Below are 43552 nucleotides of genomic sequence, written 5' to 3'. Positions count from 1 at the left end.
GAGCCCTAAGGCTCTAAATGAAAAATTATATTATAGCACACGTGTTGCATTAACATATCTATCTTCGTAATATCCCTCATCAAGTGATGATGTCATTACTTTACCTTGTCCTGAAGAAGCATGTATAAACTTTCCTCCTCCAATATAAATACCAACATGACTAACACCATTACCTGTTGTGTTAAAGAATACTAAATCTCCCTCTTGTAAATCAGATTTTGAAACTTGTTTTCCAAAAGTTGACTGTGCCGCTGAAGATCTTGGAAGTGAAATTCCTAATTCATTGCAATAAATTGAATAAATAAGGCCTGAACAATCATATCCTTCTTTACCAGTATCTCCATATACGTATGTAGATCCAAGTTTATTTTCTGCAGAGGAAATAACCCTAGCTGCTATAGAAGAGTTAGGTGCTGCTACTATTTTAAATTCATTTAATTCTTTAACTTCTTTAGTTTTAATAACATTTTGAATTTCTTTTTCATCATCAGCTAAAAGTTGAATTTGAACCCTTTTTACTTCTTCATTTCTTTCAACTTTTGTGCCAGAAACTATATCAAGATTCTTTGCATCAACATTGTAAGAATTACCCTTATCTTCGATGATGAAAAGTCCTTCTTTATAATCAATTACATTAACAATTTGACTTCTATTTAAGTTTAATTTTTTACCATTGTCACTTCTTGCAACAGAATTATTCTTAACTTTAACTTCTGTCACATTATTTCTCTTATCAGAAATCTTTTTAAGTGCTGTTCTATCAACATTTCCCACAGTTCCATCGTTACATTTAATCTTAGCTTTGTCTTTATCAATTGAAATACCAATTGCAAATTCATCAATAAATAGATTTCTGATAATCTTGCCATTATCATCTAAAATTGGACTTGCTTTCACAATTTGATAAGTAGGAACATTAATTTCTGTAAGTAATATTTTTTCTTGTGGAATAGTAACTTTTGCTTTGCCCTTTTGTACATAGTATTCATTACCCTTGCTTTCAAGGATTTCTACTTTTTCGCCTACAGCAAATTCAATTTCATTTCCACTATATGTCTTTTGTACATGTTCGTTAATAAATACTCCTGTATCTTTCATGCCAACTATTGAAACTGCGCATAGTGCAAATAGGCCTAGTGGCAATTTATTTTTAAAGGAAACCAATACTAACAACTCCTATACTCTAAATTTTATATTTCTAAAATAATTATTTTCGTACATTTTTATTACTACTTAAGTATAGCAAAGTTGTTACAAAAAAACAACAAAAAGTTACAAAATAGTTAAAATAAATTTAACTCCTTTGTAACTTTTGCATAAAATAAATTTTAAATTATGTAGTAAGCAAATCTATAAGCCGCGTTCTGTTTTGTCAACTATCTATCTTGTATTATAGTTACCTATAATATCTAGCAACCTACCTACCGGCAGATACGAGCAGCATCTGTTATTCCTATTTGGTTTTGCTCCGAATGGGGTTTACATAGCATCATTATCACTAATGATCTGGTGAGCTCTTACCTCGCCTTTCCAACCTTACCCAAAGGGCGGTATATTTCTGTTGCACTTGCCTTAGGGTCGCCCCCACTGGCCGTTAGCCAGCATCCCTGCTCTGCGGAGCGCGGACTTTCCTCACATTTGTGCAGTTGACCAATTTACTTACTCAAATATTTTATCACTTAAAAACTTAAATATCAAGTTCAAAGCTACTTTCTTCTTCTATATAAAAATCTAGCTCCCTAAACTTTTTGCTTAGTCTATTTTTTATTTTTGGAAGAATTATTTTTTCTGAATAAAAATGTCCCACATCTATTAAAATAATTCCATCTTCATAGGCTCTTTGTCCGTCATGATGCTTTATATCTCCAGTTATAAAGGCATCTGCACCAGACTTTTTGGCATCAGTAATAAAATCTGCGCCGCTTCCCCCAAGAATAGCAACTTTTTTAATATCCCTATTTTCTCTACCATAAACTCTTATTTTCGAAACTTGAAGTTGCTTTTTTAAAAACTCCTTAAGCTCTTCTATTGCAAAATTATTTTCCAAGTCGCCCACTAAACCCATAGGCTTTTCTTCTTCATAAGTTAAAATTTCTTTATTCTTTAAATTTAATTTTTCAAAGAGAGTGTCATTTACTCCATCCTCTGCTATGTCCATAGAAGTATGATAGGAAAAAACTGAAATATTATTTTTTATAAGAGAAATGATATTGTCTCCACTATAAGTTCCCTCCACAATACTTTTTGTTCCAGCAAAAAACATTGGATGGTGGCTTATAATTAGCTTAGAATTCATTTTTATTGCCCTATCAATAACTTTATCTGTAACATCTAGAGCTAGAACTACAGATTCTGTTTCGCCATTAAACTCAATTTGACTACCACAATTATCCCAAGATAGCTGGTATTCCTCTTTTGCCCAAGCATCCATAAATTTTTTTATTTCACTAACTTGATATTTCATCTATTACCTCCTCTGTTTTTTTGAGCAAATTAAAAAGTTCTTCTCTCCTATTTTTTGACCTACTATTGTCTGACACAAAGCTATTTAAAATTTTTTCAATATCTTTTTTTCTTTCTCTTAAAAAATCTAAGTAAACTTTATCTTTTTTTTCTATCAAAACTTTTGAAAAATAAAAATCTATTTCTTCTAAGCTTTCTTTTTTACCAGAGTATCTTGCAATTATGATTTCGAAGTACCTATCATCTTCAAAGATTATCTCTTCATCTATTATAGCAAAACCCATATTATTTAATTCTCTACGCAAAATATTAGCCTTTTGCATTGGTTGTAAAATCAATTTTTTTGAAACTTTAGAAATTTCAATTGAATTTAAAATAATTTCAGCAATTTGAATTCCGCCAAGTCCTGCGATAATTATATTGTCTCGATTTTCTTTTACAATTCCATTTGTGAGAATATTTTTAATATATTTTTCATTTCCCAACTCTCTTGTAAGTTCAATAGACTTTTCAAGAGAATTTTTTGATATATCCGTTGCAATAATGTCCCTTGAGATTTTATTTTCGCATAAAAAATTGGGCACATAACCATGATCTGTGCCCACATCAATTACCGAAGCTCCTAAATCCACAAGTTCTGCAATTTTTTTTAGCCTATTCGATAATTTTATCATTCTAAATAATCCTTTAATTTCTTTGACCTAGACGGATGACGCAATTTTCTTAACGCCTTTGCCTCAATTTGTCTAATTCTTTCACGAGTTACATCGAATTCTTTTCCAACTTCTTCTAGAGTCCTTGCTCTTCCATCATCAAGTCCAAATCTCAGTGTTAGCACCTTTTTTTCTCTTTCAGTTAAAGTTTCAAGAACTGTATTAAGTTGTTCTTTTAATAAAGTAAAAGTGGCAGCATCTGATGGAGATAAAATTTCATCATCTGGTATAAAGTCTCCAAGATGCGAATCTTCTTCTTCCCCAATTGGCGTTTCAAGAGAAACTGGCTCTTGTGCAATTTTTTGAATTTCGCGAACTCTTTCCACATCTAAATTCATTTCTGCTGCAATTTCTTCTGGAAGTGGGTCACGACCAAGATCTTGTACAAGTTGTCTTTGAACTCTTACAAGTTTATTTATTGTTTCAACCATGTGTACAGGTATTCTTATAGTTCTAGCTTGATCAGCAATTGCCCTCGTAATAGCTTGTCTAATCCACCAAGTTGCATAAGTGGAGAACTTAAAGCCCTTAGTGTAATCAAACTTGTCAACTGCCTTCATAAGTCCGAGATTACCTTCTTGAATTAAATCCAAAAAGCTCATTCCTCTTCCTACATATCTCTTGGCAATGGAAACCACAAGTCTTAAATTTGCTTCAGCAAGTTCTTTTTTAGCTGACTCGTCTCCAGCTTCCATCCTCTTTGCGATTTCAACTTCTTCATCAGCAGTTAAAAGAGAAATTTTACCAATTTCTTTTAAATACATTCTGACAGGGTCATCTACAGTTACACCCTTAGGTACTGACAAATCTTCTTTTGTAACATCTACTTCATCTTCATCATCTTTTAAATCTTTTTTATCAACTAAATGTATTCCTTCTTTTTCAAAGGTCTTATATAATTCATCTATATCGTCAGAATCAATTTGAAACTTTTCAAAGGCATCGCCTATTTCGTCATAGCTGAGATTCCCATCTTTTTTGCCATCTTTTAAAAGCTGTTCTGTTATTGATTCAATTGAATCCTTATTTTTTATATTTTCACTCATTATTGCCCTCCTCTTTCAACTCACTTAACTTTAAATTAATATCTTTTAAATCTTTTAAAGCATTGAGTAAGAGATTTTTGTCTTCTTCCCCTTGAAGTTTTTCGATGTTTATAAGGATTTCATCCTTTTTCTTTTGGAGATAATTTTTCTCTAAGCTCTTAATTAATTCATCCACAATTCTGTCATTGACATGAATATTTTTTATAATACTTAAAATATTCTCTTTGAAATTCGAATCAATTAGACGATTTTTTTCTATAAGATTTAGAAATTCATAAACTTCAATTTCTTCTTCATACATTTTAGGAATTTCTTCAAAGACTGCTCTAGTCATAACACTTGTAAAGTAAAAAATCTCAATTTTATTTTTAATATAATTATAAATATCATTGTCAAGCAAAGAATAAGATAATAATTCCTCTTGTGCTTTAGTCTTAGAACTTTTCACAACATTTGTATTCTTCTTTGCTCTAACCTTTTCTTTTTTGGCACTCTTAATTTTATTTCTGTTTAAATAATTAATATAATTTTCGATTGCCTTGTAAGAAATATTATAATTTTTTGAAAAATCTTTTACGAAAATATCTCTCTCAATTGGATTTACAATGCTAGACAATATTTTCGCAGCCTCAAGAGTAAAATTGCTAAGACCTTCGTTGTCCTCTAAATTGAAATTTTCTTTTAATTTTTTAATCTTGAAATCTATATATGAAATAGCACTCTTGATTTTATTTTCAAATCCTTCCATTCCATATTTCTTTATAAAATCGTCTGGGTCTAACCCACCTTCTAATTCAATAATTTTAGGCTTACATGATTTAGATAAAAATATATCTATTGCTCTTGAAGTTGCATTTATACCAGCCTCGTCGCTGTCATAGCAGATATATATATCTTTCGCCATATTCTTAATAATTCCTGCTTGGTCTTCTGTCAATGAAGTACCAAGGCTTGCTACACTATAATTTATACCACTATTGTATAAAGAAATAACATCCATATATCCTTCAACTAATATTATTCTATCGCGACTTGATTCTCTTGAAATAATATTCATATTAAAAAGGTTACTTCCCTTGTGAAATATTGGTGTTTCCTTAGAATTTAAGTATTTAGGCTTAGCATCACCAAAGCCCCTTGCTCCAAATCCAATTACTCTATTGTTTCTGTTTATTATAGGAAACATAACTCTGTCTCGAAATCTGTCAATGTAATTTCCACTTTTGCTCTTAGAAATTAAATTTAATTCTAACAGTTCGTCATCTTCATAACCTAACTTCTTTAAATGATCATATAAATCCGTCCAAGAATCTTTAGAATATCCAAGTCCATAACTTCTAATGGTTTTATCATTTAGACCTCTATTTTTTAAATATTTTTGTGCCTTCTGTGAGGATGATAAATTTTTTAAAAAATGCATCGCCGCTTCTCTATTTATGTCATAAAGTCTATTTCTTTTATCGCGAGCTTCTTTGTTTTCATCTTTATATTCTGAAAGTCTAACATTATATTTATCTGCCAGAAATTCTACAGCTTCTGGAAAACTTAAATTTTCTCTTTTCATAATAAAGGTAATAACGTCGCCACCAACTCCGCAACCGAAACATTTAAAAATAGATTTCGATGGCGAAACAGAAAAAGAAGGTGTCTTTTCAGAATGAAAAGGACAGAGCCCCATATAGTTTGAACCTGACCTTTTTAAGTCAACATATTCTCCAATTAAATCAACTATATCTGCTCTGTCTCGTATTTCATCAAGAACATTATCATTTATAAGGTACAATTAAATGCTCCATCCCTTCGGTATAAAAATATTTTTTAATTGCTCCATTGCATAGGTGTCTGTCATTCCTGCAATGTAATCAGAAACAATATCTTCATTATTGTGAACTCTATCATTGTAAAGGCTCAAATGATTTTCAGGAATTCTAGAAAGATCTTCCATATAATAATTATAAAGCTCTGTAAGAAGCCTTTTTATTTTCACTTCTTCACTTTTTACAACAGGATCCAAGTAAACGGTATTAAACATATACTTTCTAAGGTCCATTGTCGCTTCATAAATTTCCCTTTCCATTTCAACTATAGGTTTGCCATAAGACTTATCAACTATTCCAACTATCATCGTGTTAATCCTCTCAGAAGAAGTATTGCCCAAAACCTTCGTGAGTTCCTTTGGAAGAGAATCAGATGAAATAATACCAGCCCTAATTGCGTCGTCAATATCATGATTGATATAGGCAATTCTGTCAGCAAATTTTATTATTTTTCCTTCAAGAGTTTTTGCCTCATTGGCACCAGAATGATTTAAAATTCCATCACGAACTTCCTCTGTCAAATTAAGTCCTATCCGTTTGTCTGATCTTTCTAAAAAATCTACAACCTTTAAAGATTGTTCTCCATGAATAAAGCCATCACTTTTTAGTTCATTTAATACAGACTCTCCCGAATGGCCAAAAGGCGTATGTCCCAAGTCATGCCCAAGTGAAATAGCCTCAACTAAATCTTCATTAAGTCTTAAAGCCCTAGCTATTGTCCTTCCTATTTGACTGACTTCGAGAGTGTGAGTGAGTCTTGTCCTAAAATGATCCCCTTCAGGAGAAATAAAGACTTGAGTCTTGTGTTTTAATCTCCTAAAACTTTTTGAGTGAATAATCCTATCTCTATCTCTTTGAAACTCAGTTCTAATATTGCATTTTTCTTCTCTTTCATTTCTTCCCAAAGTTGAATCTGCAAATGTGGCAAAATCAAATAACATTTTGTGTTCAAGTTTTTCTCTCTCAACTCTAAGATTCATATAATCACACCCTAGATTCCATATGATTAATTATAATTTCAGCAGTTTCCTCAATTGCCTTGTCAGAAACATCTATTACAAAACAACCTAGTTCTTCCATAACTTGCTTTGAATAATTTAATTCTTCTCTAATTCTGTCATAATTCGCATACTTTGCTCCTGATGTTAGTCCAAGAGATTTTAATCTTTGTTCTCTAACAGAAATAATTTTTTCAGGATTAGCAATTAGACCCACTACCTTATTTACATCTTTTTCATAAACTTCCTTTGGAACAGGAACTTCAGGAACTAGCGGTATATTTGCTACCTTGTATAATTTGTTTGCAAGATACATTGAAAGTGGAGTCTTAGACGTTCTTGAAATACCAACAAGACAAATATCAGCCTTCTTAGCACCGCGGGGGTCTTTTCCATCATCGTACTTAACTGCAAACTCAACACATTCAACTTTCTTGAAATAATTTTCATCAAGTCTTCTAATAAGTCCTGGTTCTCTAAGAGGTTCATAACCTAAAATATCTTGTATTTGGCGCATAGGTTCGCCCATGACATCAACTGTATGAAGATTTAACTCATGAGTCTTTCTCTCAATAAATTCTCTAGTTTCTTTTACAACATTTGTGTAAACTATCAAACTATTATGAATCTTTGAAGCTTTTTCGAGAACTGGCTTTATCTGTTCAATGCTGTTGTGATAAGGATATCTAACTATTTCATAATTTTCTGACTCAAACTGTCTAGCAGAACTTTTTGCAATTAATTCACCAGTTTCTCCAATTGAATCAGAGATTACAAAAATAGTAAGTTGTCTATCTTCTTTATTCATTTCTCCTCCTAGATTATCTCGCCGTCACATACATCTACAAAGAGTCTAGTAACATTTGTCTTTGTAAATCTTCCAACAACTTCGAGATTATTATTTTTCTTAACTTCCACAACAGGTAGAGAATCTATACCCTTTGTTACAATTAAATTAGCTGCTTTATAAACGCTATCATTAACATCAACATAAAAAACATTTGGCATTCTTGTCATAATTACACTAATCGGAGTTTTTTTTATGTCAGCATCTCCAATCATAAATCTAATTAAATCTTTTCTTGAAACTATGCCAACAAGATATCCACCATCAGTAATAAACATAGAAGATAAATCTTCCATAAAAAGACCTACTACTACATCATATACAGAAGTTTTTTGCTCACAAGAAAATGGTAGTGACATATAATCCCTAAGTTTTAATTTTTTTAGGTCATCTGAAAGCTGTGAAAGAATAGATTTGCCAGTATAAAAGTATCCAAACTTTGGTCTAGCTCCCAAAATATTAATCATAGTGAGAACTGAAAGGTCTGATCTAATAGTCGCTCTTGACAAACCTAATTTTTCTGCAATTTCATCGCCTGTAATGGGACCTTCATCTCTTACAATTTCAATAATTTCAGTCTGCCTATCGCTGAATTTCATTTACTCACCGACCTATTCCACAATGTTCTCGATTTTCAATATTTTTTGAATATTTTCCTCAATACTATTTATAAGTGCAAGTCTATTTTGTCTTATTTTCTCATCTTCTGCCATTACCATTACATTATCGAAGAAAGCATCAATAGATGGTACCAATTCATTTAAAATATTCATTGCTTCTTTGTAATCTTCTGAAGAAAGAGAATCATTAAATCTCTCGTTTATTTCAACAAATTTATCATAAAGATTTTTTTCCTCATCTTCTTTTAGAAGTTCTTCATTTACTTCTGTGAAATCAATATTTTTAGTCAAATTATTAATTCTATTGTATGCATCAACAAATTTAGACCTATCTTCATTAAACCATTGGTTTAATTCGATTGCCTTTGCAAAAATATCTTGAATTTCACTTCCAGGAATTAAGACAGCATCAATAATGTCATACCTAATTCCCTCTTCTTGGAGCATTGTCTTAATTCTTCCAAAGAAGAAGTCTCTTACATTTTTAATTACTTCTTCATGATTAAAAGTAAGTCCCAAATCCTTTATATATTCGTATAAGCTTGTTTCTATAGCTTCGCTTAAATTAAACTTCCAAGCATTATTTCTAATTATATTTATTATTCCAATAGCAGATCTTCTAAGTGCAAAAGGATCAGCTGAACCAGTAGGAATTTCTCCAATGGCAAAAAGTCCTGCTATTGTATCAATCTTATCAGCCAAAGAGAATATTGAACCTACACTTGATTTTGGAAGTTCATCGCCTGCAAATTTTGGAAGATACTGTTCTCTAATTGCAGTTGCAACAATTTCCTTTTCTCCAGAATTTTGTGCATAAATTTCTCCCATTACTCCTTGAAGTTCTGTAAATTCTACTACCATCTTTGTAGTTAAGTCAGCCTTTGAAAGATGAGCCACCCTATCGAGAGCATCAATTGCTTCATCTGCAAAGGAAAGAGACTTTGCAATTTTCTTTGCAACTACTCCATCTCTCTTTTCTTTTGCAAACATTGAGCCTAATTTGTCGTGGAATAAAACTCCCTTTAAATTTTCAACATAGTCTTCAAGATGTTTAGAAATATCATCTTCGTAGAAGAATTTTGCATCTTCAAGTCTTGCTCCTAAAACTTTTTCGTTACCTGCAATTACAATATCTTCATAATCATTAGTACCATTTCTTACAGTTATAAAATATGGTAGAAGTTCTCCGTCTTGTGAATAAATAGGAGTAAACCTCAAGTGGTCAATCATTGTAGTAGTTACAACTTCCTTAGGAAGACTTAAATATTTTTCCTTAATGCTACCCTTTATTGGAGTTGGATATTCGACTATAAAAGTTAATTCTTCTAATAAATCTTCATTTTCGTGAATTTCGCCACCAAGTGTTTTAGCAATTTTTGTTGATTCATATTTAATAATTTCTCGTCTTTTATTTTGATCTAAAATCACATAATTTTCTTCTAGTAATTTTTCATAATTATCTACATTATCAACGATAATTTCTGAAGATCCTAAAAATCTGTGACCCTTAGTTTTATTTCCAACAGAAATACCTTCAAATTCAAATTCAACTACCTTGTCATTTAAAAGTGAAACAACCCATCTAATTGGTCTGGCAAATCTAATATTTTTGCCGCCCCAACGCATATTTTTAGGAAAATTAATATCCTTAATAAGAGAAGGCATAATTTCAGCTAAAATTTCAGATGATTTTCTGCCAATTGATGAAATATTTGCAAAAACATAATCTGTTCCCTTTACTTCCTTAATTACTAAGTCATCTTCACTAATATTTTGTGATTTCATAAAACCTAAAAGAGGTTTTGTAGGTTTCTTATCATCATCGTATGCAATCTTTACAGAAGGACCCTTGACTTCTTTTTGGATGTCTTTTTGTTTTTCATCAAGACCTTCAATTATAAGACTTAATCTTCTTGGAGTTGCATAAACTTTTACATCTTCAAAACCAATTTCATTTTCATTTAATAACTTTTTAGATTTTTCATAAAGTTGCTCAATTGCCATGTTGACAAATCTTGAAGGCAACTCCTCAACTCCGATTTCAAGTAAATAATTATTCATTAATTTCACCTCTATTGATAAGGGGATAGTTCATTTCTTCTCTATGTTTTAAATGTGTCTTCGCAACAACTCTAGCTAAATTTCTAACCCTTTGAATATAGCTTGTCCTTTCAGATACAGAAAGTGCTCCTCTAGCATCTAATAAGTTAAAAGCATGAGAACATTTAAGAGTATAATCGTAGGCATCAATTACTATTCCTTCTTCAATTACTCTATTAGCTTCGGCTTCATACATATCAAATAACTTTCTAAGCATGTCTACATCTGCAAGTTCAAAGGCATATTTTGAGTGTTCGTATTCATTCTTTTTAAATACTTCGCCATAAGTTATATTTTCGTTGTACTGAATATCATATACAGATTCAACGTTTTGAAGATACATTGCAATTCTTTCAAGTCCATAAGTAAGCTCCGCACTTTCAAGATCTAAGTTTACTCCACCAACTTGTTGGAAATAAGTAAATTGAGTAACTTCCATTCCATCTAGCCAAACTTCCCAACCAAGACCCCAAGCGCCAAGTGTAGGAGATTCCCAGTTGTCTTCTACAAATCTAATGTCATGCTTCTTTGGGTCAATACCTATTGCAAAAAGTGAATCAAGGTAAAGTTGTTGTACATCTTCTGGAGATGGTTTCAAAATAACTTGCAATTGATGATGTTGGTAAAGTCTATTTGGGTTTTCCCCGTATCTACCATCAGCAGGTCTTCTTGATGGTTCAACATAAACTACTTTCCACTCTTCAGGTCCAAGGGATCTCAAAAAAGTATTAGGATTCATTGTTCCTGCACCCTTTTCAGTGTCATAGGGTTGCATAATAATAGCTCCCTTTTCCTTCCAATAATTTTCCAATGTCATAATTAAATCTTGGAAATACATTTTTTCCTCCTTAATTAAACAGCTTATCTGACTTAAAACTGCTTATATCTAAATTGTATTTTATATATTTTATAACTATATTGTGCAAATATTTTTTTCTATTTATATCAATTTCTTTAATTTCTTCAATATTTTCTAGATCATCTAACTTAGAATATAAAATCTTATTTAAGTAAATCAAATCTCTTCTTGTCAGTGAAAAAGAATAGGGATCTTGAAAATCAATTATTCCTTCCCTTATAGAAAAATAAGCCTTCTCTTTGGTCCCAAGTTTTGGTCTATAACCAATAAAGGAAAGATACTTGAGCTCAAAGGCAAGAGCAAGTGAAATTGGAGATTTAGTAAAGTTAAAATAATTTAGAGACTTTCTCAATAGGTCAAAAGCTTTTTTATTAGCTTCTCCACTTATAGATGATTTTTCTAAAATTTCAAGTAAAAGGGAAGCATAAACTAAATTTTCATAGCTAGCCCTGATTTTAAAATTAGATTCTACGATTTTTGCATCGCTTATATAAAAAAAGTTTTGACCTTTTTTCAAAAGATATTCATTTACTCCAAAAACTTGTGATACGCTTAAATTTTTTGATTTTGGCGTCATTGCTCCCTTTACCATAATGGAAATTTTTCCATAATTTCTAGTAAATACTCTAATAATTTTTGAGCTTTCGCCAAATTCCATTTCATTTAAGACTATACCCAAAGTATAATTATTTGTCGTAACCAAATCTCTTTACCAAGTTATCTCTTTCTCTCCAATTTTTCTCTACTTTAACCCATATTTGCAAGTTGACTTTAGCATCTAGAAGTCTTTCAGCATCCTCTCTTGCCTCAGAGCCAATCCTCTTTAGCATTGATCCGCCCTTACCAATTAAAATTCCTTTGTGAGAATCCCTTTCCACATATATATTTGCTTCAATATCATAGATATTTTTGCCTTCTCTCTTTTTGAATTTTTCAATAGAAATGGCAAGTCCATGAGGAACTTCTTCATTTAAGTACCTAAGTCCCTTTTCTCTAATAATTTCTGCTACTATAAATCTTTCATTTTTATCAGTAATCATATCATCTGGATAGTACATTGGACCGGGCTTTAAATATTTCTTTAGGGTTTCTATATAAATATCTACTCCGTCATTTTTCATTGCAGAAATTGGAACAATTTCATTAAAAATTCCTTCATTGGCATACATTGAAATTATTTCAAGAACTTCATCTTTTTTTATTGTATCAACTTTGTTAATAAGTAAAATAATTGGTACTCCGCCTTTATATTCCTTTAAAATATCTATGATTGACCTTTCAGCTTTTCCAATTTTCTTTGATGTGTCAACTATATATGTTATTACATCAGCTTCATCAATACTTTCCTTTGATTCTGTTAGCATAAATTCACCAAGCTTGTTTTTAGGTCTTTGAATGCCTGGCGTATCCAAAAATATTATTTGTGAATCATCATCAGTGTGAATAAAGGTAATATTTTGTCTTGTTGTCTGCGGTTTTGAAGATATTGCCGAAATTTTTTCACCAATTATTGCATTTAGTAAAGTTGATTTACCAACATTAGGTCTCCCTACTACAGAAACATATCCCGATTTAAAATTATTTTCTGTCATGTTCATCTCCCATTAGGTCCTCTGGACCGAAGGAATGAGGTAAAATTTCCTCCATTCCATAAATTTTATAGTCTTCAGTAGAATTTGCAATTATTATTTCAGGATTTTTTGAAAATTCACGAATAACTTGTCTGCATACTCCACAAGGAAAAGTGAAATCACTATCCCCAACTATGGCAATTTTTTTAATCTCTCTCTTGCCTTCAGAAACTGCCTTAAAAATTGCAGTCCTCTCCGCACAATTCGTTGGAGAATAAGATGCTATTTCAATATTTCCACCAGAATAAACTGAGCCATCTTCCATCTCAACTGCACAACCCACATTAAAATGTGAGTAAGGCGTATATGTCATATTATCTCTTGCCTTTATTGCAAGTTCAATTAATTTATTATATTCCATTTAACCAACTACCTTAAATACAAATATTGCAACACATACTCCAAGTATTGCACCAACAAGAACTTCAGAAACTTTGTGGATTTTGCCTTCCACTCTACTTTCTGCCACTAAAAAGGCAAGTCCAAAGGAACAAAGTGTCACAAGGGAATTTTCTGCTATCATTGTTATAATTGTGGCTGCACAAAAAGATATTGCTGAGTGACCACTTAGTCCTCCACCTTGAAAATATGTACCACCACTTTTTTTCGCCATTAAAAGTTTCGCCCCAACTGTGGCAATAATTATTATTAGTAAGGACACAAATGCTAAATGATTTGGCATATTTTTTATTTTAAATAAAAGTAAATCTCCAAAAGATGCGAATTTATCATAAAAAACTAAGTAAGCAACAACAATTGCATTTAAAGCTGTGATTAAAACTGCACCTGCAGATACATCCTTAACATATTTTGCAATTGGATTATACTCTTGAACAACTAAGTCAATTGTCCTTTCTATTGCCGTGTTGATCATTTCTGCAAAAACTACAAGAGTTATAGCAAAAAGCATTAATAAAAACTCTGTCGATGATATATCAAAAAAAAGAGATAAAATAATTATTCCAAGAGCTGCAAGATAATGAAACTTCATGTTTCTTTCTGTCTTTAAGACAGAAATAATCCCTTGCACTGCATAATTAAATGAAGATATAAATCGTCCTTTTTTCATAAAATCACCTGTATATAGAAAGCTCCTTCATTGCAAGCTTTTCTCTTTCTCTCATTTGTCTTTTGTCCTCATCTTCCATGTGGTCATAACCTAAAAGATGAAGAATACTGTGAACTGTTAAATAAGAAAACTCTCTTTCATTTGAGTGCCCCAGTTCTTCTGCTTGCTCCATGACTCTTCTTGTATTAATTATAACATCTCCGAGAATCCTATTGTCTAAAATAAATTCATCGTCCATGGGAAAAGATAAAACATCAGTGCTCTTGTCCACACCTCTATAATCTCTATTTAATTCTCTAATTTCCTCGTCGCCAACAAAAGATACTGAAACTTCTACATTTTCGTCAAGTTCTTCTACTTTTAAAACAGCAGCAATTGATTTTTCAATTAAATCCTTAATTTCTTCGCTTATTTTTATATCATCTTGTCTGTCGTCGTAATAAATTTCCACTACTTTCTCCAACTCTTTGACTTCTTAGCTTCTATTACTTTTGTCGCTTTTTCATTAGTCTTTTCATATTTTTCATAAGCATCTATAATTCTTTGAACTAGAGGATGTCTGACAATATCATTTTTATTTAGATAAGTTATTCCTATTCCTTTAACTCCGTCGAGAATCCTTAAAACAGTTTTAAGACCTGACTGTTTCCCATGAGGAAGATCTATTTGAGTAACATCGCCTGTTATAATTGCTTTAGAGCCATAGCCAAGACGAGTCAAAAACATCTTCATTTGTTCATTAGTTGTATTTTGTGCTTCGTCAAGTATTACAAAGGCAGAATCCAACGTCCTACCTCTCATATATGCAAGAGGTGCAACTTCAATAAGCCCCTTTTCAAATAAATTGTTGTAAGTGTCATGACCAAGTATTTCAAAGAGAGCATCATATAGAGGTCTTAAATATGGATCAACTTTATTTTGCAAATCTCCTGGCAAAAATCCTAAATTTTCTCCAGCTTCAACAGCTGGTCTCGTTAATATAATTCTATTTACTTCCTTTGCCTTAAAAGCACGAACAGCTGCTGCCATGGCAAGATAAGTTTTGCCAGTACCTGCAGGCCCTATTCCAAATACAATGTCATTATTGTTAATACTATCAATGTATCTCTTTTGACCTAGAGTCTTTGCCCTTATTGGCTTACCCATAGATGTGTAAACAACAGTATCTTTTAGAAGCTCAGAAACTGGTCTCTTTTCATTGTTTTTAATAAGAGAAATTGAATACCTAACATCAGATAGACTCAAGCTATTTTGTTTTATTGCGGTGTCAATTAAATTGTTTAATAAAACAACAGCATCTTCAACTCTATCTTCATTTCCACTTACCAAAATTTTATCATTCTTAGACTTAATAGATACATCCATTTCTTTTTCAACAAGCCCTATATTTTCATCTAACTTGCCAAAAATAATTGACAATAAATTTATATCATTAATATCAATGGAACTCTCAACTTTTGCCAAATATATACCCCCTTAAACGTGATTATTATAATACCACAAAAAGGCTCACTTTTCCATAGATTATGAAAAGCAAGCCATTATTTATCTAAGACTTAAAGGTTTGTCAAAAATTTCTTTGTAAGCAATAATTTTTGGCAAATCTTTTTCATCAAACTCTAAAAAATCAAGAGAAATATTTTGGTTTTCATATTCATCTTCGTAGAAAACTTCATTAGATTCACACTCTCTAATAAACTCACTGTCAATAGTTTTGTCATAGACCTTTTCTTTCTCGTCAGAGTCCTTTTCCAAATTGTAGGTATCTGATAAATTGTAAGTCTTTTCTAGATTATAAGTATCAGACAAGTTATAAGATTTTTCAAGATTATAAGAATCTGATAAGTTTTCTTGACCTTTTTCCTTGGGCTTTCTCTTTTCAATAAGTTTTTCCTTTAACTTTTCTTGAGAAAGTTTTGGATCTTTATCTATTAAAATATTTTCTCTTTTTTTCTTATTTGCACTCTTAGAAATATTTTTATTCTTCTCTTTTTCTCTTTCTTCTTTGATTATTCTTTTGATTTCATTTACCAAAGTATCTGTATCTGATTTTCTCTCTTTATGAAAATTTTTCAAGTTTCTTTCATCTTCATGAAAATCTTCATTAAATTTCTTTTTGCCTCTATCTAAAATCGTAAGCAATACTTTAAATATTATTACGAATATAATTGCAGGCATTAAAGAAATTATTGCGATAAAAATACTCAAAATAGGGCTCATTATTTATTTTCCTTTTTAGGATTTTTATCAGAAATTTTTGAAATAGATTTTCTCATATCAGTATCAGAATTTATATTTTGCATTTTATAATAATCAAAGACTCCTAAATTACCGCTCTTGAGTGCTTCAGCCATAGCAATAGGTACTTGTGATTCAGCTTCTACAACCTTAGCCCTCATGGCTTCAACCTCTGCCTTCATTTCTTGTTCACGAGCAAGTGCCATAGCACGTCTTTCACTTGCCTTAGCTTCAGAAATTCTCTTGTCAGCTTCTGCTTGGTCAGTTTGAAGTCTTGCACCTATATTTCTTGCAACATCAACATCAGCAATATCAATTGACAAAATTTCATAAGCTGTTCCTGAGTCAAGCCCTTTGTCTAAAACAACTCTTGAAATTGAATCAGGATTTTCTAAAACAGACTTATAGCTTTGAGATGAACCCACAGTTGTTACAATACCTTCGCCTACTCTTGCTATTATAGTTTGTTCTCCAGCACCACCGACAAGTCTTTCAATATTTGCCCTTACAGTTACCTTAGCCTTTACAATTACTTCAATACCATCTTGAGCAACTGCAGAAATATTCGGTGTTTCAATAACCTTAGGGTTTACAGAAACTTGAACTGCCTCAAGTACATCTCTACCAGCAAGATCAATTGCTGCCGCTCTTTCAAATTGAAGTGGTATATTTGCCCTTTGTGCAGCTATAAGTGCATCAACAAGAGTATTTACATTGCCACCTGCAAGATAATGTGCTTCAAGACTAGAAATTTCAAGATTTAAGCCCGCCTTAGTTGCCTTAATGGCAGGTGCAACTATCCTTGAAGGTCTAACTCTTCTAAGTTTCATTCCAATAAGTTCTGAAATTCTAATTTTTACACCAGAGAAAAATGCTGTAACCCATAGTCCAATAGGTACAAAGGACAAAAATATGGATATAAATATAAAAATTAAGACTATAACTATAATGCTTCCAAAGGGATAAAAATTCATAATTCCTCCTAAATATTTTTTTTGACGAAAATTCTTGCGCCATTAATTCTAACTACTCTAACCTCTTCATCTTTTCCAATAAAACCAACATCTGAAATTACTTCCATTTTTTTGTCATCTAAAACTGCATAACCTGTTGGTCTAAGAGCTGTCTTAGTTGTAAGTACATCGCCAAGCTTTACTTCTTCACTTTTAACTCCAACATAACCCTTTTCCGTTGAACTTTCAGTAAATAATCTAAGCCTTTTTATTACTTCTGAATCAATTCCTCTTTTAAAAAGAATAATACCCAGAACTACTGAAATAACAAGAGCAATAGCAAGAGAAAATATGGCAAAGTAAATATCTCTCATAGATAATACAAGGGCAGCTGATATTGCAAGAATACCACTTATACCTGCTACACCAAAACCTGGTATCATAATCTCAAAGGCAAGTAACAATAAGCCAATGACAAATAACATTATTTCAAACCAATTGGTGTTGCCCATTACAATATTCCCCCAGAAGAAGAGTCCAAAGGCGACAAAGGAAATCACTCCACCTAGACCAAATCCTGGAGTCAAAATTTCTAGTACAGCACCAACTAATGCAATAATAAGTAAAATTGTAAAAACATAATCATTGGAAAAAACATTTTCTATTAAAGCACCCTTATCTCCTGCTGCAAATACAAAATTTGTAAAGCTTAAAAAGAATGCCAAGATATAAAAATATTTTTTTAAATTTTTCAATTTGACCTCCTCCATTACAATTTTAATACCCATAATTTTTTATCTATAATCCAAAAAAGTATTAAGATATTGTAAAGATTTTATATATTTATGGAATAGAAATAAATGCAATCTTAAGATTTTCCTTTATCTAGCTTACCCCTTATTCTATTCATATCTTCAGACTCAAAATCACATTTATTCAATAATTTTAAATAAAATTCTTTTATATCTTCATCTTCTAAAATCCATGAAACTTGGCCATTCTCATTTGCAATTTTAAAAAGTTTTTCTAATTGGTTTTTATTCCAATTATCATAAGAATTAAGATCTTCAATAATAAAATGCGTGTACCTAAAACTTCCACTCTTTGAAAGTTTTGAAATTAAATCATCCTTTATATGGTCTTCTTCGCTTCTATGATCTTCATTTTCAGCTTTTATGGCTTCATTATAATAATTAGAACGCGCTGATTCCAGTTTCTCATTGGCGGCAGTCCTATCTATTATGCTTTTTACTAATAAGTCCAACTCTTCATTTTCAGAATAATCAGCTGGAGCAAAATATTTAATCCTATTGTCACAAATCATCTTATAAACTTTTTCTTTATCTCTTGATTGAGGGTCATACACACCAATTGAATAACCACCATAGGAATTGACGAGTTTCATGCAAGGAATATCAGTATCGCTATCTCCAATATAAATTATATTTCTAAAGGGCACTCGCAATTCATCTGGTGGGAAAAAGTCATTTACACCTGGGTCATTAATATCTAGAATTCCTTTTTCAATTCTAAAAAGAAACTGAGTTTTATTAGTATAATTTACAACTTGTGCAGGCCATTTTGCTACACCTTCCTCATCAAAATAAAATGAGCTTGCATATATTTTTTCTAAAAATCCTTTTTTAGCAATTTCTGTTCCTTCAATCATTTCTTTAATTCCTGAAGAAATTATATAATGCTCAACTATAACTCCATGTTTTTCGCCATAATCACGAATTCGATTAAACCATTCTTTTACCCCTCGAAATAAAACCACGTCAGCTCCATATTTTTCTAAATTTTCTTTAGTTACTTTATTCTCGCCTTTAGCTTCTGTGACCATTAAATACATATAAGCAAGATTTTGATCCATATCATTGTCAGATGCCATGCCATTTGACTTAGTCCAAAATTCTTTAATATCATATTTTATAGATTGTATGAAACCTTGAGCTTGCATATCCTTAGGAGACAAAGTCTTGTCAAAATCATAGCAAATAGCTAAAACAGGGTTCTTTTCCTTACGTTTTCTATTGTATTCATTCTCACCCATATAATTCTCCTTCATAAAAATTTTTAATTTACTTAAATACTTTGAAAGATATCTTTAATAAAATGTTTTCTTGTAAGATTATTATACAATAACTTATTTAACTTTAATTAAAATTTTAACTTGTTTAAATTAAATATAAAAAAATCGCGCATTATTCAAATCACTAACATGAATTATAAGTGATTAAAATAACACACGATTGAATTTGGTGCTAAAGGTGGGACTTGAACCCACACGATCTTGCGACCGCCAGATTTTGAGTCTGGTGCGTCTGCCAATTCCGCCACTCTAGCAAAAAAAGAAGTGTCTATGACACTTCATAATATTGTGGGGTGGATAGTGGGAATCGAACCCACGATCTTCAGGACCACAATCTGACGCCTTAACCAACTAGGCCATACCCACCACGAACAATAAATACATATTAACAAATCATAAATATTTTGTCAATAAATTTTTACAAATTAGAAAGTTTATCTCGAAGATTTTTTAAAGCTTTAGCTCTATGACTAATTTCATTCTTTTCTTCATGAGTCATCTCAGCAAAAGTTTTTTCAAATCCATCTGGAATAAAAATGCTGTCATAGCCAAAGCCATTGTCTCCTCTTTCATCAAGAGAAATTTTTCCAGGGCAAACTCCTTCTATTGGGATAATATTTTTGTCCTCATCAATTAAAATAATTTGAGTTTTAAAATAAGCACTTCTGTCTTTTTTATCCTCTAAATTCTTTAAAAGTTTTTGGCGATTTTTTTTGTCATCGTGCTCGGAAGCATATCTCGCTGAATGAACACCTGGCTCGCCAGCAAGAGCATTTACAAATAGGCCTGTATCATCTGCCAATACAGCAAAGTCAACTCTATCAGCCATTGCCCTTGCCTTCTTTAGTGCATTATCATATAAAGCGTCTCCATCTTCAACTACTTCAAAGTCCATGCCATCTATATCTGACTTCCCGTAAATTTCTACATCAAGGTCTTCTAATATTTCTTTTATTTCCCTTAATTTATTTTTGTTGTCGGTAGATAAAACTATTTTTCTCATATATACTGCTCCACAATTTCAAAATATCTAAATATATCCTCTATACCTCTTTTGGCACCCTTTAAAAATTCATTTAACTCCTCTATGGAAAATGTGTCTCCTTCTCCAGTTCCCTGAATTTCTATAAGTTCAAATTTATCATTCATCACTACATTTAAGTCAACATCAGCATTGGAATCTTCTTTGAAGTCTAAGTCAACTAAATTTATTCCTCCAACTTTTCCCACGCTTATTGCTGCAAGCTTAGAAACTATTGGATCTTCTTCAAATATTCCACTTTCCAGAGCTTTTTTTACTGCAATTTTTAAAGCAATGTAAGAACCGGTAATAGAAGCTGTCCTAGTTCCACCATCAGCTGATATTACATCACAGTCAATCCAAATTGTTCTTTCTCCAATTTTATCTAAATCAATGCATGACCTAAGAGACCTTCCTATGAGTCTTGATATTTCACTGCTCCTGCCATCAAGCTTTCCTTTAGAAATATCCCTGATTTTTCTTGTTGGAGTTGACCCAGGAAGCATTGAATACTCACTTGAAAGCCAACCCTTATTCTTGCCTCTCAAAAATCCAGGAACTTTATTTTCTATCATTGCTGTGCAAATTACTTTTGTCTCTCCACATTCAATTAAGACCGAACCATCTGGATGTTCCAAATAGTTTGGTCTTATTCGAATTTCTCTTATTTCATCGTTTTGTCTATCTTCTCTCATAATTCCCTTTCTCATTTAATAACATAGCTATCCATATAGTCTTCTATTCCATTATAGATGCCCCTAGCTAATTTATCAATGTAATCAGGGTCTTTAATATTTTCTAAATCACTTTCATTTGACAAAAACCCTAGCTCAACAAGTGCTGAGACATTTTTTGTCTTATTTAAAACTATTATAGCTGGTCTATTTTTGATTCCACGATCAAGAGCTCCAGTTTCTTTTATCAAGGCTTTTTGCAGACAAGATGCAAAATGTTTTTGTACTGTATCTTTTATTGACACATTTTTTTCAGATGCATATAGAACTTCAATCCCTTTTGCACTTGAATTATCGGCACTATTGAAGTGAATTGACAAAAATAAATCTGCGTTACTATCATTTGAAATAGCTGCTCTATCTAATAACTTAATGTATTCATCTCTAGTCCTTGTAATAGTGGCATTAATTTCTGAATTATTATTTAATTTTTCCATTAAATTTTCTGCAACTAATAAATTCAAATCTTTTTCATAAGTATAGCCATCTAAAGCTATAGCTCCTGAATCTTTTCCTCCATGACCTGGGTCTATTACTATATTCAATTTGCCGTTTATTTCTATTTTATCTTTTATAACTCTATTTTCTTTGTCCTTTTCATCTAGTTCTGCTTGTTCAAAAATTTTGTCTTCATTTCCTTTTTTGATTTGATTTTTTATATTGTCAGTTTCACTTTTTTCAACATTTGATTGAAAATAATTGTTGTCAAAAATAGAACTTGACTTTGTTTTTGTTTTTTTAGAAGTATTTTCTTTAGATACAGTATTTTTATTTGAAGTTTTTTTATTTTTTGAATTAGTATTTGATTCTTTCTTAGTTTTATTATCTTCAAATATAGATTTTGCTGACACTGTACTAATTTCTGCTCTAACTTTGTCGTTGTTCCAATCCACATTATAACCAAACGTTTCAGAAATAAATCTTAGTGGAACCATTGTCTTTGTTTCTTTTCTTGGTTTATTATAAAGTGCAAGTTGTGGTGCTTGTGCCTTATCTAAAGCAATTTCTTTATCATTGACAGTTACATTTGGATTATCTATTTGCATATTAATTACATCGCCATTTAATGTAATCTTTATACTTTCATCTTTTCCATCCCACTTTACATCTGCACCAAGTTTTTCTGTAATTTCACGAATTGGCACAAAAGTCCTACCATCTTTTATATAGGGGAAGAATTCAGTTTTTAATGATTCTTCATTTATTAGTACACCTGCTTCTTTTACTTTAAAGTCTTTATTTCCTATAATTACATTAAAATTATTTGTAGCAAAAACTTGAGTAATTAACATTGCTACAAATAAAATTGTTATTTTAATAATTCTTTTCATTTAATTCACCTAGTTAAAGTTTATATGTGATCAACTTATTTGTCAATATTGTAACTAAATTGTAACAATTAAACTAATACTCTATAAAGCTCATCAGAACTTGGTTCAGAAAGAATTAATATTTGATCGTATGCAATTACTTCTGTATCTTTACCTTCAATAACTTCTCCAATGTCAGTTACCTTTATTCCAAATTTTTCTGTTTCTTCTTTAAAATCTTTAAATTTATCCTTATCAAAAATCATAAGCATACTTCCACTTGAAATAAGCTTCATAGGATCAATTTCATAAAATTTTGAAATTTTATTTGTTACATCAAGTAAGGGTATATTTTCATAATAAGCTCTCAGACCATGCCCAACAGCAACTCCTGTTTCCCAAAGAGCTCCATAAAGTCCTCCTTCCGTTATATCATGCATATACTTAACTCCATACTTTGATGCAAGTTTAGATTCCTTTAAGACAGAAATATTTTCAGAAAGTGCCTTTGCAAATTCTAATTCTTCATCATTTAAAACTTCACTTATATCATCTTTTTCCTGCGAAATAATACTGGTTCCTTCAATACCAACATATTTAGAAATGGCAATTACATCTCCAATTTTTATGGTACTTAAATCTGGAATGGATGCTTTATTAGCTCTTCCCAAAACAGTAGTTGAAATTAAAATTTTATTTACTGCATCAGTGACTTCTGTATGCCCACCAATAATATCAACATTTAATTTTTTTGCAGTAGCATTTGCATCTTCAATTATTTCTTTTAATTCTTCTATAGTGGCACTTGGCGGAATTAAAACTGTCATTAGAACACCAACTGGATCTGCACATTGGCAACTTACATCATTCACAGAAACATTTATTGCAAGTGATCCAATATTTTTTGTTGCACCAGTAATAGGGTCTGTTGAAGTTACAATTAAATCTCCACAAAAATCCAAAACTGCACAGTCAAGTCCAACCCCACCTCTTATAACTACTTCATCTCTATTTGAACTCAAACTATTGAAAATATATTTTTCTAATAGCTCTGTTTTTAATTTTCCTATTTCCAAAATTAACACCTCATAAAAAATTTTACAATTATTTTATTTGCATTTCAAATTTATAAAATCCATTTTCCATATAAAAATTTTTGCTCAAAATATATAAATCCTTGAAAGCTCTGTCAAAATAATCTTCGTCCTTTACGATTCCCTTAACTGTCATTCTGCCATTGTCAAAATAATAATTTGTTATGATTAAATTTTTGTCTTCCCTTTTTTGAATTTCAGAAATTTTATCTATAAAAATTTTATTTCTCTCTTGAAATTTGTCGCTTGATACATCAATTTCTGATGCTTCTTCAGTTTTTATTTCTTTGTTACTTTCTAACTTTTTATCATTTTCCTTCCTTAAATTTAAAAAGTATAAGACATTAAAAATTATTATTGCTGCCATAGCTATTGGCAAAATAAAATTAATTGGATTTTTATTTTTTCTATTCTTTTTCTCTTTATTTTCTCTTTTTATAGAAATTTTATTGTAAATATCACTTTCTAACAAACTGTATTTTAAATTGCTGTAGGAATTTAGAGTATCCTTAATAATTTTTGAATCACAAATATTCCCAAATAAATTGACCTCTTCATCCTTAGCAAATTTTTCCATTTCACTGATGTGACTTGCAAAATAATTTTTATATCTAAATAAAAAGTCCTTACCAGTTTTTAATTCTTCAGGGTCGTAGCATAAATTTATTATATTTGAAGCATTTTGTTCCTCCAAATTATTGTCTTCAATTAATTTCTCAAAATTTTTATCATAAATTTTTTCGTAGGAATTCAGCAAATTATTCTTAACAAAAATATACTTTAAATATGTTGCAGCAATTTCTATGTATTTCCCATCTTTTTTTATAGCTTGCGGCTCTGGAATTATTTCAAAATTTTCTATTTCTAATTTTTCCAAAACTTCTCTTAATTTCCCAATTAATTCTCTTGGAACTAAATCAATTGAAAGGTTTAAAATTTTATTTTCTTTTATAAAATCATAAAAAATCTCATAGTTTGACAAATCAAAATCTCCATAATCTTCAAGCTCTAGAGCGAGAAAATCTTTTATCTCAGATTCATCTATTTCTGGAATTTTATAATTTATGTGAATAAAAGAAGAAGAGTCAAATATTAAAATTAGACTATCTTTCTTATCAAATTCAACTTTCTCCAAAATTTTGCTGAACTTGTAGTAAAAATGATGATAATCTAAAATTTTTCCATCTCTATAAATTCTATAGGGCAAAGAAATAATATCAATCTCTTCTTTATTATTTTTATTAACTTTTATAAATCCGTCACTTAGTATTAATTTAGTAGTATTTTTTTGAAACATAATTCACCTGCATATTAAGAAAATAATTATGGCACTGCTTATAAAGGGCCCAAAGGCAATTGAATCTTTAAAATTCTTTTTCCTTAATAAAATTAAAATTACAGAAAATATTGCTGCAATTACAAAGGCATCTCTAAATAAAATAAAGGCATCCAATAAATTATCTGCAAAATTTCCCATAACAAAGGAATAAAAGACATCTCCTAATCCCATCATTCCTGTGAACTTGTAGAGCAAATAAAATATTATAAAAAATCCCAAAGAAAATCTTAGAGAGATAAAAATATTTTCTCCTTCGGCTAATTTTAATAAGATTGCAAAAATTAAAATTATAAAAATGTCGATATTATAAATAAAGCCAGTCTTGTAATCTATCATCCCTATAAAAGTCGCCACTGTAATTATTGCAATTATCAAAAAAGTCGCAAGAGACAAGTCAAATTTAAAAAATATTAAAACAGAGAGAATTGAAATAAAAATTTCTGTAATAAATTTCTCTGTTTCAATCCTTTCTCCACAAAATTTGCATCTCCCTCTCAATAAAATATATGAAAAAACTGGAATCACTTCATAAAATTTTAATTTTCTATTGCACTTATCACAATGGCTCCTTTCAAATATAAATTTTTCATCTTTTTCTCTTCTGCTTACAAAAACATCATAAAATGATGCAAAAGAGCCACCCATAATAAAAATCATCAAGGCTATAAAAATTTTGTAAAAATTATTTTCCATTATCTAAATCTAAAGATTTCCCATTTACTTTTAACATTCCTGGTTCTACAGTAACATCGCCATCATCAGTCGCTTTAACTGTAAAAGTTGTTGCTCCCTTATAATGTTTTGCAGGCTTAGGTATTTTTCCTCCTTCAAGGTATGGTTTTAAAGCTTCAAGAGAAATTCCATCTTTTGCATCAGGATTGTCAATTAAATATAAAATCCCTGCACTCTTTAATACTTTCACATTGGAATTATGAGCTGCTGCCTCAGCTGCCAAATTAGTTGTGCTGTACTTCATAGCTGCAATTGAAATTAAAATTGCAATAATAGCTATTACAATTACTAACTCAATAAGTGTAAAACCCTTTTGTCTTCTTTTAAATTTCATAAAAAACCTCCTAAAATTGATTAACCATATCGAAAACTGGAAGTGCAATTGATAGCACTATAAATCCAATTATTACCGCCATAATAATTATTAAAATTGGACCAAGAACTCCCAAAAACTTCTTGTTGTAATTACTTAATTCTTCATCATAAAATCCAGACATTATTGCAAAAATTTCCTTTAAATTAGAAGATTCTTCCCCAACATGAATCATTGACAATAACATTTTGGGAAACACATTTACTTTACTTGTGCTCTTGTAAAAGGACTCTCCTGCCTTTATATCTCTTAAAATTTCTAAAAATTTTCTTTTTAAAAGGACATTATCTTCCATTGTAGAAACTATCTCTAGACTTTTATCCACTGTTAGACCTGCTCCAAGGAGCAAATCCATATTAAAGGTAAATTTCAAACTCTTTGTCATCTTATAATATTTTGATTTTAAAATTAGTTTGTGTAAAGTTTTTGGATTTTTCCTATGATAGAAAAATGCAATCGCTATCACAATTATAATAGTTAAAATTATGTAAATATAATTTTTATAAATGAAGTTAGAAAAATTTAAAAGCACTCTAGTTGGCAGTGGCAACAAGTTATCATTGGCACTAAAAATTTCTCCAAAGCTTGGGATTATATTTATAATCAAAAAATTAATTACAAAAATAGAAGTAATAAGTAAAATTATTGGATAAGCTAAGGCTTCAATAATTTTTGAATTTGTCTCTCTCTTTTTTATGTAATAGTTTGACAAGGAAGCAAAAATCTTTCCAAGGCTAGATGTATTTTCTCCAACATAAACCATATTTATCACAAGATTTGGAAAACACTTTGTATCTTCCATTGACTCGGATAGAGTAATGCCACTCCTCAAATTGTCTCTCACTTGGCTTAATATTTTACCCTTATCCTTAGAAAATTCCGAACTCAAAATTCCAAAGGCATTTTCTATACTTATGCCAGAATTTATTAGTAAAGAAAGTTCTCTAAATAAAATATATAAATCTTCATTTTTCAATTTTCTGTGAAAATCAAAGGAATTAGTGGACTCAATATTTTCTTCAATTTTTATTGGTCTAAGTCCCTCTATTTTTAATTTATCCTTTGCATCTTTAATGCTTATTGCTTCAACATTGCCCTTTACTTTTTCGCTTCCTCTAAAAGCTTTGTATTTGTAAATCATAATTCACCAACAGTATGCACGTTTTTGTAATACTCTTCAAAGGTCGTCTCGCCCTTTTCTATTAAATTTAAAATTTCGCTAGATAGGGTCTTCATTCCTCTTTCTATTGCAAAGTTTTTTATATTTTTGACGCTCTCTCTTCTGCTTATCATGTCGCGAATTTCACTATCCACTATCATTATTTCAAATACTGCAACTCTTCCACTATAACCACCGTTGCACTTATCACATCCCCTTGCCTTATAGATAAAGTCACTAGCTATAAGTGGATTTGTATTTTTAATCTTTTCTCTACAATGAGGACATAATTTTCTAATAAGCCTTTGAGAAATAACACCAATTAAACCAGCCGATATTAAATATGGCTCTATACCCATATCAATTAACCTTCCAATTGATGCAGGAGAACTTTCTGTATGTAACGTTGATAAAACTAAGTGGCCTGTGATAGACGATGAAATGGCAATATGAGCAGTGTCTTCATTTCTAATTTCCCCAATCATAATTTTATCTGGGTCCATTCTTAAGATTGCCTTTAAGCCCTTTTCAAAAGTAAGACCCGTATTTGGATTTACTTCAATTTGATTTATCCCATCCATTTTATATTCAATTGGGTCTTCAATTGTCATTATATTTATATCGTCTTTTTGTATTTTTCTAAGAACTGTATAAAGAGTAGAAGTCTTGCCCGAAGAAGTTGGCCCACAACAGAGAATAAGTCCAGAAGGTTGGCTAATCAAATTCATAACTTTATCATAATTATCTCCAACAAGACCTATTCCCTCAGGCGTATAAGAAATTCTTTGTATGTCTAAAATTCTTAGGACAATTTTTTCTCCACTACCAGTTGGTGTAGTTGCAACTCTTATGTCGATTTTATCTCCCTTGAAATTAAAACTAAATCTTCCATCTTGAGGAAGTCTCTTTTCAGAAATATCTAACTCAGATAAAATTTTTATTCTCGTCACAAGATGGGGATAAATTTTTTTAGGAAGCTCTATTAATTTATGTAGAGCTCCATCAATCCTTATTCTCACAATTATATTTTCAAAACGAGGTTCTATGTGTATATCGCTTGCGTTTTTTTCTATGCTCTCTCTAAGTATATAATTTAGCAATCGAATAGCTGGTGAATCTTCTTTTTCCTCAACTTCAGCAACCAACACATCTTCATAATTTGATTCAATATCATCTAAGAGAATATCTTTTTTATCATCCTTATAAATTTTATCTAGCTCACTTAAAATTTTTTCTTTGGAAGCTTCTTCTAAGACTACATTTTTCTGTAATCTCTCTTCAAGATTATATTTTAAAATATCATCAATATGTAAAGAGTAGAAGACAATTCTGTCGCCTTCTTCTCTTGCAGGAGCTATAAAATTCTTTCGGCAATAATTTTCGCCAAATATATCTCTAATTTCAAAGAAAAATCTATCCACAGTTTATCTCCTGTAATCACATTTATCATTGCTACATTTTATAATTTTTTTGCCTCTAGAATTCATCTCTGTAAGAATGCTTTTACATTTTGGACATTTCTCATCAATAGGTTTGTTCCAAGAAACAAATTCACACTTAGGATAAGAGTCGCATCCATAAAAAATTCTGCCCTTTTTACTTCTCTTTACGACAATTTCTCCTTTACCGCATTCTGGGCATTTTACTCCAACTTTTTCTACAAGTGGCTTTGTATTTCTGCATTCTGGAAAACCTGGACAAGCTAAAAACTTTCCATATCTTCCCATTTTTATAACCATATTTCTGCCACATTTGTCACAAATTACATCAGTGACAGGATCTTCTATTTTGACTTTTTCAATATTTTCGTAAGCTTTATCTAAATCTTTTTTGAGATCCCCATAAAAAGCTCTTACAAGGTCTTTCCATTCTTTTTTTCCTGCAGCAATTTCATCTAATTCAAATTCCATTTGTGCTGTGAACTTTTTGTCCACCAAGTTGTCAAAATTTTCTACTAAAATTTCATTTACAGTTTGTCCCAATTCAGTTGGTACAAATTTTTTCTCTTCAAGAACAACATAATATCTACTTTGAAGCGTTGAAATAGTAGGTGCATAAGTGGAAGGCCTGCCAACTCCTAAGGCTTCAAGTTCTTTTATTAGAGAAGCTTCATTGTATCTTGGAGGTGGATTTGTAAAATGTTGCTCTTTATTAATCTCTTTAAGCTTTAAAATTTGTCCTTCTTCTAGTGGTGGGAGTTCTGTGTTTTTTTCATTTGAATAATCATAAACTTTTAAAAAGCCATCGAAGGATAATATTGAACCTGAAACTCTAAAAAGTTCATTGTTTGATAAAATATCTGAAGAAATCGTGTCATAAACTGCATCAGACATTAGTGATGCAACAAATCTATTCCATATAAGTGAATATAATTTAAACTGCTCCTTTGAAAGGGAATCCTTTATTGAATAAGGAGTTTTTGTCACATCAGTTGGTCTAATACATTCGTGAGCATCTTGAACATTTTCACTTTTCTTCTTGCTGGCTGCCCTCTTTTTGCCTAAATATTCTTTGCCATAACTCTTTTCTATAAAATTAAGGCAAGCATTCTTAGCCTCATCAGAAACTCTAATTGAGTCAGTTCTCATATAAGTTATAAGACCAACAGAGCCCTCTTTTGGAAGTTTGACACCTTCATAAAGGCTTTGTGCAACCATCATAGTTTTCTTTGTAGAGAAATTTATTCTCCTAGAACTTTCCTGTTGCATAGTTGATGTTGTAAAAGGATTTGGAGATTTTCTACTTCTCTTTCCTTTTTTGACAGAATCCACAAGAAATTTATCTTTGTCAATATTTTTTAAAACCTTATCTGCATCTTTTTCAGTTTTTAACTCAACTTTTTTTGTCTTGCCCTTTTCTTTTATTCCATAATAATCTGCAAGAAGTTTTCTTCTTCCTGCCCTTAAATCAGCTGCAATAGTCCAGTATTCTTCAGGGATAAAATTATTAATTTCATCTTCTCTATCACAAATTAATTTTAAAACAGCAGATTGAACCCTACCTGCAGAAAGTCCAGCTTTTACCTTTTTCCAAAGTAGTGGAGAAATTTTATATCCAGCAAGTCTATCTAATTCACGTCTGGCTTGTTGAGCATCCACAAGGTCCATATCAATTGCCCTTGGATTTTTTATTTCCCTTTTTACAGTGTCCTTTGTTATTTCATTAAAAGTTACTCTATTTTTATCTTCTGGGTCTATTCCCAAAATATATGAAAGGTGCCAAGAAATTGCTTCTCCCTCTCTATCGGGGTCGGTAGCAAGAATTATTCTGTCGGCTTTTTTTGCCTCAGATTTAATCTCTTTAATAAGAGGTCCCTTGCCATAAATATTCATATATTGTGGTTCAAAATCTTTTTCTATATCAATACCAAGCTTTGATTTTGGTAAATCCCTAACATGTCCAACAGAAGCAATTACTTTGTAATTTGTTCCCAGCATCTTTTTTATAGTTTTCGCCTTTGTCGGCGACTCCACAATTACAAGATTTTTTGCCAAAGTATCATCTCCTTCTTCCTAAAATTTATTTTATAATTTGAAATTCATTCATTGAAATTCTCTCAATAATTCCCTTTAACTCCAATTTTGTCAAAATCTTATTTATATAAAATACCTCATTCTTTAAATTATTGCAAATATCATTCGTATTATTTATTCCCTTTTCAATTAAATTGTAGACAGAAAGTTCCTCTGCATTCATTTTGGTTTCCTCGTCTGAAACTTCATTTTTTCTAAGATCTGGATAAAAATCTAAAATGTCTTTGACTTCTACGAGAGGAATTGCACCATCTCTAATTAATTTGTTAGTACCAAGAGAATAAATTGAAGTTATATTTCCTGGCACTGCAAAGACTTCCCTTCCCTGCTCTGCAGCAAGCCTTGCAGTTATAAGACTGCCGCTTTTATCCTTTGCTTCTACCACAACAACAGTTTTTGAAAGTCCAGAAATAATTCTATTCCTCATTGGAAAAGTGAATTTATTTGCCCCAGTACCAAGTCTAAACTCACTAATTATGGCGCCCTTTTCTGCAATTTCTTCATAAAGTGCTTTGTTTGACTTTGGATAAACAACATCAATACCCGTTCCCAAAACAGCAATTGTATTCATATTATTTTTTAGTGCTCTTTTATGCGAAAGATAGTCAATACCATAAGCCATTCCACTTACAATTGTAAAGTCATAAGGGCCAATGTCATCAATTATTTTATTTACAGCCATAGTTCCATAACTTGAGTGATTTCTTGCTCCAACAAAGGCTATGGGATTATAAATATTTAAGTTGCCTTTGACATATAAAAGAGAAGGTGGGTCAGCAATATATCTTAGAGATTCTGGAAAGTTTTCATCTAAAATTGTAATAACTTTTACACCCAAAGAATTGATTTTTTCATTAATATCTTCAATTACTAATTCAAAATCTCTCGCTTTCTCCATTAATCTATCATAGCTTCTCTTCGATAAAATTTTTTCTTCAATATAATCAACTTTATCAAAGTCTTCAAGGGCAATATTTTTATCCAAAAGATAATTTAAAATTTTAAGAGAATTTTCACTGGAAAAATTTATTCCATTTAAAAAAATTAATAAGTCTCTTTCCTTCATTGTAATAGCTCCTAGTTTCCCCAAAACTTTTTATCCATAGTTCTGTATTGAATACTTTCCAAAATATGGTCTTCTTTAATATTTTCACATCCGTCCATGTCTGCAATTGTCCTTGCAATTTTTAAAATTTTATTGTAAGTTCTTGCACTCATGCCATATTTTCTAAAGGCAAGCTCCAAAATTTTTTCACAATTGGAATCAAGGGCACAATACTTCTTTAATTTTTTCTCAGGAATTTCTGAATTATATTTAAAAATCTCTTCCTTATATCTATCCTTTTGAATTTCCCTAACGAGTTTAACCCTCTCTCTAATTACTTCAGAACTTTCGCCTGCCCTCTTAGATGAAATCTCCTTGTAATTAACTTCAGGCACTTCCAAATGAATGTCAATTCTATCTAAAAGTGGATGAGAAATTCTTGAAAGATACCTTTGAATTTCATAAGGCGAGCAATTGCACTCATGAGTTTTTGAATTATGATAGCCACATGGACAAGGATTTAATGCTACAACTAACTGAAAATCAGCAGGATACCTCACACTTGCATTGGCACGAGAAATTATTATATCCTTTGATTCCATTGGTTGGCGCAAAACTTCTAAAACTGATTTTGAAAACTCTGGAAGTTCATCTAAAAACAAGACTCCCTTATTTGCAAGTGAAATTTCTCCTGGTTTTGGTATTTGTCCTCCACCTATAAGAGACACTGCTGATGCTGTATGGTGGGGTGCTCTAAAAGGCGGCTTTGTTATAAGTGCGTTATCGTCCAAAAGTCCCGATATAGAATAGATTTTGGTAACTTCAATTGCTTCTTCAAAGTCAAGCTCTGGCAAGATTGTCGGAAACCTCTTTGCCGCCATAGTCTTTCCAGAACCAGGAGACCCCAAAATTAAAATATTTGACTTGGCGCAGGCAGAAATTTCTAGTGCTCTCTTTAAATTTTCTTGCCCCTTTATATCAGAAAAATCCATATCATAAGAAACCTTTTCCTTGGTAAAAGATCCCATACATCTTTCTATTTGAATTTCTCCTCTTATAAAAGAAATTACTTCTTCCAAAGTTTTTACTGGATATATTTCTACATCACTAACTATGGCACATTCCTTGCGATTTTCATAAGGCACAATAAATTTTCTATAGCCTTTTTCACGCATAGATATAACCATAGGTAGAGCCCCTTGAATTTTATTAACTTTGCCGTCAAGGGCAAGTTCTCCCATATATGTATAAGGACTGTAATCCAGCTCCAAACTCTCGTCACAACTCAAAAGACTCACTGCAATGGCAAGGTCAAGTTGTGTGCCATCTTTTCTCAAATTAGCAGGAGCTAAGTTTATGGTAATTCTCTTTTTTGGAAAGTCGAAGCCAGAATTTTTTATTGCAGATTTCACTCTTTCAGTCGATTCTTTTACTGCAGTGTCTGCAAGCCCAACAAGTATAATTTTTGGCATTCCATTTGATAGGTCAACTTCAACATCTACTGGATAGCCATTAAGTCCAGCTAAGGTGCAAGTTTTTGTGCAAGAGTACATAATTCCTCCTAATCTATTTTAAAATCTTATGGTATTATTCTTAATTATATTATAAGAATTTTAATCCCTTTAATCAATCGTTTGCAAAATAAAAAGCCAGACTTTATTATCTGGCTTAAATTAATTTATTAAATTACAAAGTTTCCTTTTTTAAAAATTTGAACTTCTTCTCCATTTTCTTTCAGACCAATTATTTCTGTAGTGGCATCGCCTACCATAAAGTCAACATGAGTTAGTGAATCATTCATCCCTCTAGCTTTTAATTCTTCAGTGGAAAGTTTTTCTCCACCTTCAATGCAAGATGGATAAGATTTACCTAAGGCAAAGTGGCATGATGCGTTCTCATCATAAAGTGTGTTATAAAATAAAACTTTTCTCATTGAAATTGGAGTGTTGTGGGACACAAGGGCAACTTCCCCAAGTCTCTTTGAGCCTTCATCAGTTTCAATAATATTTTTTAAATATTCTCTTCCACTTTTTGCATCGTAGTCAATTACTTCCCCATCTTTGAAAACTAAATAGAAATCTTCAATTAAATTTCCATTGTAATTAAGTGGCATAGTTGAGTAAACTTTTCCATTTACTCCGTCAAGTCTTGGTGCAGAAAAAACTTCTTCGCTTGGCATGTTGGCAATAAATTCTTCGCCGTCGCTGTTTACATCCCCTGCTCCTGCAAAGATATATCCCTTTGGAAGACAAACTTCTAGATCAGTTCCCTTTTCTGACTTATATAATAATTTTTCAAATTTATTTTCATTTAAGAATTTACTGTATCTATTTAAGTTGTTTACATGATCTTCTAAAGCTTTTTCTGGGTCATCTTCAAAAAGTCTAACTGAGTTGAAAATTTCGTACCACAATTTTCTCACAGCTTCATCTTCACTTAATTCTGGAAAAACTTTCCTCGCCCATGAAGGAATACTTGCTCCAACTACAATCCAAGAAACATAATTTGCCATCATCTTAGCAGAAAAATCCTTTAGTGCTTTTGATGTTGCAAGATTTGCCTTAAATAATTTTTCAGAGTCAATACCCTTAAAAGCATCAGGATCAGAGCCTGTCACAGAAAGATACTTTGCCTTCTTTTCCATGTAGTAATTTTCTTTATCAACCTTGTGTTTTGGCACATCAGTTAAAACTTCCACACTTTCATTTTCATACTTTAGCCTAGAAATTTCTTGGTCTCTATAATCTATCACAACTTCAGATGCACCAAGCCCGTAGGCTTTTTTTGTAGAAATAATAGCAAAATCTCTTGCTTCTATTGGACATCTAACAACAAGTTTGTCCCCTTTTTTTATTTTTAGACCAACTTTTAAAATTAGCTCCGCATATTTTTCTATATAATCATCAACAACAAAATTTTTGTAATCCATTTTATCATCCTTTCAAATTATTTCTAATATTAAAAATAATATACAACAAAAAATTTTTATTTGCAAAAAATACTATTGGAGCAAATGTCCAATAGTATTCTAAAATTATTTATTGTATTTTTTTGTCAAGAAGTCCTTTGCAACTTGTGGGAATAGTGCATAAGTTAAAACATCTTCTTCAGTCCTTGCAAGGTCTCCTATTTCAGATTTATATTTATCTAATGCTGGCTCAAGATGATTTGCAGGTCTATCTGTAATTACTTCAGCGTCGCCTATAATTGATTTTCTAAAAGCTTCATCAACTTCAACTGGAGTTTTACCATAAAGACCCTTTAAATAATCTTTTATTTCATTTGGCACCATCTTGTATCTATTCCCAGTCATTACATTAAATGATGCTTGAGTTCCAACCATTTGGCTCATTGGGGTAACAAGTGGCGGGTAGCCCATATCTTTTCTAACATTTGGAACTTCAGCAAGAACTTTATCAAATAAATGCTCTTGTTTTGCAGCAGAAAGCTGTGAGTTTAAGTTTGAAAGCATTCCTCCTGGTACTTGATAGATAAGTCCCTTTGGGTCAACTGTAAGCATTTTTACTCTCAAAGTTCCGTCATTCAAATATTTATTTTTTACTTCTTGAAAGTAAGGTGCAAGTTCATTTAATATATCAAGATTCAAATCAACTTTATAGCCAGCTTCCTTTAAAATTATTGCAAGAGTTTCAGTTGGAGGTTGACTTGTTCCGCCAGAAAATGGAGATAGGGCTGTGTCTAAAATATCTGCACCTTCTTCAACCCCTTTTAAATAAGTCATTGAACCGCAACCAGTAGTTTCATGTGTGTGAAGTTCTAGTGGAATGTCAATTGCTTTTTTAAGAGACTTAACTAATTCTCTTGAAACAGGAGGTGTTAGAATGCCAGCCATATCCTTTATAGCAATTGAATCTGCTCCCATATCCTGAACTTTTTTTGCAAGATCAGTGAAGTACTCTATTGTGTGAACTTCTGATGTTGTGTAACAAATTGCAACTTGAGCTTCTGCTCCAGCCTTCTTTGTAGCTTTAAGTGAAGTTTCTATGTTTCTTAAATCATTTAGTGCGTCAAAAATCCTTATTATGTCAACTCCATTTTTTACAGAAAGTTCAACAAACTTTTCAACTACATCATCTGGATAATTTTTATAGCCTAAAAGGTTTTGACCTCTCAAAAGCATTTGAGTCTTTGTATTTTTAAGGTGTGATTTAATATTTCTAATTCTTTCCCAAGGATCTTCATCTAAATATCTAATGCAAGAATCGAAAGTTGCACCGCCCCAACATTCAAGAGCTTTATATCCAACTTTGTCAAGCTTATCAAGGGCAGGTTCCATATCTTTATAAGTCATTCGTGTTGCCATAAGCGATTGATGGGCGTCACGAAGAATTGTATCAACAAATTCTATTTTTTTCATAAATCCTCCTATATAATTAATCGAAAGATATTTCTTTATTTATGTTTTAAGTATAACATAATTATTTTAAAATTTTTCATCAAAGCATGGCATTATTGACAAAAAATTCTTGTAATACCATAAAACTTTCCTTATTTTAATTTTTCCCTTTACAAAGAGCTTCCTTTCTAGTATAATGCTATCGGCTTATAAATTATCGCGGCGAAAATTTATAGGAGTTTGATAAAAATGGCAAAAATGATGGATCCAAAGTTCAAGCAATCAAGAAGACTTGGACTAAATGTATGCGGTCACCCAAAGGCAATGAAAAGAGCCACAAAAGGTACTGCAAGAAGCGACAAGAAACTTACTGAATATGGTAAGCAACTTTTAGAAAAACAAAGACTTAGAGCATACTATGGTGTACTTGAAAGACAATTTGTTAATCTATTCAAAGAAGCTCAAAGAACTCAAGGCCAAACTGGTCCTACTTTAGTAACATTCCTAGAAAGAAGACTTGATAGTTTATGTTACAGAATTGGCTTTGCATCTTCAATTAGACAAGCAAGACAAATGGTTACTCACGGTCACTTAACAGTTAATGGTAAGAAAGTTAATATTCCTTCTTACAGATGTGAAGCTGGCGATGTAATTGCATTATCTGCTAAAGGAAAAAAAGTTGATTTATTTAAAGAAAACTACAACACTAATATTGTTGTAAACTTCCCTTACATTTCTAAGGCTGAAGACTTTAAAGCAACTTTAGTAACTCTTCCAAATAGAGAAGATGTTCCAATAGAAATTGAAGACCAATTAATCGTTGAATTCTATTCAAAGAACATGTAATGAAAGAGAAAAAGACCCTCGGAAGGGTCTTTTTTCTTGCCTATTTTTATAATTAAACATTAAAAAATCGCTTGGCATCATCATTACCAGGCGATTCTTTTTTTCTACAAATTATTTTATAAACTGACTGAAAAATATTATAACAATTACTATTGGCGAAATGTACTTTATACTTACATTCATCCAAGTTCTTACAAAAGGACTTTTTATATTAGCCGCTTCCAATAAGTTATCCATCTTCCATGCTCTTGCAGAGAAAAGTGCAATCAATAGGCAACCAATTACTAAAATGTAATTACTTTCTACATTGTCAATAAAAGCAAAAGCTGGCTCATAGAAAACAGAAAGTGCAGCTATTCCTAAAATTATTATACTTGCAAGAATAAGAGCCTTTATTCTTTCTAGTTTAAATCTTTCCATAAATTGTCCTACAATTGCTTCTAACACACCAACTGATGATGTAAAAGCTGCAATGTAAAATCCAAAGTAAAATAAAACTGAAAGAATTCTACCAAAAGGAACTACGTTAAAGGCAAGTGGAAGAGTTAAGAATGTAAGTCCAACTCCTTCTCCTGGTGTAAGTCCTGTTGCAAATACTATTGGAAGAATCATAAGACCAGATAAAATTCCTGCAAATACAAGTGCAAGACAAATTACTGATGAATCTTTAAAGATATTTTCATCCTTTTCTTTAATATAAGAGCCAAATACCATGGAGCCAAGCATTGCAAGTCCAAGAGCAAAGAAAGCTTGACCTAGGCAAGTTATAACAGAGCTCATAGAAAATTTTGAAAAATCTGGTTTAAATAAAAATGTAAGTCCATCCTTAGCACCTGGAAGTCTGAGTCCAAAAATAATTATAACAATCATGATTACAAATAAAATTGGAATTAAAATTTTTGAAACTCTTTCTATTCCCTTTTGTACTCCCAAAATTATTACTGCATCGTTTAGTAAAAAATTAATTAAAAAGAATAAGAATACCATTGGTTTGTTGGCATTAAAAGTATCAAAGTAACTTTGTATTCCTTCGCTTGTAAGTCCAACAAAATCTCCAGCGACAGCTCCAGCAATGTATTTTATTATCCAAGCATAGATAACTGAAGTGTACCCTACTATAATAAGTGCTGCAAAAGTGTGTAGGTAGCCTGCTAAATACCATTTTGTGTTAGGTTTAAGTGTCTTATAGGCATCTATTGCCGCATTTCCCGTTGCATAACCAATAGTGACCTCACAAGTCATTAGTGGAATTCCTATTACTAAAATTATTAAAATGTATAAAAATATAAAAATTGCTCCACCGTTTTCGCCAACTACGTAAGGAAATCTCCATAGTGTTCCTATACCAAGGGCAAGGCCAATGGCAACCATAATAAATCCAAGGATTGATGAAAATCCTTCATTTTGTTTTGACATACGCTCCTCCTCTATTTTTGTATAATAAAGATAGTATCACAAAATTTATTTTTTTTAAATAGATAAAAGCGTTAAAGTGTCCCTGCTTACTAAATTTTTATAAAAAGCTTTAATAAAATTTATTTTTCACTTATAAATGGTATAATTTCATTAGGTGATATTATGAAAAAAGATATTGAATATGTAAAACTTGTTACTTCAACTAATAAACTTCTCTTTGATGAAATTTGTGCTTTCTTGGAAGACAATTCTATCCCATATTTTGTAAAAGACGAGGGCGACTACATGAGACTAATCTCTGGATTTTCACTTTACGAAAAGGGTATTTATGTGTCTGAAAATGATTTTGAGAAGGCAAATGAACTTTTGGTATATTTTATGAATGACAATGATGATACCGACGACTTGATTTTTGATTAATTTAAGAAAAAGAAAAGGCTGATACAAAAAATAATTTGTACCAGCTTTTTTAAGCTTATATAAATAATTCAAGCAGTTTTTCATTTACAGCATTGGGTGAAAAATTTATAATTTCATATTTAATGTAATTTTCTAAATAGAGAGGGTCATTGTCGCAAAAATCTTTAACTTCATCTCCTCTATAAATACCAATTCCTCCTCCCCCTTCTTTTGGACCTGATAAAATTAAACTTCCAAGAGAAGTCTCATTTTCATAATAATTTAAGTGCTCGTCTAAAATCCTTTTAAATTTATCATCGAAGGTCGCATCTTCTTTTAAATTTCCAATTATCAAATAATAATTCATTATCAACTCTCCAAAAATTCCAAAATATCTTTAAACACTTTATCCTTATCATCTTCTCTAAAAATTTCATGTTTCATCTCTTCATAAAGCTTAGATTTTATATTTTTATATCCAACTTTATTTAGAGCTTCAATTGAATTATTAAATCCACTTTCTCCACCAATTACCACGTCATCTTTGCCAGCAACAAATAAAATATCAAGCTTTGAATTTTTACATTTGAATTTTTTCAAATTATTTAATTCCTTTACACCTTCAAAAACAGAAAGATATCCACGATTTGTAAAAACCTTTGGCATCAGTGGATCTCTTTTTGCATCATCAATATTTTTTTCACTGTAACTTAACCAGTCCCAATTTATTTTGTCTCCAGTGTATAATTTTTTAAGGATATAAACTGTTCTCTCTTCTCCAAAATAAAAATTTATAAAATTTGCAATAAATATGGCTAAAGAAACTTCTGGAATATAATTTGGTGGCCCAGATAAAACTAATTTTTCAATTAAATTATCTGCCCGCTCAAGATAAATTCTACTAAAAACTGTGCCAAGAGAATGCCCCACTAAATAAATTTTTTTATCTGGAAACTTTTCTTTAATCGCCTTAGTTATTGCAATATTGTCATCAACAACTTTTTCAACTCCATCAATATAACCAAAAGTGTAATTTCCACCAAGAGAAGTACCATGTCCTCTGTTGTCCGAGATAAAAACGCTGTAATTATTTTCATTTAAAAATTTGATTAAGTGAAAGTATCTTTCCTTGTGCTCCAAGGCACCGTGAATTATTTGCACAATTGCTTTTGGATTTTCTACAGGGAAAAATGCAGCATCAAGAATAAAATCATCATAAGACTTTACCTTAACCTTTTTACAATTTTGCAAAGCGTAAAAATCTTTCACATTTCCATAATTTTCATCTCTCAAATTCTCTGAAAAATCTTCAAAAATCAAGTCACACTTTAAATCTATATTTTCATTTTGAAGAAGATTATTTGATTTTCGGTAATAAATTTGTGGAATTAAGAGAACCACAATAATAAGTAAAATAATAAAATATATCATAATTCACCTCTTTTTAATTATAACAAAAAGAAGAACCAGTGGTCCTTCTCTTTTAGCACTTATTTAACATAAATTGTAACCGTTTTAGACTCATTGTCCCATTCAATATCATTTTCTTCGCCATCACTTGTATTTCCATTTTTAAGTCCAAATACATTACCAACACTTACAAGAGATACAAAAATTCTATCTTTAATGTTATAAGGTTTTGATTCCATTTCAATAACTTCTCCACTGGAAAGAATAATCTTATTGTTATCAATTTGAATTGAAGCAGTTAATCCATCTTTAGTAAAAGATGCTGTCCTCGTTTTCTCATTCCAAAGAACTTCTGCACCAAGAACTTCTGCAACATTTCTAAGTGGAAGCATTGTCCTTTCATTTTTAATTACAGGACTTATTTCCATCTTAACTTTTCTTGAAACTCCATCCTCTATTATTTCATATTCAACTTCATTTATACGAAATACATAAGAAGTTTTTTTATTAGATTTCTTTTCTTCAATAACTTTTCTCGGAGCTATGGCATTGACTGGATAAGTTTTTGTTTTGTGGTCTCTAATTACTAACCCTTCAAAATAATTTGGATCATAAAAATCATCTTCATGTTTATCTCCCTTATTATCTTGCCCTTCTCCCTTATCTTTATCTTCCTCTTGTGTCTCCACTAGATATTTATATACATTCAAAAAATTTTGCGAATTATCTTCATAAATAAGTGTAACATTTCCCTTTTCATCAATTTTTATATCTCGAGCTTTAGGATTTAATATTTTAAATTGTTCTAAAATATTTTCAATTTCTAAATTGCTTAGATTATTTTTATCTCTAGCTTTTAAATTTCTAGGTACTACAATAGGATTCTTTTCAGCATCTTTTTTCTCTGGAAGAATTTCTTTAACCTTCACTTTAATTGTCACATCAAGTTTTGAACTATCCTTAAATGTAATTGTTAGTTTTGCAGTTTTATCCCCCACTTCACTTGTATCTGCATTTTCTTTTATTAAAATATCTCTAATATCTTGAGGAAGATTTGTTATTAGGCTTTTTAACTTTTCTATTGTAATTTCTTCATTTTTATTTACTTCAAGAGGTTTTGTCTCTGGCACAAAAGTTTCTGCTTGTGATTTTAAAACCTTTACTGGAACTATAACTATTCTTGAAGAGCCATCTTTAAAGGTTACTTTAACTTTTCCTTCATAGTTTCCAGCTTTTGTTGTGTCAATTTCTTTTTCACTTACATCAATTACTCTTGCACCTTCTGGCAAGTTTTTAATATTGTCTGTCAAATTAATCTTGCCCTTATATGCCACTTCTTCTGCTTCAATATCTTCTGCATTAATCTCTGGTATTGGAGTAATTTTACCTGCGTCAATAATTTCTTTAACTTTTATATTAATTGTAACATCGAGTTTTGAGCTATCCTTAAATGTAATTGTAAGTTTTGCAGTTCTATCCCCCACTTCACTTGTATCGGCATTTTCTTTTATTAAAATATCTGTAATATCTTGAGGAAGATTTGTTATTGCACTTTTTAATTTTTCTATTGTAACTTCTTCATTTTTATTTACTTCAAGAGGTTTTGTCTCTGGCACAAAAGTTTCTGCTTGTGATTTTCCTACAATAATTTTTACTAAAACTTTTGAAGTCGAGTCATCGGGATATTTTACTTCAACTTTAATTTCAAATTCGCCTGAAGTTTTCCCATCTGGCAAAACTTGTCCATCTATTATAGCTTTTGTCGGTTGTAATGTTAAATCACTTGGATAAGTTGTAGTAACGCTGTTTAATATTTCAGTATCACTTATTGAAGCTCCATAATTTTTATTTATATTTTTAGAACCTACCTCATACTTTTCATTATCTTTTTCAACTTTTGCAGTAAAGGTCATGTCCATTGTAATAGGAATATCTTTAATATTATCAACTTTTTTATCATCTAAATACCAATAAGCTTTCTTTGAATTGTCCACTGCCAATGGCGTTGGCAACAAATTTCCTATTATTTTTAAAGTAGAACCCTCAAAAATTGCATAAATTTTATTATACTTAGACTTTTCATATTTTACACCAGATTCCTTATTTAAGGTTACAGCATAAACTCCTTCTGGCAAAACCTCCCCTGTCAATTTCTTATCCCTAATTTCTTCCCCATTTTTTAGAAATTTAGCGTAATAAGTTCTATAATCCATCATATTTTCAGTGAGTAATTCATGATTATTCTCTATTTGTCTTCCAGGATTACCTTCAATACACCAATACCAAAACATACAATTATTATTTGCTATTGTAATTGGTTTTAAAAGTCCAAGACTTCTTTCTGTAGCATCTTTTTTTACAAAAAAACGGATCTCGCTTGAATAATTCTCTTGTTTCATAAAATATTCTTTTTGAAATTCGCTAATCTCAAATTTACCTTTTCCTCTATCATTCTCAAATATAACAAATCTACCTTTTCTATAATCTGTATCTGCAAGAATAGGATATTTATGAGAATCATACATTTGTAAACCATCAACATTGCCTCTAAATATGTATGGGCGCACTTGGAATTTAGATTTAAAAATAATTGCTTGCTCCATACTATAATAATTTTTATATCCATGCTTGGATCTAACAGAACCTATATTTTCTAAAGGAAAAAATTTTTCATTATATGGGTTAATCACTTTCTTATCTTCAAATGTCCACCCTAAAAATTCATGCTCTTCTCTTACTTTCTCATCAGTCTCATCATTTGCTGCTCTTAATTTATAAAATACCTTTTTGCCATTTTCCTCATAATTTAAAATCTCTTTCCAACTGGCAGTTTTTAAGGCGTAAAAAGCTTTAGCTTTAACAGTTTTTTCTTCTCGAATAGGATATTCTTTGATTACTTCTTCTCCTAATTCAATTTTCTTACCCTCTTCATTTACAATACTTCCAAAGTTCGCGTGTCCATCTCTAAAATGAGTTTCTGGTACAAAAAGTATTTTTACATACTTATCCTTTACACTATCTGCTGGCATAGTTTCAGTAACAAGGGCTAGCTCCTCATTATTAGCTGATTCTTCAAGAGCATTTCTTATTATAGACCCCTCTGCAAAAACTGGACAAAATATTTCACAAAAAATAACAAATGCCAATAAAATAGAAAACATTTTCCTCTTCATTATATCCTCCTCATTAAAAATATTAAGCGAAAATAATTCTTTTACAAATTTATTATAGCAAACTTAACTTATTACTTCCATGACTTCTCTTCAATTTTATTATAAGTTAGGAAAACTTTTTCTGTAGTAAATCATAACCACCGGCTAAGCCGGTGGTTTGTTTTG

General features: G+C 31.0%; 40 protein-coding genes, 2 tRNA genes and 1 other RNA gene. 2 read left to right on the top strand and 41 right to left on the bottom strand.

Features of this window, described 5'->3' with window-relative positions; all coding sequences use genetic code 11:
* Positions 1–30: 30 nt before the first annotated feature.
* The 37 genes from PTSHG_RS00660 to PTSHG_RS00485 form a co-directional block, all read right to left on the bottom strand.
* Positions 31–1173: a C40 family peptidase gene (locus PTSHG_RS00660; protein ID WP_238318684.1), complete on the bottom strand. Its 1143-nt coding sequence runs from the start codon at positions 1171–1173 to the stop codon at positions 31–33.
* Positions 1174–1337: 164 nt separating this feature from the next.
* An RNA gene (rnpB, locus tag PTSHG_RS09505) (RNase P RNA component class A) lies at positions 1338–1662 on the bottom strand.
* Between the two features lie 25 nt (positions 1663–1687).
* Complete coding sequence (locus PTSHG_RS00655) at positions 1688–2464, bottom strand: Nif3-like dinuclear metal center hexameric protein (protein ID WP_019106998.1); 777 nt, start codon at positions 2462–2464, stop codon at positions 1688–1690.
* On the bottom strand, positions 2448–3137 hold the full coding sequence (locus PTSHG_RS00650; protein WP_019106997.1) for a tRNA (adenine(22)-N(1))-methyltransferase: 690 nt from the start codon (positions 3135–3137) through the stop codon (positions 2448–2450). Before PTSHG_RS00650 ends, PTSHG_RS00655 begins: the two co-directional genes overlap by 17 nt.
* The gene (gene rpoD, locus PTSHG_RS00645) at positions 3134–4222 is read right to left on the bottom strand and encodes an RNA polymerase sigma factor RpoD (RefSeq protein ID WP_019106996.1); all 1089 of its coding nucleotides are present in this window, start codon (positions 4220–4222) and stop codon (positions 3134–3136) included. The genes PTSHG_RS00650 and rpoD overlap by 4 nt, the downstream gene beginning before the upstream one ends.
* Positions 4215–6005 carry a DNA primase gene (gene dnaG, locus PTSHG_RS00640; protein ID WP_019106995.1) on the bottom strand — a complete coding sequence of 597 codons (1791 nt, stop codon included), beginning with the start codon at positions 6003–6005 and terminating at the stop codon, positions 4215–4217. Before dnaG ends, rpoD begins: the two co-directional genes overlap by 8 nt.
* Positions 6006–7019 carry a deoxyguanosinetriphosphate triphosphohydrolase gene (locus tag PTSHG_RS00635; protein ID WP_019106994.1) on the bottom strand — a complete coding sequence of 338 codons (1014 nt, stop codon included), beginning with the start codon at positions 7017–7019 and terminating at the stop codon, positions 6006–6008. It abuts the gene before it with no gap.
* A gap of 4 nt (positions 7020–7023) precedes the next feature.
* The gene (locus PTSHG_RS00630; protein ID WP_019106993.1) at positions 7024–7845 is read right to left on the bottom strand and encodes a pyruvate, water dikinase regulatory protein; all 822 of its coding nucleotides are present in this window, start codon (positions 7843–7845) and stop codon (positions 7024–7026) included.
* Positions 7846–7853: 8 nt separating this feature from the next.
* Positions 7854–8483: a transcriptional regulator CcpN gene (ccpN, locus tag PTSHG_RS00625; protein ID WP_019106992.1), complete on the bottom strand. Its 630-nt coding sequence runs from the start codon at positions 8481–8483 to the stop codon at positions 7854–7856.
* A 12-nt stretch (positions 8484–8495) separates the two neighbouring features.
* Positions 8496–10565, bottom strand: coding sequence for a glycine--tRNA ligase subunit beta (glyS, locus tag PTSHG_RS00620; RefSeq protein WP_019106991.1), 2070 nt, complete (start codon positions 10563–10565; stop codon positions 8496–8498).
* Positions 10558–11442, bottom strand: coding sequence for a glycine--tRNA ligase subunit alpha (locus tag PTSHG_RS00615; protein ID WP_019106990.1), 885 nt, complete (start codon positions 11440–11442; stop codon positions 10558–10560). The genes glyS and PTSHG_RS00615 overlap by 8 nt, the downstream gene beginning before the upstream one ends.
* A 10-nt stretch (positions 11443–11452) precedes the next feature.
* Positions 11453–12166, bottom strand: coding sequence for a DNA repair protein RecO (gene recO / locus PTSHG_RS00610; RefSeq protein ID WP_019106989.1), 714 nt, complete (start codon positions 12164–12166; stop codon positions 11453–11455).
* Positions 12150–13055, bottom strand: a complete 906-nt coding sequence (era, locus tag PTSHG_RS00605) for a GTPase Era (RefSeq protein WP_019106988.1) — start codon at positions 13053–13055, stop codon at positions 12150–12152. The genes recO and era overlap by 17 nt, the downstream gene beginning before the upstream one ends.
* A complete protein-coding gene (gene cdd / locus PTSHG_RS00600; protein ID WP_019106987.1) occupies positions 13042–13455 on the bottom strand; it encodes a cytidine deaminase in 414 nt (137 codons plus the stop codon). Before cdd ends, era begins: the two co-directional genes overlap by 14 nt.
* On the bottom strand, positions 13456–14163 hold the full coding sequence (locus PTSHG_RS00595; RefSeq protein WP_019106986.1) for a diacylglycerol kinase: 708 nt from the start codon (positions 14161–14163) through the stop codon (positions 13456–13458).
* Between the two features lie 4 nt (positions 14164–14167).
* Positions 14168–14614 carry an rRNA maturation RNase YbeY gene (gene ybeY, locus PTSHG_RS00590; RefSeq protein WP_019106985.1) on the bottom strand — a complete coding sequence of 149 codons (447 nt, stop codon included), beginning with the start codon at positions 14612–14614 and terminating at the stop codon, positions 14168–14170.
* Positions 14614–15627 carry a PhoH family protein gene (locus PTSHG_RS00585; protein WP_019106984.1) on the bottom strand — a complete coding sequence of 338 codons (1014 nt, stop codon included), beginning with the start codon at positions 15625–15627 and terminating at the stop codon, positions 14614–14616. Before PTSHG_RS00585 ends, ybeY begins: the two co-directional genes overlap by 1 nt.
* Before the next feature lie 81 nt (positions 15628–15708).
* Complete coding sequence (locus PTSHG_RS00580; protein WP_019106983.1) at positions 15709–16383, bottom strand: hypothetical protein; 675 nt, start codon at positions 16381–16383, stop codon at positions 15709–15711.
* Positions 16383–17375: a flotillin-like protein FloA gene (floA, locus tag PTSHG_RS00575; RefSeq protein ID WP_019106982.1), complete on the bottom strand. Its 993-nt coding sequence runs from the start codon at positions 17373–17375 to the stop codon at positions 16383–16385. The genes PTSHG_RS00580 and floA overlap by 1 nt, the downstream gene beginning before the upstream one ends.
* Before the next feature lie 8 nt (positions 17376–17383).
* Complete coding sequence (locus tag PTSHG_RS00570; protein WP_019106981.1) at positions 17384–18109, bottom strand: NfeD family protein; 726 nt, start codon at positions 18107–18109, stop codon at positions 17384–17386.
* Between the two features lie 113 nt (positions 18110–18222).
* The gene (locus PTSHG_RS00565) at positions 18223–19407 is read right to left on the bottom strand and encodes an HAD family hydrolase (protein WP_019106980.1); all 1185 of its coding nucleotides are present in this window, start codon (positions 19405–19407) and stop codon (positions 18223–18225) included.
* Between the two features lie 206 nt (positions 19408–19613).
* A tRNA-Leu gene (locus PTSHG_RS00560) sits at positions 19614–19700 on the bottom strand.
* A 35-nt stretch (positions 19701–19735) separates the two neighbouring features.
* Positions 19736–19812 (bottom strand) — tRNA-His (locus PTSHG_RS00555).
* A 52-nt stretch (positions 19813–19864) separates the two neighbouring features.
* A complete protein-coding gene (gene rdgB / locus PTSHG_RS00550; RefSeq protein ID WP_019106979.1) occupies positions 19865–20449 on the bottom strand; it encodes an RdgB/HAM1 family non-canonical purine NTP pyrophosphatase in 585 nt (194 codons plus the stop codon).
* The gene (gene rph, locus PTSHG_RS00545) at positions 20446–21162 is read right to left on the bottom strand and encodes a ribonuclease PH (protein WP_026088808.1); all 717 of its coding nucleotides are present in this window, start codon (positions 21160–21162) and stop codon (positions 20446–20448) included. The genes rdgB and rph overlap by 4 nt, the downstream gene beginning before the upstream one ends.
* An 11-nt stretch (positions 21163–21173) precedes the next feature.
* On the bottom strand, positions 21174–22532 hold the full coding sequence (locus tag PTSHG_RS00540; RefSeq protein ID WP_019106977.1) for an N-acetylmuramoyl-L-alanine amidase: 1359 nt from the start codon (positions 22530–22532) through the stop codon (positions 21174–21176).
* Positions 22533–22600: 68 nt separating this feature from the next.
* Positions 22601–23596: an AIR synthase family protein gene (locus tag PTSHG_RS00535; protein WP_238318681.1), complete on the bottom strand. Its 996-nt coding sequence runs from the start codon at positions 23594–23596 to the stop codon at positions 22601–22603.
* 19 nt (positions 23597–23615) lie between these two features.
* A complete protein-coding gene (locus PTSHG_RS00530) occupies positions 23616–24902 on the bottom strand; it encodes a hypothetical protein (protein ID WP_019106975.1) in 1287 nt (428 codons plus the stop codon).
* A gap of 3 nt (positions 24903–24905) precedes the next feature.
* A complete protein-coding gene (locus tag PTSHG_RS00525) occupies positions 24906–25637 on the bottom strand; it encodes a prepilin peptidase (RefSeq protein ID WP_019106974.1) in 732 nt (243 codons plus the stop codon).
* Entirely contained in the window at positions 25627–26010 is a 384-nt protein-coding gene (locus PTSHG_RS00520; protein ID WP_019106973.1) for a prepilin-type N-terminal cleavage/methylation domain-containing protein, read from the bottom strand. Before PTSHG_RS00520 ends, PTSHG_RS00525 begins: the two co-directional genes overlap by 11 nt.
* Positions 26011–26020: 10 nt before the next feature.
* A complete protein-coding gene (locus PTSHG_RS00515) occupies positions 26021–27190 on the bottom strand; it encodes a type II secretion system F family protein (protein WP_019106972.1) in 1170 nt (389 codons plus the stop codon).
* Positions 27187–28629 (bottom strand): GspE/PulE family protein, encoded by a 1443-nt coding sequence (locus PTSHG_RS00510; RefSeq protein ID WP_019106971.1) that lies wholly within the window; start codon positions 28627–28629, stop codon positions 27187–27189. The genes PTSHG_RS00515 and PTSHG_RS00510 overlap by 4 nt, the downstream gene beginning before the upstream one ends.
* 3 nt (positions 28630–28632) lie before the next feature.
* A complete protein-coding gene (gene topA / locus PTSHG_RS00505) occupies positions 28633–30702 on the bottom strand; it encodes a type I DNA topoisomerase (protein ID WP_019106970.1) in 2070 nt (689 codons plus the stop codon).
* A 25-nt stretch (positions 30703–30727) separates the two neighbouring features.
* Entirely contained in the window at positions 30728–31807 is a 1080-nt protein-coding gene (gene dprA, locus PTSHG_RS00500) for a DNA-processing protein DprA (RefSeq protein WP_019106969.1), read from the bottom strand.
* A gap of 11 nt (positions 31808–31818) precedes the next feature.
* The gene (locus PTSHG_RS00495) at positions 31819–33339 is read right to left on the bottom strand and encodes a YifB family Mg chelatase-like AAA ATPase (RefSeq protein ID WP_019106968.1); all 1521 of its coding nucleotides are present in this window, start codon (positions 33337–33339) and stop codon (positions 31819–31821) included.
* Positions 33340–33467: 128 nt separating this feature from the next.
* The gene (locus PTSHG_RS00490) at positions 33468–34715 is read right to left on the bottom strand and encodes an aminopeptidase (protein WP_019106967.1); all 1248 of its coding nucleotides are present in this window, start codon (positions 34713–34715) and stop codon (positions 33468–33470) included.
* A 105-nt stretch (positions 34716–34820) separates the two neighbouring features.
* A complete protein-coding gene (locus tag PTSHG_RS00485; RefSeq protein WP_019106966.1) occupies positions 34821–36164 on the bottom strand; it encodes an oxaloacetate decarboxylase subunit alpha in 1344 nt (447 codons plus the stop codon).
* Between the two features lie 228 nt (positions 36165–36392).
* Between PTSHG_RS00485 and rpsD the strand changes: the two genes are divergently transcribed.
* Complete coding sequence (gene rpsD, locus PTSHG_RS00480; RefSeq protein WP_019106965.1) at positions 36393–36989, top strand: 30S ribosomal protein S4; 597 nt, start codon at positions 36393–36395, stop codon at positions 36987–36989.
* Between the two features lie 111 nt (positions 36990–37100).
* On the opposite strand, the gene PTSHG_RS00475 is transcribed toward rpsD, so the two are convergent.
* On the bottom strand, positions 37101–38405 hold the full coding sequence (locus PTSHG_RS00475; RefSeq protein WP_019106964.1) for a sodium-dependent transporter: 1305 nt from the start codon (positions 38403–38405) through the stop codon (positions 37101–37103).
* A gap of 162 nt (positions 38406–38567) precedes the next feature.
* On the opposite strand from PTSHG_RS00475, the gene PTSHG_RS00470 reads away from it, so the two are divergent.
* A complete protein-coding gene (locus PTSHG_RS00470) occupies positions 38568–38825 on the top strand; it encodes a putative signal transducing protein (RefSeq protein ID WP_019106963.1) in 258 nt (85 codons plus the stop codon).
* A 55-nt stretch (positions 38826–38880) separates the two neighbouring features.
* On the opposite strand, the gene PTSHG_RS00465 is transcribed toward PTSHG_RS00470, so the two are convergent.
* Genes PTSHG_RS00465 through PTSHG_RS09475 form a run of 3 tightly spaced genes read right to left on the bottom strand, consistent with a single transcriptional unit; the run spans position 38881 to position 43387 of the window.
* Positions 38881–39171, bottom strand: coding sequence for a hypothetical protein (locus PTSHG_RS00465; protein WP_019106962.1), 291 nt, complete (start codon positions 39169–39171; stop codon positions 38881–38883).
* Between the two features lie 2 nt (positions 39172–39173).
* Positions 39174–40235 (bottom strand): alpha/beta fold hydrolase, encoded by a 1062-nt coding sequence (locus tag PTSHG_RS00460; RefSeq protein ID WP_019106961.1) that lies wholly within the window; start codon positions 40233–40235, stop codon positions 39174–39176.
* Between the two features lie 59 nt (positions 40236–40294).
* A complete protein-coding gene (locus tag PTSHG_RS09475; RefSeq protein ID WP_019106960.1) occupies positions 40295–43387 on the bottom strand; it encodes a Rib/alpha-like domain-containing protein in 3093 nt (1030 codons plus the stop codon).
* Positions 43388–43552: the final 165 nt, after the last annotated feature.

The organism is Peptoniphilus senegalensis JC140 (assembly GCF_000321025.1).
GTDB lineage: Bacteria > Bacillota > Clostridia > Tissierellales > Peptoniphilaceae > Peptoniphilus_A > Peptoniphilus_A senegalensis.
The sequence above is the reverse complement of the archived record's forward strand: the minus strand, read 5'-3'. Positions and strand labels throughout refer to the sequence as shown.

What these genes read in the sequence shown, in the direction of transcription:
- PTSHG_RS00655 (WP_019106998.1), bottom strand. Translation starts at nt 2,464, where the DNA reads ATGAAATATCAAGTTAGTGAAATAAAAAAATTTATGGATGCTTGGGCA.
- PTSHG_RS00650 (WP_019106997.1), bottom strand. Translation starts at nt 3,137, where the DNA reads ATGATAAAATTATCGAATAGGCTAAAAAAAATTGCAGAACTTGTGGAT.
- rpoD (WP_019106996.1), bottom strand. Translation starts at nt 4,222, where the DNA reads ATGAGTGAAAATATAAAAAATAAGGATTCAATTGAATCAATAACAGAA.
- PTSHG_RS00635 (WP_019106994.1), bottom strand. Translation starts at nt 7,019, where the DNA reads ATGAATCTTAGAGTTGAGAGAGAAAAACTTGAACACAAAATGTTATTT.
- PTSHG_RS00630 (WP_019106993.1), bottom strand. Translation starts at nt 7,845, where the DNA reads ATGAATAAAGAAGATAGACAACTTACTATTTTTGTAATCTCTGATTCA.
- ccpN (WP_019106992.1), bottom strand. Translation starts at nt 8,483, where the DNA reads ATGAAATTCAGCGATAGGCAGACTGAAATTATTGAAATTGTAAGAGAT.
- glyS (WP_019106991.1), bottom strand. Translation starts at nt 10,565, where the DNA reads ATGAATAATTATTTACTTGAAATCGGAGTTGAGGAGTTGCCTTCAAGA.
- PTSHG_RS00615 (WP_019106990.1), bottom strand. Translation starts at nt 11,442, where the DNA reads ATGTATTTCCAAGATTTAATTATGACATTGGAAAATTATTGGAAGGAA.
- era (WP_019106988.1), bottom strand. Translation starts at nt 13,055, where the DNA reads ATGACAGAAAATAATTTTAAATCGGGATATGTTTCTGTAGTAGGGAGA.
- cdd (WP_019106987.1), bottom strand. Translation starts at nt 13,455, where the DNA reads ATGGAATATAATAAATTAATTGAACTTGCAATAAAGGCAAGAGATAAT.
- PTSHG_RS00595 (WP_019106986.1), bottom strand. Translation starts at nt 14,163, where the DNA reads ATGAAAAAAGGACGATTTATATCTTCATTTAATTATGCAGTGCAAGGG.
- PTSHG_RS00580 (WP_019106983.1), bottom strand. Translation starts at nt 16,383, where the DNA reads ATGAGCCCTATTTTGAGTATTTTTATCGCAATAATTTCTTTAATGCCT.
- floA (WP_019106982.1), bottom strand. Translation starts at nt 17,375, where the DNA reads ATGAATTTTTATCCCTTTGGAAGCATTATAGTTATAGTCTTAATTTTT.
- PTSHG_RS00565 (WP_019106980.1), bottom strand. Translation starts at nt 19,407, where the DNA reads ATGGGTGAGAATGAATACAATAGAAAACGTAAGGAAAAGAACCCTGTT.
- rdgB (WP_019106979.1), bottom strand. Translation starts at nt 20,449, where the DNA reads ATGAGAAAAATAGTTTTATCTACCGACAACAAAAATAAATTAAGGGAA.
- rph (WP_026088808.1), bottom strand. Translation starts at nt 21,162, where the DNA reads ATGAGAGAAGATAGACAAAACGATGAAATAAGAGAAATTCGAATAAGA.
- PTSHG_RS00540 (WP_019106977.1), bottom strand. Translation starts at nt 22,532, where the DNA reads ATGAAAAGAATTATTAAAATAACAATTTTATTTGTAGCAATGTTAATT.
- PTSHG_RS00530 (WP_019106975.1), bottom strand. Translation starts at nt 24,902, where the DNA reads ATGTTTCAAAAAAATACTACTAAATTAATACTAAGTGACGGATTTATA.
- PTSHG_RS00525 (WP_019106974.1), bottom strand. Translation starts at nt 25,637, where the DNA reads ATGGAAAATAATTTTTACAAAATTTTTATAGCCTTGATGATTTTTATT.
- PTSHG_RS00520 (WP_019106973.1), bottom strand. Translation starts at nt 26,010, where the DNA reads ATGAAATTTAAAAGAAGACAAAAGGGTTTTACACTTATTGAGTTAGTA.
- PTSHG_RS00515 (WP_019106972.1), bottom strand. Translation starts at nt 27,190, where the DNA reads ATGATTTACAAATACAAAGCTTTTAGAGGAAGCGAAAAAGTAAAGGGC.
- dprA (WP_019106969.1), bottom strand. Translation starts at nt 31,807, where the DNA reads ATGAAGGAAAGAGACTTATTAATTTTTTTAAATGGAATAAATTTTTCC.
- PTSHG_RS00495 (WP_019106968.1), bottom strand. Translation starts at nt 33,339, where the DNA reads ATGTACTCTTGCACAAAAACTTGCACCTTAGCTGGACTTAATGGCTAT.
- PTSHG_RS00490 (WP_019106967.1), bottom strand. Translation starts at nt 34,715, where the DNA reads ATGGATTACAAAAATTTTGTTGTTGATGATTATATAGAAAAATATGCG.
- PTSHG_RS00485 (WP_019106966.1), bottom strand. Translation starts at nt 36,164, where the DNA reads ATGAAAAAAATAGAATTTGTTGATACAATTCTTCGTGACGCCCATCAA.
- rpsD (WP_019106965.1), top strand. Translation starts at nt 36,393, where the DNA reads ATGGCAAAAATGATGGATCCAAAGTTCAAGCAATCAAGAAGACTTGGA.
- PTSHG_RS00475 (WP_019106964.1), bottom strand. Translation starts at nt 38,405, where the DNA reads ATGTCAAAACAAAATGAAGGATTTTCATCAATCCTTGGATTTATTATG.
- PTSHG_RS00470 (WP_019106963.1), top strand. Translation starts at nt 38,568, where the DNA reads ATGAAAAAAGATATTGAATATGTAAAACTTGTTACTTCAACTAATAAA.
- PTSHG_RS00465 (WP_019106962.1), bottom strand. Translation starts at nt 39,171, where the DNA reads ATGAATTATTATTTGATAATTGGAAATTTAAAAGAAGATGCGACCTTC.
- PTSHG_RS00460 (WP_019106961.1), bottom strand. Translation starts at nt 40,235, where the DNA reads ATGATATATTTTATTATTTTACTTATTATTGTGGTTCTCTTAATTCCA.
- PTSHG_RS09475 (WP_019106960.1), bottom strand. Translation starts at nt 43,387, where the DNA reads ATGAAGAGGAAAATGTTTTCTATTTTATTGGCATTTGTTATTTTTTGT.